Raw genomic sequence first — 57,671 nt, 5'->3', positions numbered from 1 at the left:
ATGCTTGCTAATTAGAAATTCATAGATTGTCTAATTTAGTAGTATTATTTTTAATGACAGAAAAAAACCAGTTAAAAAACTGGTTTTCCATACAAATCAATTAATTATTTGATATTGGGGTTTCATGAAGATAGTGCCATTGCCAACTCCCATCATGAGAATTGCGTCTTAATAACACCACAGACTCGCGCATAAGAATTTTCTTATTTTCACTATGTGTTTCTTGATATCTGACAAGCGCCAAACAATCTGATTGGTAAATTATTTTATAATTATCCGTTTTTATTTTCAGACTACTTCTTTTTCCTGCATTTTGTCTGAACATCGCAATAACGTCATCATAACTCACCGCTTTTCCGCTGATCCCAACCATTGAAAACTCTTGAGATAAAAGATTTTCTATTTTTGTAATAGCAGCAACTGGTAGTGGATATTGCGTAAAAACAGTTTCAATCTCATCATGCAAAGATTTAATGCTTTCTATAATTAAATCACTATTAGAATTCATCTTGTATTTCCTGTGTAATAACTTTTTTCTTTAGTGTAAGTAATAAAGTAAGAGGTAATATGCCTATCAAGACGCATATTAAAAAAGTCATGCTATAAGCAGTTTGTGGTAAACAAAAAAGAGAAAAAATATTAAATAACATAGCAACCATAGTTGCCCCAACACTAAAAACAACTTGTCGGTTAATATTCCAAATAACACTTGCTTGAACTAATTTTTTTGCACTAAAGTCATACAATGCTGTGGTTTGCGCCGTGTTTGCGCCAATTCCCCCACCCACTCCGATAATTAGATATGCAATAATAAGTAATGGAATATCTGTATTGCTATTTACAAAGGTTAATAAGGAGATACCAATACTGTGTAATAGCAATGCAATAATAAATAAGCATTTCATACCTAATTTATTATAAAGTGCACCACTTATTATCATTGAAATAAAGGCACCCAGTGCATACAACAACATAAAAATACCCGTGCCTTGAGCTGTAAATTTTAAATATTGTTGTAAATAAAAAATAGCGAGGATATTCACTCCAGTAAAAACACCTGGAATACAGTAGTAAATAAAAATAGAGAGCGATAGATTTCTATTTTTTAATAATGCTAGATTAATAATCGGCGATGAATGGCGTCGATAATGGTAATAATAAAGTACAGCAAAAATTGTTGAAAGTACGGCAATCACTAAAGCAAGTAATGTTGAGTGATATTCACCATATGCAGATAACGAAAACAATCCAGATACAATAATCAAACTAATAAGAATGATACCTTTAATATCAGGCATTACATTTTCTTTAGGTAAAGGCTCTTTTACCCAGATAAAGGCTAGAAACGCGGTTATCAATGAAAATGGAATATTGCTATAAAAAACCCAACGCCACGAAACCACATCAACAATAAATCCACCCAGTGTGGGTGATATTGCAGGTGCAATCAGCGCTATCGCCATAATAAGCGTTGATATTTTACTTCTCTCATGCCCTTGAAAATATTGAAAAGTTAATGCTTGCCCTATTGGGATTAACAGTCCACCACTCACACCTTGAATAAAGCGCCAAAAAATAAGTTCGATGAAAGAGTGAGAATATCCCACTAATGCAACCGATAAACTAAACATCAACATTGACGTTACCATCAATGCTTTAATTCCAAAACGTTGAGATAACCAGTGACTCAATGGAATAATTAATGTTAATCCCAGAATATAACTATTTGAAACCCATGTAACAGAAACAATAGAGATCTGCATATCATCGGCAATTGCAGGTAATGCAATTGCTGACATAAAAATGTTAATGCAATCTATAAAGAAGCCCAGCAGAAATATAGATGCAATTCGATAGCGGTAAGTCATAAAAATCCTCCACGCATAGAGTACGGAAGATTGACGAATTTCGTCTATCTGACAAAATAGAATTTATTGTTTAATCAGAGTAAACAATCATGCAAAATCAAATTGATCGAATTCGCTCTTTTATTGCTGTTGTTGATACGGGATCATTTACTCAAGCGGCAAAATACTTGCGTTTAAGTAAATCGATGGTGAGTATTCATATCAAAGCGTTAGAAACAGAATTAGATGTGTCATTACTCAATCGTAATACGCGGCGATTTTCACTAACTGAAACTGGTGAAATGCTTTATCAAGATTTTCGCCAAGTGTTAAATCAGTTAGAACAAACTTTAGATAAGGCGCGATTAGGACAACAAGAATTACAGGGATCGTTGAGATTAAGCTCAACGGCTGAATTTGGTGAACACTATATTTTGCCATTACTTAATCAATTTATGCAGTTGCACCCAAAGCTAAAAGTACAATATGCGTTTAATTCTTCTATTGAGGATTTAATAAACCATAAACTTGATCTTGCCATTCGTCTTGGCACATTAAAAGACAGTAATTATCGCTCTACAAAACTGGCGGATTATGAGATAAGTTTAGTTATCTCACCTTATTTGTTGCAAAAGTTCTCAATAAAAACCATTAATGACTTGAACACTATTCCTTATTTAACAAATAGTAATTTGCGCCAAAGTAAGCTTTCAGCCTCTTCAGAATTCAATACCCTTCTCTCTCAATTAGCTCAAGATGCCTGCTTCGAAACAAATACTATTGCTGCATTAAAGAAAATGGTACTAGCGCATTCAGGAATGGCTATTTTACCACATTGGTATATTCATCAAGAATTATTGGAAAATCAATTAGTAGTGCTATTTCCTGAACTATCGCTATTAACACAATCCGTTAATATTATTTTTCCTTATAGCGAATACATCCCAAGAAAAACACGTTTATTTATTGATTACTTAAAAGAGAATATTCAATTATAGAAACACGGGGACGAAAGAATTTAGCGCGGTTTTATAGAAAATAAAATACCTTATTTCTTTTTCATATTATGAGCAGAAATAAGGTATTTTTTTAGAAGAAAAAGTAACTTAACCCAACAACTAAAATAATAATTGCAGGGATTGGATGTAATAAACATTTTGCAACAACATGTTTAGGACGAAATGCTAGACCAAAAGTTGCACCAGCACACACAGACCAAATAAGAAGAATACCTTGCCAAATTGCAAGTGAACTTGTATTCGCTGCAAATCGGCTAGGATCCCACATGACACAAAATGCCATGACCAACGCCATGATTAAAACAAGAGCCCTAATAGGGCCCTTGTCTAGTAGTTGGTAGCTTTTATCCAACATTATTCTTCACTTTCTGAAGTTTTTTTAGCTTCAGCGTGTTCGAAAGCCAGTCCTGCGATCACCGCAATACTACAAGCGAAGAGTGTGCCGAGGATCCATGCAAAATACCACATTCTCTATGCTCCTTAGTAAAGAGTATGATTATTGCCTTCGATAAATTTCTTATCGAGGCGACCGTGCATTTTCCAGTAACACCAAATGGTGTAAAGGAGAACGATAGGTACAAAGATAATCGCAACAACTGTCATTACCTGAAGAGTAAACAGGCTAGAAGTTGCATCCCACATTGTTAAGCTCACATCTGGGAAAGTGCTTGAAGGCATCACAAATGGGAACATAGTCACACCACAAGTCAGGATAACACAAGCAATAGTCAGTGAAGTGAACAGGAATGCCCAACCACCTTTGTTTGCTTTAGTTGCAACAATCGCCAGTAATGGAGATAACAGACCTAATGCAGGCAGCGCCCATAATACTGGATAGTTGTTGTAGTTAGTCATCCAAGCACCCGCTTCGTGAGAAACGGTTTTCAGCAGTGGAGATGATGGACCTGCTGTATCAATAGCACTTGTAATAATAAAGCCATCAATACCATAGATTAACCACACACCTGCTAATGCGAATGCGATAAACGTAATTAATGAGGTAATATACGTTGTTTTACGAGTACGCTCATGTAACTCACCAGTAGTACGCATTTGAAGATAGCTTGCACCGTGTGCAACAATCATCATTAAGCTAACCACACCCGCTAATAAACCGTATGGGTTTAATAGGCTTAACAGGTTAATCAGGGCGTTAGTCGTACCGTTATAAGATACACGTTGCATACTATCGACTTCTAATGGAACACCTTGTAGCAGGTTACCAAAAGCGACACCGATAACTAATGGTGGAACGAAGCTACCAATAAAGATACCCCAATCCCACATGCCGCGCCATTTTGGAGATTCCAGTTTAGAGCGGTAGTCAAAACCGACTGGACGGAAGAATAATGCCGCCAGTACGAAGATCATACCGAAATAGAAACCAGAGAATGCCGCAGCATAAACCATTGGCCATGCAGCGAATAATGCACCACCCGCTGTGATTAACCATACTTGGTTACCATCCCAGTGAGGAGCAACAGAGTTAATTAAAATACGGCGTTCAGTGTCATCTTTAGCGATCACGCGTAGTAACACACCCACACCCATATCAAAACCATCAGTGACTGCAAAGCCAATCAGTAAGATACCAATCAGTAGCCACCAAACAAATCGCAATACTTCATAATCAAACATAGTGGACTCCTGTGTTACTTACTTTGTGCAGAAGATGCGTTCTTCTGTTCAAAGTGATAGCGACCCGTCTTCAGGCTACTCGGCCCAAGGCGACCAAATTTGAACATCAGGAACATTTCAGCAACTAGGAATAATGTGTACAGACCACAGATAAGACCCATAGATACAAGGATATCAGCCTGTGTCAGTGAAGAAGTTGCTACAGCCGTAGGAAGGATTTCACCAATTGCCCACGGTTGACGTCCATATTCTGCAACAAACCAACCTGCTTCAACTGCAATCCATGGTAATGGAATACTTAACAGAGCAGCACGCAGTAACCATTTATAGTTACCAATACGGTTAGACAGAACTGTCCAGAAGGAAATCGCAACAACCAGTAACATCAGGAAGCCTGCGGCAACCATGATACGGAATGACCAAAACAGTGGTGCGACATTAGGAATAGTGTCTTTTGCAGCAGATTTGATTTGCTCTTCTGTTGCATCAACAACTTTATCAGTATAACGCTTCAGTAATAAACCGTAGCCTAAGTCTTGTTTAGCGTCATTAAAGGCAGCACGAATAGCAGGATCAGTATTACCTGAACGCAATTCACTTAATAATTCGTAAGCTTTCATACCATTACGAATACGAAGTTCGTGTTGACTCATCAGATCATTAAGACCTAATACTGGTGTATCGAAAGAACGCGTTGCAATAATACCCATCACATAAGGGATTTGTAATGCAAACGAGTTTTCCATTTTTTCTTGATTAGGGAATGCAATCAGATTAAATGCAGCTGGAGCGGCTTCTGTATGCCATTCACCTTCAATTGCAGCCAGTTTGGTTTTCTGTACGTCACCCATTTCGTAACCAGATTCATCACCCAGTACGATAACAGATAATACAGCTGCGATACCAAAAGTAGCAGCAACTGCGAAAGAACGTTTTGCAAAACCGATATCACGACCTTTGAGCAAGTAGTAAGAGCTGATACCCAGAACAAAGAATGCACCAGTACAGTAACCAGCAGCAACGGTGTGAACAAATTTAACTTGAGCGACAGGGTTTAAAACCAGATCAGCAAAACTCAACATTTCCATTCGCATGGTTTCAAAGTTGAAGTCTGCAGCGACAGGGTTTTGCATCCAACCATTCGCAACAAGGATCCACAGTGCAGAGAAGTTAGAACCGAAAGCAACTAACCAAGTTACCATCAAGTGCTGCTTCTTACCTAAGCGATCCCAGCCAAAGAAGAACAATCCGACGAAAGTTGATTCTAAGAAGAACGCCATTAAACCTTCGATTGCTAAAGGCGCACCGAAGATATCACCGACGTAATGAGAGAAATATGACCAGTTAGTACCAAATTGGAACTCCATGGTCAACCCAGTTGCGACACCCAGAGCAAAGTTAATACCAAATAACTTACCCCAGAACTTTGTCATATCTTTGTAAACTTGTTTACCCGACAGAACATATATCGTTTCCATGATTGCCAGCATAAACGCCATACCCAGCGTTAATGGGACAAACAGGAAGTGATACATTGCTGTTAAGGCAAACTGTAACCGTGACAGTTCGACAATATCAAACATCTTGACTCCTTGCTCCTAGCAGGAAGACACCGACTTGCGGCAACCCGACTTTATTAAATTATAAAGCCTCATAACTACCAGCAATAAATGCCTCTAAAAACAACAACGAATATTAAAGACCAAAAACACAATACCTTACAAATAGTACGCTTATATTTACATATAATAAATATATTTTGCGTGACCCAGATTTGAATTCTGAGCTTAGGTCAACAATACGACTTTTAGGTTTGTAACAGCATATTTGATCGTGTGCCAATTTAAGCATATTCAGAAATTTTTGCCACAATTAATAACTTGACCCACATCAAAAAAACACTTTAATGTTAACTAGTTGCGAATAAATTACCCAATAGTTACCATTGTGTTAATGCAATGTTGTTTTTATTTTTAAGTGTAATTTACCTCCTTATATTTTCCATAAAAAAATTAACTTTTTATTTTCATAAAAGACTTAAAAATAAACACTTTTAATTGTGTTTTATTAATTTTAATATCAATTTCATTTTTTTGCAGGTAAATAATAAATATTTTAAAAAAATAATCTATTAATTAATAAGTTGAAATTTACAAAAATGTAAATATAAAAAAATACTCTTAATTATTTTATCTAATAAAGATATATAAAAAATCTGATCTTGATTATCCATTCCTAATGTTATTTCTTTTTTAGTTTCTTTTTTATTCTAAATAAACGAAGTGCAATAAATGTGTATTTAATTGATAAAGCACGAATCCGTTATTATCAATAAAAATAAATATCAATAAAAATCAATCAGATACCCAATAAAAATAAGTTATTTATTGAATGGAATGAGCAAAAACACAAAAACTCTTTTACTATATTCTCTTATCTAAATGGGGTGCTTTTCGAGATCCTCACGAACGTCTTATTATCAATTTTTATAACGGTAAGAAGGTCATAATTCATCTTTAATCGTCATTTTGATGTTTTATCATAATAAAAAGGTATTTTTTCCTATCAAAGAACTTACCTTCCCCTCTTCCCCACGCATTCATTAACATGTTTAAAAGTCTATTTTCTTAGCAAAAATCAGTCTTACAGCGTGATCCTTGTATAAAATTAAAGCTAGTTATTACGATATTTATAGAAGCACTTATATTGAAAACAACATGAAACAAGTGTTCATTTTTTCTAACGACACTCTTTTTCACTCAAAACACGTATTTAAAATATTATTTTTAACAATTCAGGAGACTTATTTATGGTTTATATCATTATTTTTAGGCTCTACAAGAAAGTAAATAAATAGAAAAATGATGTTTTGAATACAGATCAATTTAAGAAAAAAACAATATAAAACAATTTATTAGCGTAAATTTAGGTAGGATATTGATGTGTTAATTACAATATCAGCTATTGATATGACTATTAAATGAAACTAGAAATAAAAAATGCCAGCTTCTTTTTAGAAAACTGGCATTTAAAATAGTATCAATCTGAAATTATTAACAGAATTGTTACTTACTTGATCAGTGATTTAATTGCTTCGCCGATATCCGCTAAGCTACGAACTGTTTTAACACCAGCAGCTTCTAGGGCAGCAAATTTCTCGTCCGCAGTGCCTTTACCACCAGCAATAATGGCACCAGCATGTCCCATACGTTTACCTTTAGGCGCTGTTACACCCGCGATATAGCCAACAACTGGCTTAGTAACGTGATCTTTGATATAAGCAGCCGCTTCTTCTTCTGCGGTGCCCCCAATTTCACCGATCATCACAATCGCTTCAGTTTGTGGATCTTCTTGGAATAGCTTCAGAATATCAATAAAGTTAGAACCCGGAATTGGGTCGCCACCAATACCAACACAGGTTGATTGGCCTAAGCCAACGTCCGTTGTTTGCTTAACCGCTTCATAAGTTAATGTACCTGAGCGAGATACAATACCTACTTTGCCTGGTAAGTGGATGTGTCCTGGCATAATACCAATCTTACATTCACCTGGCGTGATAACACCCGGGCAGTTAGGGCCAATCATACGTACGCCAGCTTCATCTAATTTAACTTTAACAGTCAGCATATCCAGCGTAGGAATACCTTCAGTAATAGTGATAATTAGTTTGATGCCTGCATCAATCGCTTCTAAGATTGAATCTTTACAAAATGGTGCGGGTACATAGATAACTGTCGCAGTTGCACCTGTTGCTTCAACAGCTTCACGTACTGTATTAAATACAGGTAAACCTAAGTGCGTAGTACCGCCTTTACCTGGTGTTACACCACCGACCATTTGCGTACCATAAGCAATAGCTTGCTCAGAGTGGAATGTTCCTTGGCTACCCGTGAAGCCTTGGCAAATTACTTTGGTATTCTTATCGATTAAAATAGACATTATTTTGCCTCCGCTGCTGCAACAACTTGTTTCGCGGCATCAGTTAAGCTTTTAGCAGCGATAATATTTAATCCACTATCCGCTAATTTCTTGGTGCCTAACTCTGCATTGTTTCCTTCAAGACGAACAACCACAGGAACATTAACGCCAACTTCTTCAACTGCGCCAATAATACCGTCTGCGATTAAGTCACAACGAACAATACCGCCGAAAATGTTGACTAATACAGCACTGACATTTTCATCTGACAAAATAATCTTAAATGCTTCAGTTACGCGCTCTTTTGTTGCACCACCACCTACATCGAGGAAGTTTGCAGGCTCGCCACCGTGGAGTTTAACGATATCCATTGTCCCCATCGCTAAACCAGCACCATTGACCATACAGCCAATGTTGCCATCTAATGCAACGTAGTTCAGTTCCCATTGTGCAGCTTGTGCTTCACGAGGATCTTCTTGTGAAGGATCGTGCATTTCACGCATTTCTGGTTGACGATACAACGCGTTGCTATCTACGCCTAATTTACCATCAAGACAAATCAGATCGTCTTCTTTAGTAATAACCAGTGGGTTAATTTCGATTAAAGCAAGGTCGCGCTCTAAGAAAATAGAGGCTAATCCCATAAAGATTTTAGCAAATTGACTAACTTGCTTGCCTTTTAAACCCAGTTTAAATGCTAATTCTCTTCCCTGATAAGGCATAGGGCCTGTCAGTGGATCAATAATGGCGCGATGAATAAGTTCTGGCGTTTCTTCTGCCACTTTCTCAATTTCAACGCCGCCTTCTGTTGAGGCCATAAAGACAACGCGACGGGTACCACGGTCAACAACCGCTCCCAGATAAAGCTCTTTAGCAATATCAGTTGCAGCTTCAACTAAAATCTGTGTAACAGGCTGACCATTAGCGTCTGTTTGATAAGTGACTAAACGTTTGCCTAACCATTGTTCAGCAAATGCGCGGATCTCTTCTTTAGATTTAACGACTTTTACGCCGCCCGCTTTACCACGTCCACCCGCGTGAACCTGACATTTCACGACCCAAGGGCCCTGACCGATTTTTGATGCAGCTTCTTCTGCCTCGCGCGGCGTGGAGCAGGCGAAACCAGCAGGTGCTGGTAATCCATACCGTGTGAAAAGCTGTTTTGCCTGATACTCGTGTAAATTCATGATGTTCTATCCATAATCTTGTTGAAAGTCGGGCTTTCTTATTTTTTTGACTATAAGCCAGAGAAATCTGGCTTCACGAACACACTGTACTTCTTTGATGCTTGTGTCTGTTGCTAAGTAGGCAGGAGGAGCATCTCCTGCCTAAAAGCGATATTTATTACCTATACATCCAGTAATAAACGAGCTGGATCTTCTAGCATCTCTTTAACGGTTACTAAGAAACCGACAGACTCACGACCATCAATTAAACGGTGGTCATAAGACAGAGCCAGATACATCATTGGTAGAATAACAACCTGACCATCTACTGCCATTGGGCGATCTTTAATTGCATGCATCCCTAAAATGGCACTTTGTGGTGGGTTGATAATTGGAGTTGACATTAATGAACCGAAAACACCGCCATTTGTGATAGTGAAGTTACCACCTGTTAAGTCTTCAACAGTTAACTTACCGTCACGGCCTTTTACCGCTAACGCTTTGATGTTTTTCTCAATATCCGCCATGCTCATTGCATCCGCATCACGTAATACTGGTGTTACCAGACCACGCGGTGTTGATACTGCAATACTGATATCGAAGTAGTTGTGATAAACCACATCAGTACCATCGATAGAAGCATTGACTTCTGGATAGCGTTTCAGTGCTTCAACAACCGCTTTAATATAGAAAGACATAAAGCCTAAACGTACACCGTGGCGTTTTTCGAATGCTTCACCATACTGGGCACGCAAATCTTTGATTGGTTGCATGTTGATTTCGTTAAACGTTGTCAACATTGCAGTGGTATTTTTCGCTTCTAACAAGCGCTCTGCTACACGTTTACGTAAACGTGTCATTGGTACACGTTTTTCGCTACGGTGAGATAACAGTGCTTGAGGAACTTCTGCTACCGGTTGTGCCGTTGATTTATTCGCAACATGACCTTCGATATCTTGGCGAGTTAAACGTCCACCCACACCACTACCTTTCACATCAGCAGGGTTAATATCGTGTTCAGCCACTAAGCGACGCGCTGTTGGACTTAAGGCATCATTATTGCCTTTTTCAGCAATATCAGCACTTTGACGCTGTGCTGGAGTGCTATCTTGAGCAGGTTTCACATCAGCAGGAATGCCAGTGCTATCACCTAAACGAATACGGCCTAGTAATTGGCGTGAACCAACAGTAGCGCCTTCTTCTTCAAGAATACTTTCTAAAACACCTGCTTCACTTGCAGGGACTTCTAAAACAACTTTATCTGTTTCGATTTCAACCAGCACTTCATCGCGTTGAATGCTATCACCAGGTTTTTTATGCCAAGTTGCGACTGATGCGTCAGCAACTGATTCAGGGAGATCCGGTACTAGAATATCTACACTACTCATTTTCTATCCTTATTTATTCAACTTTCAGTGCATCTTCAACCAGAGCTTTTTGTTGCTCCTGATGAACAGAGGTATAACCAACTGCTGGAGAGGCTGATGCAGGACGTCCTGCATAACGTAATGTTGCGCCTGTAGGAATAGCATCACGGAAGTTATGCTGACTACAGTACCAAGCACCTTGATTCAGAGGCTCTTCTTGACACCAAATAAACTCTTTTACATGAGCATAAGGTGCGAGAATTTGCGCAATATCTTCGTGAGGGAATGGATACAGTTGTTCAATACGAATAATGGCAACGTTGTTTTGCTCATTAGCACGACGCTGTTCTAATAAATCGTAGTAAACCTTACCGGAACACATCACAACACGTTTCACATCAGCAGGTTTTAAATCATCAATTTCACCAATGACAGGTAAGAATTTACCATTTGCTAATTCATCCAATGCAGAAACCGCTAATGGATGACGTAACAGTGATTTTGGTGACATTACGATAAGTGGGCGACGCATACCACGTAACGCTTGACGGCGTAACATATGGTAAACCTGAGCCGGAGTTGATGGCACACAAACCTGCATATTTTGTTCTGCACACAGTTGCAGATAACGTTCTAAACGTGCAGAGGAGTGCTCAGGACCTTGGCCTTCATAACCATGTGGTAACAGCATGACTAAACCACACATACGACCCCATTTTTGCTCACCAGAGCTAATAAATTGGTCGATAACCACTTGAGCAACGTTTGCGAAGTCACCAAATTGTGCTTCCCAAATCGTTAAACCACGAGGTTCCGTTGTGGCATAACCATATTCAAATGCAAGTACTGCTTCTTCTGTTAATACAGAGTCCCAGACATTAAATTGTCCTTGAGCATTATGAACATTAGCTAATGGTACATAAACAGAGCCATTTGTTTGATTATGAATAACGGCATGACGATGGAAGAATGTACCACGTCCCGCATCTTCACCAGAAAGACGAATGGTGATACCTTGGTCAACTAAAGTCGCATACGCTAATGTTTCTGCTGCACCCCAGTCGAGTAGTTTCTCACCTTCTGCCATAACAGCACGGTCAGCATAAATTTTCTCAACACGAGACTGCATCACGATTTCTGAAGGAACGGTACTCACACGGCGCGCTAAATCTTGTAAACGCGTTTTCTCTACTTTATGTGGATACTCTTCATTCCATTCGTGATTTAAATACGGTTCCCATGTGTAAGAATGCAGACCCATTGGGCGGTATTCTTCAACAACACAATCACCACGATCCAGCGCATCGCGATAGAGATTAACCAGTTCAGTCACATCATTGGCATCAAGCAATGATTGTGCAACCAGTTTATCCGCATAAATTTTACGTGGAGTTGGATGTTTTTTGATTTTTTGATACATCAGAGGCTGAGTCGCATTTGGCTCATCAGCTTCGTTGTGACCATGACGACGGTAACAAACGAGATCAATCATCACATCGCGTTTAAAGGTATTACGGAAATCCAATGCTAAGCGAGTTACAAAAGCGACTGCTTCAGGATCATCTGCATTAACGTGGAAAATTGGTGCCTGAACCATTTTCACAATATCAGTACAGTATTGTGTTGAACGGGCATCTTTTGGATTTGAAGTCGTAAAACCAACTTGGTTATTGATAACAATACGAACTGTACCGCCTACTTCATAGCCACGCGCTTGAGACATGTTCAGGGTTTCTTGCACAACACCTTGACCAGTCACAGCAGCATCACCATGAATAGTGATAGGAAGAACCATATTGCTACGCGCTTCATCTAAACGATCACGACGAGCACGAACAGAACCGATAACAACAGGGCTAACAATCTCTAAGTGAGACGGGTTAAAGGCTAATGCAAGGTGAACTTGCGCTCCTTCAGTCGCAAAATCAGACGAGAAACCTTGGTGATATTTAACATCACCTGTTCCCAAATGCTCTTTATGAATACCCGCAAATTCATCAAATAAATCAGCCGGTTTTTTACCTAGGATATTAACCAGAACGTTTAAACGTCCACGGTGCGCCATACCAAGAACCACTTCACGAGTGTCTTGTTTGCCTGCATGGCGAATTAAATCTTTTAACATCGGAACTAATGCATCACCACCTTCTAAAGAGAAGCGTTTTGCACCTGGGAATTTCGCGCCTAAATAGCGCTCTAAGCCTTCAGCTGCTGTTAGCTCTGTCAGGAAGCGTAACTTTTCTTCTTTAGTGAATTGGTCTGCAACATTCACTGATTCTAAACGTTGTTGTAGCCAGCGTTTTTCTTCAGTATTAGTGATATGCATATATTCAGCACCGATTGAACCACAGTAAATGCGTTTCAGTGCTTCATATAAATCACCTAATTTCATCGTTTCTTTGCCGATAGCAAAAGAACCGACGTTGAAAGTTTCTTCAAAGTCTTCTTTAGTTAGATTATGGAAAGCGGGATCTAAATCTGGAACAGATTCTTGTTTCCATAAACCAAGTGGGTCGAGATTAGCGTTTTGGTGACCACGAAAACGGAAGGCATTGATGAGCTGCAAAACTTTAACTTGTTTTGAGTCCATTGCCGGATCGCTTACCGAGGTATGATATCGAGTGGATTCTTTTGCGAGGCGTCTGAAGTAGTCGCGGGTTTGAGAATGCGACTGTTCTATGCCTTGACTTGCGGGCAGTTGTTGAAAAATCTCTCTCCAACTTTCGTCAACAGAGTTTGGGTCAGTTAGGTAATCTTCATAGATATCTTCTATGTAAGACTGATTCTCTCCTGCTAGAAAAGTTGATTCTAGCCAGTCCTTCATTGCGCCGTTCTGCATTATGATCCCTTAAGCTATACAGCTTTAGTTCGCCGTGGATAACTAATACCGTGATTAAACGGTGTCGATTGCAAGGTTCTCTTATGACCCGCTATCTCGCAGGTTCTTTAAATATGGAGCTTTAGCTCTCAAGGAACCTTTAAGCACTGTCTTCAGTGTTTAAAGGTGCCTTACTATTTTTACCGCAAACGTCTAATTTAGTTTTTCCATTAACCGCCCTAACTATTTTAGGGCGGTTATTATTTTATGCACTACGTTTTAACAACATTGACTTAATATGACCAATCGCTTTTGTTGGATTAAGTCCTTTAGGACATACGCTGACACAGTTCATGATGCCATGACAACGGAACACACTGAACGCATCGTTAAGATCATCAAGACGAGATTCAGTTTCTGTATCACGACTATCAATCAAGAAACGATAAGCCGCTAACAATCCAGCAGGTCCGATAAACTTATCTGGATTCCACCAGAATGACGGGCAAGAGGTTGAACAACAAGCACAAAGGATACAATCATAAAGTCCATCAAGCTTTTCACGCTGTTCTGGTGACTGTAAGTTCTCACGAGCAGGAGGATTTTTGCCATTATTAATTAAATACGGGCGAATTTTCTCATACTGTGTATAGAACTGAGTCATATCCACTATTAAATCACGAATTACTGGTAAACCGGGTAACGGTCTGATCACAATTTTCTTACTTCCTTTCTGTAAAGATGAAATAGGTGTGATACAAGCCAAACCATTTTTACCATTCATGTTCACGCCATCAGAGCCGCAAACACCTTCACGACAAGAGCGACGGAACGATAAGGTAGGATCTTTTTCCTTTAATTGAATTAATGCATCCAACAGCATCATGTCACGCCCTTCAGGAACTTCGAGGGTGTAATCTTGCATATGCGGCGCATTATCAACGTCGGGATTGTAACGATAAATCGAAAATTCAAGTTTCATATTTAAGTCTCCGCAACTTCAATAACACCGCTAATTAATATGTACGCACTTTTGGTGGGAAGGCTTCACGCAGTTTTGGCTGCATATTGACTTCACGTCGTGTCATTGTTTCGGTTTGCGGTTGATATAATGTATGGCATAACCAGTTCGCATCATCACGTTCTGGGAAATCGAAACGGCTATGAGCTCCACGGCTTTCTGTACGGAAGTTTGCAGATACCGCAGTGGCATAAGCAGTTTCCATCAGGTTATCTAATTCTAAGCATTCAATACGCTGTGTATTAAATTCACTTGAATTATCATCCAGTCGTGCATTTTGTAAGCGCTCACGAATAACTTTCAGTTCTTCTAAGCCTTTTGCCATTGCATCGCCTTCACGGAATACCGAGAAGTTATGTTGCATACAAGATTGCAGCGCTTTACGGATTTCAACTGGATCTTCACCAGAGCGGTTGTTTTCCCAGCGATTTAAGCGAGTTAATGCGGCTTCAACATCAGAATCGCTCGCATCACGCATTGTACCTTGTTCCATCAGTGACTCTTTTAAGTGAACTCCTGCTGAACGACCAAATACAACGAGGTCTAACAGTGAGTTACCACCTAAGCGGTTTGCACCATGAACAGATACACAAGCAATTTCACCTACTGCGAACAATCCAGGAATAACGACATCTTCGCCCTTCTCGTTCACACGAATAGCTTGACCCGTTACTTTTGTTGGAATACCCCCCATCATATAGTGACAAGTAGGTATAACAGGAATTGGTTCTTTAACTGGGTCAACGTGTGCGAAAGTACGAGAAAGATCAAGAATACCTGGTAAACGAGACTCAAGAACTTCTTTACCCAGATGATCGAGTTTTAATTTCGCATGAGGACCCCAAGGACCATCACAACCACGACCTTCACGAATTTCGATCATAATAGAACGCGCAACCACATCGCGACCGGCAAGGTCTTTGGCGTTCGGTGCGTAACGTTCCATAAAGCGTTCACCGTCTTTATTTAACAGATATCCGCCTTCACCACGACAACCTTCAGTCACTAATACGCCCGCACCCGCAATACCCGTTGGGTGGAATTGCCACATTTCCATATCTTGCAGAGGAACACCTGCGCGAACAGCCATACCCACACCATCACCTGTGTTGATATGCGCATTTGTGGTTGACTGGTAAATACGACCTGCACCGCCAGTAGCTAAAATCGTAGCGTTTGCTTTGAAATAAACGACTTCACCCGTTTCGATGCAAATTGCAGTACAACCAACGATATCGCCATCTTGATTTTTCACTAAATCCAGTGAATACCACTCTGAAAAGATGGTTGTGTGATTTTTTAAATTTTGCTGATAAAGGGTATGCAACAATGCGTGCCCAGTACGGTCAGCGGCAGCAGCTGTACGTGCAGCTTGTTCACCACCAAAGTTTTTTGACTGACCACCAAATGGACGCTGATAAATACGACCATCATCTAGGCGAGAAAATGGGAGTCCCATATGTTCTAGCTCTAAAATTGCTTCAGGGCCGGTTTTACACATATATTCGATAGCGTCTTGGTCACCAATATAGTCGGAACCTTTTACCGTATCGTACATGTGCCATTCCCAGTTATCCTCATGGGTATTACCCAGTGCAACTGTAATACCACCTTGAGCGGAAACAGTATGAGAACGAGTAGGAAAAACTTTAGAAATCAGTGCACAAGACAGACCCATTTGAGAAATCTGTAAAGCGGCACGCATACCAGCACCACCTGCACCAATAACAACGGCATCAAACTCTCTTACTGGCAGATTCATTACACACCCCACACCACAATTGTTCCATAAATAAGATAAACCAACAGCGCAACAACAATAATCAGTTGTAAAGTCAGGCGTAATGCCAGCGGTTTAATATAGTCCGTTAACACTTGCCACATTCCGATCCACGCGTGAATAAGAATAGAAAGCAGGGTCAAGATGGTGAACACTTTGGTTAAGGATGAGCTAAAGAACCCACGCCATACCTCATAGGTTATTTCTGTTGTAGCAATAAATCCCACAAGATAAAGAACATATAAAACGATAATAATGGCTGAGGCACGAAGGAATAACCAATCCTGTATGCCAGTACGGCCTAAAGTAGAAGAATTACTTACCATACTAATACCCCCGCCAATATTGATAAAATAACTGTAATAACCATTGATGCAGCCGCTGAGTTGCGACCTACAATCAAGGTTTCATCAATAAAGCCGAAGTCCATTAACATATGACGAATACCACCACAAATGTGATATGCCAATGCCGTTAGGATGCCCCACAAAATAAATTTCGCGAAGAAGCCAGTCATAATTTCAGCAGCTTGCTGAAAACCTTCAGGAGAGGAGAGAGAGGTGCCAAGTAACCACAGTAAGATGCCAACTGCGACTAACATGATAACCCCAGAGACACGATGTAAGATCGATGCGATAGCAGGGAGTGGAAACTGTATCGTCTGTAAATCCAGATTGACAGGTCTTTGTTTTTTCACAATTTATGCCCACACAGCTTTTATAATTTTTCCTTCCTCCGGACCTGGATGGAAATCAAACAGCGAATGGGGTACAAAGGCACATTTTAAGTAAAATGTTAAATCCGTCTATTTTACAAAAAGTGTGGATTCGTTACGCTGGTTCTCCATACAACAACGGTTCCGGAGACCTGCGCGCAGTATAAGTGCTTCACAAAATTATTACAATTACCACACAACTTGTGTGCCCGACATTTGCCTCGAACAGTGAGAGGGATCACTATTTAATACATCCGATGCAAAAATGGTTATCATTTTTGACACATACACAACATTTTTATTACATTCACTGCATTATTTTAATGTTTATGTTTTTTTTGTGCGCAAACACGCTTCCAGAAACCTCAAACTTATGTAAAAGTGATAGCAGTACTAATTCTAAGTGCATTGCATAAAAAAGCACCTAAAAAAACATAACATCAAAAGCTCCTTAACATAAGTGACACACTATAGACCTAGACATTACGGGCACTAAATAAAACTCGGCTGGGTACCTTACATCAACTATAGTTTCACTATCGAAGTGCATCTTTATGAAGATACCCTCGATATTGTTAGGAGACATATAAGCGCTAAGGAGATTATAAATGGCTGATAACAAAGCTAAGCTAACGATTGCTGAAACATCTGTAGACTTGGACGTTCTATCCCCTACACTCGGTTCCAAAGTTATTGATATTCGTACTCTCGGCTCCAAAGGTTATTACACCTATGATCCCGGCTTTACCTCAACCGCCTCTTGTGAGTCAAAAATCACTTTTATTGATGGTGATAACGGTATCTTACTTCACCGTGGTTTCCCTATCGGGCAATTAGCGACTGAATCAACATACTTGGAAGTCTGTTATATCCTACTGTACGGTGAAGCACCGACACAGGAGCAATACGATAAATTTAAAACCACAGTAACTCGTCACACCATGATCCATGAACAAATCACCCGACTGTTCAATGGGTTCCGTCGTGACTCACACCCAATGGCCGTACTGTGTGGTGTTACAGGGGCTTTAGCTGCGTTCTATCACGATGCATTGGATGTCAGTAATCCAGTTCACCGTGATATCACGGCTTATCGCCTACTATCAAAAATGCCAACAGTGGCAGCGATGTGTTACAAATACTCGATTGGCCAACCTTTTGTTTATCCAAAAAATGACCTCTCCTATGCAGGTAACTTCTTGCATATGATGTTTGCAACACCATGCGAAGAGTATGTTGTTAATCCAGTACTTGAACGTGCAATGGATAGAATTTTCATCCTTCACGCAGATCACGAGCAAAATGCATCAACCTCGACTGTACGTACTGCGGGCTCTTCTGGTGCAAATCCATTTGCCTGTATCGCAGCAGGGATCGCGTCACTTTGGGGGCCAGCTCACGGTGGTGCTAACGAAGCTTGTCTGCGTATGCTGGAAGAGATCAAAACGGTTGAACACATTCCTGAATTTATTAAACGTGCAAAAGATAAAAATGACTCCTTCCGTTTAATGGGCTTTGGTCACCGTGTTTACAAAAACTACGATCCTCGTGCAACAGTAATGCGTGAAACCTGTCATGAAGTGTTAAAAGAATTAAACCTCAATGACAGCTTACTTGAAGTGGCAATGGAATTAGAACGTATTGCCCTAAACGACCCGTATTTTATTGAGAAAAAACTGTACCCTAACGTTGACTTCTACTCTGGTATTATCCTTAAAGCGTTAGGTATCCCATCCAATATGTTTACGGTTATTTTTGCTATTGCACGTACAATTGGTTGGATTGCTCACTGGAATGAAATGCACGAAGATGGTCTGAAAATTGCGCGTCCTCGTCAGCTTTATACTGGTTATGATGAGCGCGATTTCAAAAGTGAAATTAAAAAGAAATAATTGAGTTTTATTAATTATTTATCTTGCTAAGCCCCGTTTAAATCGGGGCTTTATGTTTTAAAATTATCAACAAAATCTAATCAGCTTTTTAAATATTCTTGCGGAGTTTGCCCTGTCATTTTTTTAAAAAAGGTAATAAAGGCACTATCACTGGCAAATCCTAATATCTGGCTAATATCAATATAGCGATGATGGGTAGCTAACAACTCAATGGCTTTCATTAACCGCCATTGTTGGCGCCATTGTTGATAGCTCAGTCCTGTTTCTTTGTAAAATAAGCGTGTGATCGTTTTTTCACTCGCCCCTACGAACTTTGCCATTTCTTGTAATGCTGGCGGTAAATCATCAAAGGATAAACGACTTAGCCGTCTATCTTTAGGCATAAATAAATGATTGGGTTGTCGCGGTGCCTGAGTGATTTCATCAAAGAAAACTGCCAATAGATTAGCGTAGCGCCCTTCTTCCCATTGAGTATCAAAATCAGCAATGGAAATTCGCTCTAATATTTCTCGTAAAAGAGGTGAAATTGTTAATATTTCACTCTCAATTGGAAAATTATCATGAAATTCTTCACTAATATAAACTGAACGATATCCAACAGAGGCATACATTTCGACTCGATGCTCAACTCTTGGGGGGATCCACGCAATCCTCATGGGAGGTAATACAGAAACGCGGGAGGCCAAAGTAATTCGCATACATCCTGACTGCGTAAATAATAACTGCCCTCTATCATGAGAATGAAATCCTGAATCGTGCTTTCCCATTTCTGCTGCAATACCAACGACTGATGCAAGATGCTCTTCTGGCACAAAGTGGTCGTATTGATTAAGCCAAGCCATCACTTGTCCTATTTGAAATATAATATGTCTTTATATATATAACGAGACATTCATTATCTCTGTATTCTGTTCATCAAGATTTAAGGATGTAGGATAAAAAAGATGAACAAAAAACTCTCTTTATGGTTAGCAATTGCGTTAATGATGTTTCCACAAATTGCAGAAACCATTTATAGCCCAGCACTTACTGATATTGCAAACGGCTTTTATGTCAGTGCAAACGAGGCTGGACAAACACTTTCGCTCTATTTCTTTGCGTTTGCATTGGGCGTCATTATATAGGGTCGATTATGTGATGTCATTGGTCGTCGTCCGACAATGTTAGCTGGGTTGTTTATTTATGCTATTGCTTGCCTTGGCGTTTTTATGACCAATGACTTTTCTGTATTACTTGGGCTGCGCATGCTCTCTGCTTTTGGTGCTGCGGTAGGCTCAGTCGGCACACAAACCATTATGCGTGATGTGTACAGTGGTGATGAACTGGCTAAAGTTTTCTCTGTTATGGGGGCAGCTATCGCTCTAAGCCCAGCAATTGGGGTGCTAAGTGGTTCATTATTAGTGAGTTATGCTGGTTACCAAGGTGTATTTAGTGGCCTTGCCCTCCTCGCTATGATTTTACTGTTATGGAGTACTTTTGCTTTACCTGAAAGTCGCCCTAAAACAGTAAAAACAGCACCGTTAGGAGAAACTGCAATAAACATGCTTAAGGATAAGCAAATTGCTAAAACAGTATTATTAATTGCCTTTTTTAATATCAGCCTATTTGCTTATTATCAATTGGCTCCTTTTATGTTTGATAATCAAGGTTATAGCGCAAGTACTTTTGGCTATAGTGGTATTGTGTTAGCAATAGGTGTGGGCATAGGTTCTTATATTAATAAAGCCTTATTAAACCAGCATTGGCAGTGTGAGAAATTAGTATTACTCGCGAGTTTTATTGCGTTGATAAGTGCAGTCGGTGTTTATTTATTACGTAACCACATTAGCTTTGTTATTCCGATGATGGCCAGTGTTGTGGCTTATGGCATTGCTATTCCAAATATTTTAGCCACAGCATTAGCACAATATAAAGATCGTTTAGGCACTGCGGGGGCATTATTAGGTTTATTCTACTATCTATTAATTGGTGGCGGGCTTGCTCTTGCGGGATGGGGGCAAAGTTTAGCAATCACTTTACTGATTTGTAGTCTAGGTTCATTGTTACTCTCTTTTTCTCGTCAAACGACAAAATAATAAATTGATCCCGCACTGAATAAAAGGTACGGGATTTTTTCTAGCAATATTAAGTTTCGTTTTTTACTGTTAATTTTTAATCAATTTAGCTAAGGGTTAACGCTTATTTTGCTAAACAGACAATTCTTAATCTTTTTAAATTCAACAAAAAACACCTTTATTCTCATTTCTTCATTTTCAGCACTTTTTCCTAATATACCTATTTATATAAAGCTAAATTGAATATTAATAAAGTTCAGTTAAATTTTTTAGCGTTTATCTCTATTAATTTAACCAATAACACCTCTTATCTTTATTTATGATAGTGATAATCAAATTGTTCGCATTGCTATTTCATGGTAAAAAAAACTGTTTATCCATACATAGCTTAAGGAACTGGCGTGATAAAAAAAATCTTAGACATTTTTCCAATTTTTGGGAAAAAAGACGTCGCAATTACTGAAAAACACCTCCAAGAATCCCTCGTATTACTTGCTGTATTCGATGAAGGATTACCTAAACGTGCATTAAATTATGTCCTTACAGGTGAAAACCCTGAAGTGCTTTTTGAATTAAATAAGCTGGATGCTTCAAAAGCGGCCGTTTACTTTGATAAACCCGGTACGTTAGAGTGGTGGTATGCACATGGCGTAAATACAGGAAAATACAGTAAAATTATCACGCAAGGGCTAAATGCTCGACACAAACTCTATTCTAAAGTCGGTGATGGCTTTTCAGCAGAACAAGTGGCTCGTTACGGAAAAGTGCTGGCTGCGGCTTGCCAAGATATCAATATCAAAATAACAACCAAAGAAGTGCCATCTTGGGTGCTTTATCTGCTTATTGACGTATTTTATAACACCTATGAAAATGCGCGTAATCTAAACTTAGAACACCGTAAACATTGGAATATGGCATTTATTGCTAATATGGTCGAACAAGAAGCGAATATTGCGGGTGAAAATGCCTTATTTGCTGTGTTTGATAGAAAAGATATTTCTGAATACTATGCCACTAATCTTAAACGTATTTATGAATTAGATGATCTCTCTGATTATTTAATGACGCATCAAGAATTTATCCGAAAAGAATTAATTGAAAAACTTTCAGCTAACGGCTTAGTAGAACTGATTAATTACTTAAATAAGAATACCGTATTACGCGACACCTTTGCCGATATTATCGTTTTACTTGCCACCAGCAGTTTAAAAACCGTTAAAAAAGCCGCAGAGCCAATTTTAGTCACCTTACCGCCTGAAATTGTTAAACAAAATCTTACCCATGTTTTAATGAATGGTACGCCAAAACAACGTACTCAAGCAGCAGATTTATTTGCACGCCAAGGTGAAAACCGTGATGTACTAGAAGAAGCGTTAAAACATGAAACCTCAAAAGCGGTAATGAAAAGTATTGAAAGCGCCCTACTACGTTTTAATGTTGCAGAAGATGCCAATACCGTAGAGGCCATTGAGACTCCTGATTTTACGCCATTAGAAGACACGCCATTACCTGATAGCGTTCGCGATATGATGGTCAATAACTTCAATGAGATCTTAGTCAAAGCCAAAGAAAATGCTGAACGTGAAATTGAAGAAAATAAAACGGCTAAACACACTTATAATTGGGCACAACGCCATTTAAAAGATTTATCTAAAATTGATGAAAAACAGTGTCGTGCAATAGTAGATAAACTGAATAGTGGACAAGGCTCTATTCAATCAAATGAAATTCAAATCATTAAACATAAAAATCGTGTTTTAAATTTACCTGAATATACTCTATTTCATGCTGTACGTGTGATAGTGAATAATCGCCAACATGCCGAACACTTCTCCTCTCATTATTTTAATGGCGAAATTCCTGAACGCTTGTTTAGTGATATTGAATTAGGCCATCTTGAAGATGTGCTGCAACGTTGCAACTTTAAAAATGCAACCCGCCTGACTGCTGCATTATGTTTAGAATCTTATGAAGATGGTTTAAAACGCTTCCGTAGACCAGAGCAAATTTGGCCTTTCTTCTCTCAACATCCAGATTATATCGCTGAAGCGCTGAATTTAATGCCAAGTCAAAGCGAGCGTCGCTATCGCCAGTTTGAAATTTCACAAGGCATTAAAGTATTAGGTCGTTTCCCTACCATTCCAGCACAATTCGTGCCTCGAATTATGGAGCTGGCATTGGGTGAAAATAAAATGCACCGCGTTTCAGCGCAGAATTTACTTGAGACACTACCAAATATTCATACAAGTGCTCAAGAAGGTTTATCTTCTGCGAAACAAGAAATTCGCGTTACCGCTATTGAGTGGTTGGCACGTTTAAAAAATCCAGAATCATTACCTGCATTGAATGCCTTATTGAAAAAAGAGAAACGCGAAGTAGTACGAGCCTCTTTATTAACAGCGTTAGAGGAACTTGGTGAAGATATCTCAAGTTATTTATCACCAAAAACGCTATTAGCTGAAGCTGAAAAAGGTCTTAAAGCCAAAGCACCTGCAAGCCTCGCTTGGTTTAACTTTGATGCTATTCCTGCATTAACGTGGGAAAACAAAAAAGCAGTTGATCCAGCGATTATTCGTTGGTGGATTATTCTGGCAGTAAAACTAAAAATGCCAGGAGGAAACGCGTTATTACAACGTTATATCGGACTGCTTTCTACCGATAGCCAACATAAACTTTCAAGCTTTATTCTGCATACCTTCGTGGCTCAGGATATTAAAGGACCAACACTTGAAGAAGCGATGTTAGAAGCGCGAAAAAATGCCCCTTCTCGCTTAACGCAATACAAAGATTGGGCTAAACGTTATCCTGAATATTATGCTAAATATGAAACCTATACTTTAGAGCAAGTGATTGAAGAGATTAAAAACGAGGTGCTACGTCGTTATTTAGGCTCTGCCATTAGTGATAAAGGTATGCTTGCCCTGGTTTGCGGTATTGAAGGCCATGTTGCAGTATCTGTATTACGTAACTATATGCGTGATCACTATCAGCGCCGTGCACAAATTGAAGCCATGATTGATGCGGTAGCATCAAGCAATGATCCTATTATCATTCAGCTTCTTCTTTCATTATCACGTCGCTATCGCACCGCGTCTGTACAAGAAAAAGCGCGTAATTTAGTCACGCAAATTGCTGAGCGTAATGGCTGGAGTGCAGATGAATTAGCAGATAGAACCATTCCAACCGCAGGCTTTGATGATACTGGTACATTAGTACTGGAATATGGTGAGCGTATCTTTACCGCGAAGATGGATGCAAAACAAAAACTGGTCTTGTTTAATCCTGAAGGTAAAGAAGTTAAAGCCTTACCTGCTGCACGTAAAAATGACGATGCAGAGCTTATCAAAGAAGCGAAAAAACTCTTCACTTCAAGTAAAAAAGAACTTAAACAAGTTATTGAGCTACAAAGTGTGCGTTTATATGAAGCCATGTGTGCTCAACGTCAGTGGTTAAGCGCAGATTGGCAAGAATATATCTTAGCTCACCCAATCATGCATAAACTGATTGAACAACTGGTTTGGCAAGAAGTGAAAGATGGCAAGGTTATCAATACATTCCGTCCTTCTGATGACGGTGCATTGCTTGATCTAAAAGATGATGAAGTGACTTTACAAAACGATTCGTTGATCCAGCTTGCTCACGCAGCATTGGTTAATGAAGATGAACGTAAGGCATGGATGGCTCATTTCAAAGATTACAAAGTGAAATTCTTGTTCTCACAAATGGAACATAAAATCCCTGAGTTAGATCTAAAACTGACTGAGATTGAAGATAGAAAAGGTTGGATCACTGATACCTTCACACTACGTGGCATTTTAACCAAAATGGGCTATCAACGTGGACCAGCTGAAGATGGTGGTTCGTTCTCTCACTATTACAAATTCTTCTCTAGTTTAAACTACTATGTAAATATCGGTTTCAGTGGTAGCTATGTTCCAGAAGAAAACATTCCAGCGGTCTTATTTGATTTGAGCTTTGAAAAAAATCAGCAAGATTACTGGGATCGTAATAATGTTGAGCTAAAAGATGTACCACCCATTCTATTAGCAGAAAGCTATGCTGATTATCTAAAAGTCGCTGAAGCTTGTGCAGGATTTGATCCTGAATGGGAAAAGAAAACACCTTGGTAAAGAATAGGGATAATTAGGAAAAAATATGGCTAAAAAAGCACCCGCAGATCAACAAGCAATTAGGGAAAGCGCTGAGGTTCGATTTGCCCAAGAGTTAGAGCGTTTAACAAAAGCTGATGCTAATAATCCTAAACCACAAGGATGGCTTCGCTCTCCTCGTGCTGTACGCCAATTTATTTTAGGTGATGATGCATTAGGCATCACACCTAAGTTTTTCGGCGATGATGCATTGGTTGATCGTGCAATTGTCACATTATTGGGTAAACAAGGTTTAATGCTGGTTGGTGAACCTGGTACAGCAAAATCAATGCTCTCAGAGCTTTTTGCTGCTGCCATCAGTGGTGATTCAGGATTAACTATCCAAGGCACTGCCGGCACAACAGAAGATCATATTAAGTATTCTTGGAACTATGCATTGCTATTAGCAGAAGGCCCAACAGAACGCGCTTTAGTGGGATCACCACTTTATCAAGGTATGTTGCAAGGTAAAATTGTTCGCTTTGAAGAGATAACCCGTTGCCCTCCTGAAATTCAGGATGTGCTGGTTTCCTTGATGTCAGAGAAACAATTGATGATCCCTGAAATGGGTGATGGTGCACGTATTAGTGCAAAACCGGGATTTAACCTTATTGGTACAGCAAACTTACGTGATCGCGGTGTTCATGAAATGTCGGCTGCATTAAAGCGCCGTTTTAACTTTGAAACCGTGAAACCTATTCGTGATCCTGCATTTGAAATTAGCTTAATCCAATCACAGCTTGAAAATGAATTAGGCTCTTTAGCAAATGAAGTCACTGTACCCGCAGATGTTGTGGAATTACTGGTCACAACATTCCAAGAGTTGCGTTCAGGTAATACGAAAGATGGTGGCAATATCAAAACACCTGATGCGGTTATGTCAACCGCAGAAGCCGTGAACATTGCTTATGCTTGTGCTTTAGAAGCACATTATTTAGGTGATGGCGTAATGAATGCGGGTGCAATTGCCCGCCAACTAATTGGTGTTGTATTAAAAGACAATGCTGATGATATCAAACGTATTCGTTATTACATGGACAACGTAGCCAGAGAGAGAGCAAGAAACAGTAAAGAGTGGAAAGCTTTCTTTGATGCATCAAAAGAGTTTTGGCAATAAAACGCTAAGACTCGTGGCTACGCATTAAAATACGTTATTTATCTATTAAAGGCAGAGTTAACTCACTCTGCCTTTTCACCCAGAAAAGGGATCGACACGGTGACGCTACCTTCAATACCTTTACCAGAAAGAATTGACCAAGCACGACTGAAATGGACGTCGTTACAGCAACAACATCTCTATTTTGCCCCTGTACGCCACCATAGCCCTGCTTGTGCTTATGCAGTTTTATCATTAATTGATTCTGTAAAACCTGATTATATTTTAATTGAAGGTCCAGATACTTTTAATTCGCTTATTCCTAGCCTAACAGATAAAGATACCCTGCCTCCTGTTGCGATTATGGGACAAGCAGAGTATTTGCATAATGATGGAAACCAAGAAGATCGTGAGAAATCACTACACTCTGCCTATTTCCCATTTTGTGAATATTCGCCTGAATGGCAAGCTTTGCGGGGTGGTTTGCGCATCAATGCCAAAACACGTTTTATCGATTTACCTTGGGCTGCACAAGTTAATAACGAAGAATATAGTGATTCACAGAGTCGTAGCTTACAAAAAGAACGTTATTTAGCACATAGCCAGTTTATCGCGCAATTAGCCAAAAAATGCCACTGTCGTGATCATGATGATGTTTGGGAGCATCTTTTTGAATTACGCAATATTGAAGCCTTAGCAGATTGGCAAACACTGTTTAATGACACCTTTATTTGGTGCGCACTAGCACGACTTGATTATGAACCTGAAGTGCTTGAATCTGAAGGCTCTTCACAACGTGAAGCACATATGCTCACTCATATTCAAGCCATCAAACAACAAGAGCCCAATGCCAAAATTTTAATCGTCACTGGGGGATTCCATACTCTTGCATTAATTGAAGGTTTAGCACATTCACAATCTCAATCTTTCGCCATTTCTAGCACAGAACAAAAGCAATTCACTAAAATGCAAAAAATGGGTGAAAATGAACAAGCTTGGCTTATTCGCTACAGTTTTGACAGATTAGATGCACTTAATGGTTATGCTTCAGGCATGCCATCACCCGCATTTTATCAACAAGCCTGGCAAAGTTTAATGCAACAACATCATGATAAATCAGAGAATAATGATGCAGCAAAACAACCAACTCAAGTTTATCGCAATAAAATGGGGATTGCTTTTCTAAGCTCAGTAGCTCAGGCGATCAGAGAAAAACAATTTGATAATCCACCTAGCTATTTAGCTGTAAAACTCGCAGCAGAGCAGAGTTTACGCCTCGCTTTACTAAGAGATCATGCAGGTACAGGTCGCTATGATTTACTCGATGGTTTACAAAGTGCCTTTATTAAGGTCAGTTTAGATGATAGCCAAAGCGAGTTATGGACTGAAATTAAAACCTGCTTTTCAGGCTATCTCTTAGGTAAAATTCCATTAGGTACAGCAACGCCTCCTTTAGTTAATGAAACCTATGAACGAGCTAAAGCTTTTCGTTTCAAACTGGATGATACATTAGCAAAAACCACTAAATGTGATGTTTACCGTAACCCGCAACATCGCTTAAGAAGTCGCTTTTTACATTTATTGGCTTTCTTAGAGATCCATTTTGCACACCGTGTAAATGGCCCTGATTTTCTTTCTGGTCATCAATTAGATCTGCTATTTGAAGAGTGGCAATACGCTTGGACACCCAATGTGGAAGGCGAACTGATTTCATTATCAGAGAAAGGCTCTCAACTTGAAGCCATCGCCCTAAGTAAGCTGTTATCAATGGAAAAACAGCTTGAAGAACAAGGGCAAAGCCGTTCAAGCCAAAGTGCAGTCACGTTATTAATCCAAGCAGCATTAATTGGGCTTCACCAGCGCATACCATCACTCTTTAAACTGTTAGATAGCTATATTCAGCAAGATTTTCGTCTTGAGTCACTCACTCAATGTGGACATAAACTGATCCATTTATGGCGAGGTCGCCAATATCTTGATATTACGGATGAGCTTTCACTTGAAAATCGTCTACATCAAGTTATTCCTCAAGCTTTCTTTTGTTTAGAACAACTGGCTCAAGGTGATGAGCAACAACAAGAAAGCAATTTACAAGCTCTGCTCTCTTTGCGTGAATTGATTGAATTTATGCCATCACTCAATAATCAGCATGATTATAAAAGTGATTTCTATCAGCAACTCAATCGTCTTGATGGTCAATTAGATACCGTGCCTTTATTAAAAGGTGCGGTAGATGCATTACGTTATTTAGGTTCATATATTGACGAAAATACGTTGGTCACCGCGCTAAATACGACCTTTAGCACAGGCAGTTCTCCCGAACATGCCATTGGTTATTTTGTCGGGATGATGCGAACTGCACCAGAGCTAGTTATTCGCTTACCGTTATTAGTCGATCACTTAAATACTTTGTTACAGCAATGGGATGAAGAACGATTTATTCAGATCTTACCTGATCTGCGTTTTGCCTTTAGCCAACTTAATCCCAAACAAAATGCAGAGCTTGCACAATATATTGCCAACGATATTGGTTTAGATACGCAAGCGTTATCTTTGTGGCAGTCAGACTTTAGCGCCAAACAGATGATTGAAGCCAGCAAGCTCAATCAAAAATTACAACAGCGAATAATGGAACAAGGCATGCTTTCTTGGTTTGATGCTAAGAAAATAGAGAAAGGAGATACGACTCATGAGTCAGCATAATGACGATATGCCTGAAGATAAAATAAAACAAGCAAAACGCTGGCGTCTGATTTTAGGGCAATATGCTGATGATGCTCTAGGGCAAGCCACTTTTAATGCTGATGATTTAAAAGTGGAGCGCACGCTCGATTTTCTCTATCGCCGTGAATATCAACGCCGAGGATTACGCCAAGAGCGAGGACGTCATGGATCACTCGATGCTTCTCAACTCACCGCGGTGAACTGGCTTAATCAAGCACGTAAGCTATTCCCTAATAGCACATTTGAACGCATGCAATCACAGGCGATTGAACGCTATCAAATTAGTAGCTTTCTTAAAGATCCCAATACGTTAAAAGCGATGGAGCCAACAAAAGCATTAGCTAAAACATTATTAAGCTTACGCGGACGCATGAGTGAAGAAACACGAGATGCGGTTAAAACCATTATTCGTAAAGTGGTTGATGATATTTTACGTCAAATTCGCAATAACTTTCGCCAATCATTAACAGGTCGCCGTAACCGTTTTAGACGCTCTTTAGTACCAAATAGTCGCAACTTTGATTGGCGCGCAACTATTGCGGCGAATTTAAAACATTACGATACTCAAAATCGCCGTTTAGTCATTGAAACACCTTATTTTAACTCACGGATGCAACAGCACTTTCCATGGGATGTTATTCTTTGTGTTGACCAAAGTGCGTCAATGTCTAGCTCAATTATGTATGCCGCTGTTTGCGCCAGTATTTTAGCTTCATTACCTGCTGTTAATGTCTCTTTAGTAGTTTTTGATACCCAAGTTGTCGATTTATCACATTTAGCAGACGATCCCGTTGAAGTTTTAATGACTGTACAATTGGGAGGCGGTACTGATATTGCAGGTGCAATGCAATATTGCGAAAGCTTAGTCAAAAATCCTAAACGTACGGTTATTTCACTTATCAGTGACTTTGAAGAAGGTGGATCATTAAACCGCTTATTAGATTGCACACAACGCCTTAATAGCCAACAAGTTAAATTATTAGGGCTTGCAGCACTTGATGATGAGGCTCAACCTGTTTATGACTCTGCAATTGCTCAGAAACTTGCAGACAGAGGCATGCAAGTTGCAGCGTTAACACCTGAACATTTCGCACAATGGTTGGCAGAGGTAATGCAATGAGTTGGCAAACTGTTTACTTTCATTACGATGAAGACGCGCTCACTGTATTTGCTAATGCAGGATTATTAAGACGCGCAAAAAAAGATGTTGATAACGAAAAAGTTTCACTCACTGATGCCAATACAGGGCAGTTTAGTAGTGATGGACAAAATGTTGTTTTACATGAAGCGGGGATCCAACAAGCCAGTTGTGATTGTTCGGCATCAGGTTGTTGTAAACATATTTTAGCTGCCGTTTTATGGTTACAAGCCAATAATAGTGCTGATAATTCAAATGACGATAAGAGTGGTGAAGCATCATCAGAAGCCATTACTGAACAGGTTGAAATCGCCCCTCTGTTACCCACGCTATTTGCTCTTGAGCCGGAAGTATTAATCAAAAAAGCAGGAAAACCCGCCTGTCGTGCGGCCATTAAATTAGTTGAGCAGTGGGAAACAACAACATTAAATTTAGAAGATACAGGGACACAGTTAAAAATTCAACTCACTGATGTTGATGAGCCTGTTATTTTCTTACAAGGTAGTGGTTACGATGGCATGTTATCGCCTTTTTCTGACTCACAGAAAAAAGCATTCCACCTTGCTATTGTGGCTAAAATATTTGAACAACATGCTCAACCTTGGGTTTGGCCTGAAGATTTAATCATTGTGCAATCTTCAAAACGCCCTCTTAATGATGAAGAGTCAGCGTTAATAACAACCATTGAACAGTTTATTTATGATCTCTTACGCCAAGGGTTATCACATATCAGCTTAAGCAGTGCCACACAGTTGCACTTATTGAATATGTCGGCTCGAGCAGAGGGTTTACCTCGTTTAGCGTCTTATTTGCGAACATTAAGCACCCAAGTCAAACTATTGGCAGAAAGACATTTCACTATGGATGAAAGCAATGTCTTGCGCTTATTGGCTCATATTTCAGCCTATCTATTCCAATTATCCAATGCGACACCTGAACAGTTAAAAGTATTACGAGGACAACTTCGTCGTCAATATGACGATAAAAAAACGAGTCTCTCGCTGATTCCAATTGGTGCAAACTGGTGGACAGCACAAAGTGGTGCATTAGGAGCAACCTTTACCTTTTGGGATAGAGAAGAGAAGCAGCTCTTACAAGCGACACAAGCACGCCCTAATCAACTTGATACTCTGTTTAACCGTTATAGTGTTTGGAATAGTTTATCGTTATGGAAACAAACATCCGATAAGTTAATGCGCCGCCCTTTTTTATTACAAGAGCCTCGTATTTCTGATGAAGGAAAACTGGCGACTATTGGCGAAAGTTTTGCTCAAAGCCAAACTGATTTTCTTGATATTACGGATTACCAAAATCTACAAACTGAATTAGGGATCAACAATTGGCAAGCGTTGCCGGACTATTTTGCTAATCAACCTGAAGGATTTCTTTCACCTCTCGTCTTACATATCAAAAGCTATAAGCCATTAATTTGGTATGAAATAGAACAGTGCGTTATTTGGGATGTTTCAGATAATCATGACAATTCAGCCTTCTTACGTCTTTATTGGGAAGGAACGATGCAAAATAATCTGGAAGAATTACGTTATCTCACTAAACGAGAATTAGAGATAGTTGCAGTCACGGTACAGCCTGTTCGACGTGATTTAAATATGGATTTATTGCCAACGACCATTTGGCTTAAAACGACAAAAGGTATTGAACTGTTTTATCTCGATTTTGACCAATTTCCGCGTAAGAAAAAACAGTCTGAGTTTATTAGCCGTATTCAAGAATATATGGCTAAACGTAAACAACAAACGGCGATGCATCACAGCGAGCCGACCTTGGCACAAAAATTCTGTCGCCCTATTTTGTCAGTATTAGAAGCCCAAGCATGTACTGGGAGAGAATTGCTTTCTGAAATGCAAAAAGAGCAGTTAGAGATAAGCAAGCATACTGCTGACGATTTAGGAATGACATTAATTGCCAACCAATTAGCTCGTTATCTGACATTAACGACACGAGATCCACAAGCTTTATTACAGTTAATTTGGCTATGCGATAATCTGCAACAATTACAAAGCCCATTACCCATTCAGCTTAATGAGTAATAAGTAGTAATAAGCAAAAAGCTATCTCTCTTTAATTAGAGAGATAGCTTATAGGATAAGAATAAATAGGCTTATGCTGGATTATCAATATCGACAAATGTCACATCGAAGTGATGTGTTTGAGCAAGCCATTCACCTAATGCTTTAATACCATAACGCTCTGTCGCATGATGCCCTGCTGCAAAAAAATGAACGCCCATTTCTCTTGCGATATGAATAGTTTGTTCCGAAACTTCACCAGTCACAAAAGCATCCACCCCCTGCTCTGCTGCATCTTGAATAAAGCCCTGTCCGCCGCCTGTACACCAAGCAATATTACGAATAGTTTCAGGTGCATTATCACCACAATGCAATACATTGCGTTGTAATGCTTTTTCTAAACGTGCTTTTAATTCAAGAGGTGTTAAAGGTAAATCAAACACACCTTTAGGCACTAAAGGTAATATTTCACCTTCAACTTTAACGCCCATTTTTAACGCTAACTGAGCGTTGTTACCTAAGATTGGGTGAGCATCTAACGGCAAGTGATAACCAAAAAGATTAATGTCATTACAAAGTAATGTCTTTAAGCGATTACGCTTCATTGAGCGAATAACAACAGGCTCATTTTTCCAAAAGTAACCGTGGTGTACTAAAATTGCATCCGCGTTTAATCGTACAGCTTCATCAAGTAATGCTTGGCTTGCCGTTACACCCGTTACTATTTTTTGAATATGAGGGCGTCCTTCGACTTGAAGTCCATTAGGTGCATAATCTTGAAAGTTTTCAATGCTTAACTTCTCATTAATCACTAATTCCAGATCAGTATTCTTCATTTCATTTATTTCCCTGTTATCACGAATGCCACTATTTATCTAACAATAAGATAAATAGCAATAGATGAATCGCCTTCGTTTAAATGACTCATTACTGTTTATTGTAACGTAAAAATTGAAGGTTATTTACAGATAAGGAAAAACAAGAAGGTAGCACCAAAAAAGTGCTTAAAGAGGGATAAGAATAACGCCTACTTTTGCAGGCGTTATCTTAATATTCTGTTATTTGTGACTATTTAGTGCCACTTCTGATTTTGCCAACCAAACGGGTTTATCACTTGTTTTAGACCATACACGGTGTATATAGCTATAAAATTGTGTGCGTTTAGGATGAAAAATCATAACAGGAAATGCCACAACACCTAGCGCAACAGCACCAGTACGACGGGCTAAAACATGTTTTTTTGTATATTCGTTATAAGCTGGCATAGTGCTCTCCTGTATAGAGATTAATTTGATGACTGAAATTTTACCTCATTTGATGAAATTTTACTACTGATCAGACCACTTAATTCGTGCGAAAAATCACCTTTATTTTGCTTGATATGTAATTAAATTTCATAATGAAAACAAAAAAGAAACAAAAATGACATAGTTATTAACAAAGTAAGATCAGTATTTTTACTTAATTAAGTTCATAATAAATAATTTCAGCCATATATTATCAGAAAGGAAAAAAATCAAATCGGTGAGGAGATATGAGATATTCGAGAATGAGGTTTACTGCTAAAAATACAGATCCACTGCTAAATAGTATTATGATGAACAATATATTCAACAGTGAATAATTAAATATTTATTCAGGAAAATCAAGAGAATCAACATCTATTGAATGGTGAATAAGGCGAGCAATAAATAAGGTATTATTCTTTGGTAGATAATAAATTGAGTGTTTTTTAAACTCCAATCGTCTCATACCATTACACACCCAACTACACTCTCGCCCAATCCAGGGAGCTCTAGCAAGTAGCTCAAATGTCCGTTTCAAGTCATCATGATATTTCTTTGCCTGAATTACACCAAATTGTTGTATGGTATAACGCGCAATTTGATAAATATCTTCTTCTGCTAACTCAGAAAGTTTATACATTTAAATCCTTTTCAGCTCTTGCAAAAATATCATCCATGTTATTTTTACTTTCTGGTGAATTCACACCATCTAGCACCATTTTACGAACTATTTGGATCCGTTCTTCTCTAATTTCCATCATACGTAAAGCGTCTCTTATTACTTCAGAGGTATTTCCATAACGTCCTGAGTTGATCATTTCACCAACAAAGCCATTAAAGTGTTCACCCAAAGTCACACTAGTTACTCGAGCCATAAATCCTTCCTACATTGTATTACTTAGTAATACTACATTAGCAGTAAATTCATTCTTTCGCCAGTTAATACCATAAAAAAATACCCCAAAATCGAAAACCAATTTTGGGGTATTATTTAATAAATAGAGAATTTTATATCTTAAAATACCCTAAACTTTATTTCTTAACCGTTTTGCCTTTACCGCGTAGGGTTTCGGTTAACCCTTTAAGGAAATATCTCACGAGTTGATCGCCACAGTTACGATAGTTTTTATGTCCAGGCTTACGGAATACTGCACTGAGTTCTGGCTTAGAAACACGGAAGTCTGCAAGCTCATAAATCTTTAAAATATCAACATCTTTTAACTCAAAAGCGACACGCAGTTTTTTTAAGATAATATTATTGGTTATACGTTTTTCAACTTCAGGTGCTGGAAAATTCTCATCTTTGCCACGACGATAAAAAATTAGACCATTTAAAAAATGCCCCATCGCATTATCGTCACACTCAACAAACTCAGGCTCATCGTCTTTTTTCAGCCAACTATTTACTAACTCTTTTGTGACTGTGAAATCAGCCAGTTTCATGATTTCAACAACATGTGCATCACTTAGATCCAGCATGTAACGTACACTTCGTAAAACAAAATTATTTTGCATTGTATTGATTATCCACTCTATTTTTAATTCTAAATCAACCTCAATGATGGATATCAATGCTGTGATCTAAAAATATTCAATAATTAAAAAAATACACTCTACCTTTAGGTAGAGTGTTATTCTATATAAATAGTTTATTGTACTAACTTATTTGTTAGCAAAAACATTATTTACTATTTCAATGGCTTCTTTTTCAATTAATTCACGATGCTCAGGGCCACGGAAGCTTTCACAGTAAATTTTATAGGCTTCTTCAGTGCCAGAAGGACGAGCCGCAAACCAACCGTAATCGGTCATTACTTTTAAGCCACCAATAGATGCACCATTACCTGATGCATGTGTTAAACGTGCAGTAATTGGATCACCTGCTAAGGTGCTTGCAGTCACCATTTCAGGTGATAAACGTGATAACAACGCTTTTTGTTCATGGGTTGCTGATGCTTGAATACGGTTATAGCTTGGTGAACCAAAACGTTGTGCTAATTCGTTGTAATGCTCTTGCGGATCTTTACCTGTTACTGCTTTCATTTCAGCAGCCAACAGACATAAAATGATACCGTCTTTATCAGTTGACCAAGGTTTACCATTAAAGCGTAAGAAAGATGCACCTGCACTCTCTTCACCACCAAAGCCAAACTTACCACTAAATAAGCCTTGAACAAACCATTTAAAGCCAACAGGCACTTCAACTAATTCACGACCTAAATCTGCTACAACACGGTCAATCATTGCACTTGAAACCAGTGTTTTACCCACTTTTACATCTTTAGCCCATTGTGGACGATGACGGAAAAGATAGTTAATTGCAGCCGCTAAATAGTGGTTAGGATTCATTAAACCAGAAGGTGTCACAATACCATGGCGATCGTAATCAGGATCGTTAGCAAAGGCTAAATCAAATTTATCACGTAATTGTAATAAGCCTTCCATTGCCCATGGTGATGAACAGTCCATACGAATAACACCATCGTGATCAAGCGTCATAAAACGGAATGTCTGATCAACTTGATCGTTAACTAATTCAAGATCAAGATCATAATACTCACCAATACGTTTCCAGTACTCAATGCCTGAACCGCCTAATGGGTCAACACCTAATTTTAAGCCCGCTTTCTTAATTGCTTGCATATCAACAACGTCACCTAACGCTTTGACATAAGGCATAATTAAGTCTTGTGCTTGAATATAACCACTTGCTAATGCTTCATCATAAGAAAGACGATTGATCCCTGCTAAATTGTTCTCAAGCAGTTCATTGGCACGTTTTTCAATCACTGAAGTTAAATCGGTATCAGCAGGTCCACCATTTGATGGATTATATTTAATACCGCCATCTTCGGGTGGATTATGAGATGGAGTGATCACGATACCATCAGCAATATCTTGATGTGCTTCGTTGTATGTCAAAATAGAGAAAGAGACTGCCGGTGTTGGTGTATAGCCATTATTTTCTTGAATAATCACTTTAATTTTATTGGCAGCAAGTACTTCTAAAACAGAAATAAATGCAGGCTCTGACAGTCCATGAGTATCTTTACCCACGTAACATGGCCCTGTTACTCCATTCTTAGCACGTACTTCAGCAATAGCCTGCGCAATTGCCAGAATATGTGCTTCATTAAAGCTATGGCGATTTGCACTTCCACGATGACCAGATGTACCAAATTTCACACGATGAGCGTTATTGCTAGCTTGTGGTTTAAGTGAATAATATTGAGACGTTAATTGCGCCACATTAATCAGATCACTTTGACGAGTATGCTGCCCTGCTCTTGGATGAATTGCCACAAATCTTCTCCTATTTGACATCACAATCACGCTTTAAACAAAAGCCTTTGCAATGCATCAATTAACAATAGTGGTTAGATAGTTCCACACACCTTATCAATCTCATTTGCAGGGAATTGCATATCCTGCATGATGCTTTGTACCATCGTTCTCTTACGCTCTGTGTTCGAGTTAGTGATAACCCAAAACGGCGTGCCTGAAATATGGCGCGGTTTTGTATGACGTCCACTATCGAGTAATGTTTGTTCATCACCAGCAAAATAGATGCGTGTTCGTCCATGTACTGTTTCAGCAGATTGAGTAAAAGTAGCGCTATCTAGGCTATATAACGTAGAAAGGATCTGTAAAAAACGATCAACTGATTTTGTTTTTTCTGCGTAACTATCAGATAACAGCAGTTCTCGCATTTCACGGATCGGATTTTTTGCTGGTGTTATAGGTGTAGGTTCAGCTTCCTGTTTAATAACAGGTACTTGTACTGACTCAGTGACAACGACTGGTTGTACGGGCTGTTTGGCATCGAGCTTCAGTAGACGCCTTAAAATATCTGAAGCGCTTTCACCGATATGTCTAGTTTCGCTAGCAATATAGCGGTAAAGTTCGTCATCAATTTCTATCTTTTTCATTGCTACCCAGTACTATTTTCAAAAAAAAGTAATTAGGATTATAAGATATAATCTTTAAAAACAAAATAGGCAAAATTTCAATAACTTAAAGAGGATCTATTCAAGATCCTGCCATTTTAAAGGCTAAGCTCGGTATTTATCCTATTGTTTATCTTGGTATCATCTTCTATTCTTTGAACTTATTCGCACAAAGCCAGTTTTAAACGCCGCTATATCACACTACCCCAGCCCCCAAATAATATAAAATTCTAATTATTTATTTTTGAGCAATGTCAAGATTTCAACTTTTTGAATAAGTTTGGAATATATATCTGGATAATGGCATTTTTATGGTTTTTTATAAACGTCTCTTATCAATTATTTCTGAACTTCATTACTCTTTCATATTATTGCGATAAGTTGGCTTAGCATCTTGTGCATGTCATCATAGAAGAAAATCGCAATCATCTTGGTCATTAATATGAAACTCAATACATTACTAAATTATCAATTACACCAACCTGAAACGACACCTGTATCTAATTTACCTATCGTCTTGATCCATGGCCTCTTTGGTGATCTCAATAATTTAGGTGTTTTAGGTCGTGCACTTCGTCAAGATAATACCGTGATACAAATTGATGTGCGTAACCATGGACACTCTCCTCATAGCGAAAGTATGAATTATCAAGATATGGCGCAAGATGTGCTCGCATTGCTTGATAGTTTAACTATCTCAAAAGCCATTATTATTGGGCACTCAATGGGAGGCAAAATTGCGATGGCGATGACAGCATTAGCTCCCGAACGTATTGCAAATATTGTTGTGATTGATATGTCACCCGTTGCTTATAACGTTCGCCGCCATGACAAAATTTTTGCAGCGCTTGAAGCCGTAACAGAAGCTAAAGTCACACGTCGTCAAGATGCTGTGGAAATAATGCGTCCTTTTATTAAAGAGGAAAGTGTGATCCAATTTTTACTCAAATCATTCAAAAATGGTGAGTGGCTATTTAATTTACCTGCAATAAAAAATGCTTATTCAGACATTATTGGCTGGCAAGAGGTGCCTGCTTGGCATCATCCTGTATTATTTATTCGTGGCGGTTTATCACCTTACATTTTAGATGAGTATCGTGAAAACATCGTTCGTCAATTTCCGCTCGCGACTGCCTTTGTTGTCGCAAATACAGGACATTGGGTACATTCAGAAAAACCAGATACCGTTATTAAGGCTATTCGTCGTTTTTTAGCGAAATCTTACTTAACAGCTTAAAATAACGTCACTGAAAAATGATAATTTACTAGAATGTATAATTATTGTGCTTAAAAATAGCGTCTGTTGATAAAAAGACCAAATCACAATAAGTTAAACTCAGGAAGCAGTGGCGAGACATCACTATGTGGGGTATTATTGGGCGTTTCGCAATTGAGTCATTGGTATACGCCCTTTCACAGCAAAATTTATGGCAAAAGAACAAACTGATCGCACCACACTGGATTTGTTCGCAGATGAACGCAGACCTGGGCGACCTAAAACAAACCCGCTTTCTCGGGATGAACAGCTTAGAATTAATAAACGCAATCAATTAAGACGTGACAGAGTTAATGGTTTACGTCGAGTTGAGTTAAAATTAAATGAAGATGCTGTAAATGCTCTCAATGAGTTGGCGACAGAAAGAAACGTCAGTCGTAGTGAACTTATTGAAGAAATATTACTAGAGCAATTGGCGCAAAATAACGCCTTAAAAATGCATCAAAACAAGAATAGCTAGCAGATAAACCACACAAATTCGACAGAATTAGCCTGCTATTTTCGTCAAAATACGTTTTTAGTTTTCTATTATGAAAACACAATGCTTATCTTTCACTAGTAATTGTTCAAACACAGACAAATATACTCTAAATATTTTGAAGTGTAGCTAGGTGACAAGTGAATGAATCACTAGAAACATACAAGAAGTATGTGACTTGTGGAAATATACGTAGTCAATAACGCTACAATTTGAAATATAACGAATTTAGAATAAAAGAGGTTATCTCACTTTATGGCAATCATAGGAATATTCTTCGGCAGTGATACTGGCAACACTGAAAATATTGCCAAAATGCTTCAAGAAAGACTGGGCGCTGATAATGCCGAAGTTCATGATATTGCAAAATCCAGTCAAGAAGACATCGAAGCGTTCGATATTCTGTTACTAGGTATTCCTACTTGGTATTATGGTGAAGCACAATGTGATTGGGATGATTTTTTCCCAACACTAGAAGATATTGATTTCAATGGTAAGCTTGTTGCACTATTTGGTTGTGGTGACCAAGAAGACTATGCAGAATATTTCTGTGATGCAATGGGTACTATCCGCGATATTATTGAACCTCGTGGTGCAGTTATCGTAGGACATTGGCCAACCGAAGGTTATCATTTCGAAGCCTCTAAAGGGCTTGCAGATGATAATCATTTTATCGGTCTTGCGATTGATGAAGATCGTCAACCAGAATTAACCGAAGAGCGTGTTGACGCTTGGGTTGCTCAAATCAAAGAAGAAATGAGCCTAGACGAAATTTTGGGATAATATAAATACTCAATATTGAGAATGATAATTATTCAATGGTGTGCTAAGATAGTGTGATAGGTGGGGTGTTTATTTTTAAATATCATGCCTATAATCAATGAGGTTATTTATTCACCCGAGTATTAATGAATAAAGCCCATTTGTGAGCACAAAAATTAAATTCACCATTAGCAACAGGATTAAATCCGCATGACCGACAATAATAAAGCGTTAAAAAATGCTGGGTTAAAAGTTACACTTCCTCGCTTAAAGATCTTGGAAGTGCTCCAGGATCCTGAGTGCCATCATGTCAGTGCTGAAGATCTCTACAAAAAACTTATCGATATCGGTGAAGAGATTGGTCTGGCAACAGTGTATCGCGTCTTAAACCAATTTGATGATGCTGGTATTGTTACCCGACATAATTTTGAAGGTGGTAAATCAGTATTTGAATTAACTCAACAACACCATCATGACCATTTAATTTGTCTTGATTGTGGCAAAGTTATTGAGTTTACAGACGATGCAATTGAATTACGCCAAAGAAATATCGCTGAACGTCATGGTATCAAACTTTCCAATCATAGCCTTTATTTATATGGCCATTGTGCTGAAGGTAATTGTAAAGAAGATAGCCACGCACATGATGAGAAATAATTCATTCTGGATAATCTCTCAGTAAAAAAAAGGAACTGTGAACAGTTCCTTTTTTATTGCCCTATGTTATGAACCCAAATATTATCGTGTAACTAGTTCACGCTCTAATAACTGGACAATAAACTGATTTTTTGAGATTGCATGTGCTGCAACGGTTGCATTCAATCGAGTTTCTAACCAAGCAGGATAACGTAATGTAAATGCTTTAAGTTTATCTTCCTCTTTAAAAGGCGTAATTCCTTCTTCAATGCAAGTTTCAACAAACTCCGTTAAGGAAATAACCCCTTCTTTTTGTAATCCATCAATACTATCAGCCACAAAATCACAATATCCATTTACATCTAAAAATTGTCCTCTGAAGGCTTTAATTTCAGATTCATAAACAACTGATGCTGGATGCCCACTTATTATCATGATATTCGTACTTTTAATCATGCTTTACTCCTATCACATTCTCAAACCATTCACGTAGACCATTTACAGAGCCTTTATCCATAACATTCTCAGGATGAGGTTGGTGTGTTTGATAAACAGATCCCATTAAAATAAATTTTCGTCTAGAGCCATTACCATTTTTAACTTTCCCACCAAGATTATTTATTAGGCTCTTTACATCATCCACTTAATTCCTGACTTTGGAGGCACTGTTAGTATATCAGCGAGTGTCTTATAGTGTTTGGAACTCAGTTCGTTGGTCTTTATCATCATTCATTCCATTGACGTCAACATATGACGTCATCTTAAAAAGAACATAATCTATAACAATTCACTTCGCCACACTAATACTGTGTTTAATATGTTTTAAATGCACCACTATCGTAAAAGTAACGATAACTAACAGTGACCAAGAGCCCCACTTCCCTGCATGCACGGCAGACCAAGCACCAATTTGGTTTGGATATTGCCAAACACCGAAAAACGTACCAAAATTCTCAGCAAGCCAAATAAAGAAACCAATCAGAACAAAAGCAAGTAATAAGGGCATTTTTCGCTCTGTATCATAAGGCGTAAAATAAACCACACTACGAGCATAAAGACCTAAAATAAAGGCTGTTAAATACCAACGATAATCACCAATAAAATGATGAGAAAAGAAATTAATATAAATCGCAAGTGCAACCAATGTTGCCAGCCAATAAGGTGGGTAATGTTCAATTCGTACCTTTAAAAAACGCCATGCTTGAATTAAATAACTCCCCACAGCCGAATACATAAAGCCTGTAAATAATGGGACTTCCCACAATTTTGTGTAAGCAAAATCAGAGTATTTCCATGAACCAATTGCCGCTGATGTTTTAAATAACTCCATCACAAAACCAACAATGTGGAAAAAACAAATCGCTTTTAATTCATCCCATGTTTCTAACTTTCCCCACACCATCCATAATTGAAAAGCGATAGCGAGAATAAGAAGCACATCATAACGAGGTATACCAAAAACACCGTTGCTTGGTGTTGCAAATAAAATAAAAAAGAAAAATCCTGCAAATAAACAAGAACGTGCCTCTTTCACACCAAAAAAGAGAAATTCAACAACAAATCGTTTTATACCTTTAAAGGGCTTCAATGGTGGTTCTAATAAAAAATCATCCAATCGCTTTAACATGTTTCTTCCTGAAAACTCGCATTATCGAACAGCCTTCAATGCAGAATAATAAATAAGGTGAGATAAAATGAATGGCAAGAAATTTGCCATAGAATAAAAAAACGTACAAGGATGAAAAGGACGAAAAAGAAAGGAATGAAAAAATAAAGGTATTTACCCCCCACTACGATACCCACTCTGACTGCCTTTACTTAGGGTAAATACCTTACGCAAATTCTGCGAAATAACTGAAGCACAGGAGATAAACATAACCCACTCACATTTATCTCAGACGACATGACATGACGACTTTACTTCATTACTTTTACTACATTACTTTTACTACATACTGCGATTTTAAAACGACTCTTTACTTCGGCTCTTTTACTTCTTACTACTGCTGCTGACTACTTCACTTTATTAACGAGGCTTATTTGTAAGGTTCTTCTTAATTAATGCATCTCTATCTTTCTACTACTTATTTTTACTTATCGTAATCGTATTTAGCTTTTTTAATTTTATTCAGGATAAAGTGCAATTAATACACTTTATCCCTATGCTGATATTAGAAAATAGTGAATGGCATTATCACGTTAAACTTAACGTCTTTTTCATCTTGGAAGATATTACCAAAACCACCGTCATAACTTGGAATATCGGAGTGGTTATCGTAACGGGTATAATGAAGCTTAAAGAGAGTACCTTTAGCGCGACCTTCTTGAACCGTATACATAATATCCGCATTCCATGCACTTTCTCTGATACGCTGACCTTGGTCATAAACGGCTTTACCACTTGGTTTCGCATCCCATGCGTAAATATATGAAGTGCCGACAGCCCAACCTGACAGATCCCAGTTTTTCAGATCATACATAACGCCAGCATAAAGTGCTTTTTCTCCATTGGCGTTAAAGTCAGAACGACCATCCCACCAAACATCAAGACGACCGTTAGAGGTTGCCCAGCCTGGAGTCATACGTTGTAAGAAATAACCTTGATTACCTTCAGCTTTAACCCACGTTCCTTCTACTTTGAAGTCAAATACATTGTAGGTATAACCAAAAGTCAGTGCTTGTAACCATGCCAACCCATCATAAACGTCATTAACACCACCGCCGGTAACTTTATCTTTAGCACCGTAGAATTGGTAAGACGTTCTTAATGCATTGTCAGCAATTGGAAAATCATAAGAAACTTTACCAAAATACTGATCGATATAACCATCGGCCTGACCAAATGCAGCTTCTAACACTAGGCTGTTTTTAAAATCATATTTGGCGCCAAAAGAGTGAAGATAGCTGATATTGGTTTCTAGATCAGCTTTACGGAAGTTATACATATTCCGATACCACGGTGCTTTATATTCATCCGTCCACATATATGAGAAAGATAATTCACCGCTTTTATCGAAATCGAAAACAGCACCCGCTTCAGCACCGCGATAAGTCCCCGGTAAGAAGCTCCAATGTGGACGCAATAAGCTTTGGCCTTTAGGTTGAATATATCCACCTTGAGCCCAGAAATTGCCTAATTTGAATTTCGCAGCCGCTTTATAAACACTCATGCCACTGCGATCGCCAGTCCATTTTTCATCCCAGCGACTTTTTGCATCACTAAAACCAATTTCATTAGGTGCAGCTGGGCCACTGTTATTCAATTCAGCCGCACCAAAAGCAGCTAAATCAATACCAATAAAATCACCAAGGTAGCCTGATGAGAAATCTAGATTAGCGTTGAAAGTAGAATGGTGTAAGTTAGCTTTGTATTTGCCGTAATCAGGACTATTTGGTGTTAACTCTTTTCTATCACGGTCACGTTGCCAATAAAAAAGACCGCCTGTTAAGGTTGAGTCATCAATAAACCCTTCAGCATGAGACATTTTTGCAGGTAGTGCAGTTACAAGCAATGCGCCCATAACGGCAAGTGCCACCCTGCCTGGTTTAGCATGTTGCATAACCATAGCATTGTTTCCTCTTTGACTTTGACTAAAAAAGAAATAAGCACAATGCCTATTTCCAAATATAAAACCCCAAGTGGGGAAAAAACCTAAATTAGGTTAGAAACAGCATATTTTTCGCGACGCGAATTATCAACCTAAAAAAAAGAATTTTTATCAAAATATGACAAAGGGCACATAACCAAATGATCGTTTCATTTTCTTGCTTTTATAATTATTGATTAAAACCAATCATAATTAATTGATTTAAATGCATTTTATAAAACAATCTTTAAATGATATGAAATTTCGTTTTTATAGAAAGGAATAATAAGCAGTATTTATAAATGATCTTTTTTAACTATGTGAAATAGGTGGTATTAATCACACTTTTCTTATTACAGTTTTATTTAGCGTGATGGTATGAAAAAACAAAAGAATAAAGTGATAGTGAATAAACTATTTCAAATGAAATAAATGAAAAGTTATCACCTAAAAAAGAAAAAACGAGAGACTAATCAAATTAAGAATGGTAAATATTTAATATCAATAGATGAAAAATCATCCAAACTAAGATGTAAAACAGATAAAAAATGCTCGATAAATAATTACCGAGCATTTTATTCATTAAAGTACTAATGTGTCTTAAAACGCGGCAACAGATTAACCTTGCTGAGAAATCTTCGCCCAAGTGTCTCGTAAGCCCACAGTACGGTTAAATACAAGTTTATCCGCTGTTGAAAGCTTATCAGCGCAGAAGTAGCCTTCACGCTCAAATTGATACGCTTTTTCGATAGCGGCATCTTTTAAGCTACGTTCAACAAAACCTTCACGAATAACTAATGATTCAGGGTTAATTGTTGATAAGAAATCATCTTCTGCTGCTGGGTTTGGTACGCTAAATAGACGGTCATAAAGACGGATTTCAGCAGGAATAGCATGTGGAATGCTTACCCAGTGAATAACGCCTTTAACTTTACGCCCATCAGCAGGATCTTTATTTAGAGTCTCTGCATCATAGGTGCAGTAAATGGTCGTAATTTCGCCTTGCTCGTCTTTTTCGACACGTTCTGCTTTAATCACATAAGCATTACGTAGACGCACTTCTTTACCTAGCACCAGACGTTTATATTGACGGTTTGCTTCTTCTTTGAAGTCTGCGCGATCAATATAGATCTCACGGCTAAATGGTACTTCACGCGTACCCATTTCTGGTTTGTTTGGGTGATTTGGTGCAACAAGAATTTCTTCACCTTCTGGCATATTTTCAATCACTAAACGAACTGGATCGATAACCGCCATTGCGCGTGGTGCATTTTCGTTTAAGTCATCACGAATACAAGATTCCAAAGCTGCCATTTCGACGTTGTTTTCTTGTTTCGTCACACCAATACGTAGGCAGAATTCACGAATAGATTCTGCGGTATAACCACGACGACGTAAGCCTGAAATCGTTGGCATACGAGGATCATCCCAACCATTCACAATGTTTTCTGTCACAAGCTGATTCAGCTTACGTTTTGACATCACTGTATATTCAAGGTTAAGACGCGAGAATTCATATTGACGAGGATGACAAGGGATAGTGATATTATCCAGCACCCAATCATATAAACGGCGGTTATCTTGGAATTCTAAAGTACATAAAGAATGTGTGATATTTTCCAGTGCATCAGAGATACAGTGGGTAAAATCATACATTGGATAAATGCACCATTTATTTCCGGTTTGGTGGTGTTCAGCGAATTTAATACGATAAAGAACAGGATCACGCATAACAATAAAAGGTGATGCCATATCAATTTTCGCACGTAAACACGCTTTACCTTCTTCAAAGCCACCCGCACGCATTTTTTCAAACAGCGCTAAGTTTTCTTCTACGCTACGTGAGCGATAAGGGCTGTTTTTACCTGGCTCTTTTAATGTACCGCGGTATTCACGAATTTCTTCAGCACTTAACTCATCAACATAAGCTAAGCCTTTATTAATCAGCTCAATCGCATATTGATAAAGTTGATCAAAATAATCTGAGGAGTAATGAATGCTACCTTCCCATTGGAAACCTAACCACTGAACATCTTTTTGAATTGAGTTGATGTACTCAATATCTTCTTTTACTGGATTGGTATCATCAAAACGTAGATTACATTTTCCCTGATAATCTTTAGCAATACCAAAATTCAGGCAAATTGATTTCGCATGGCCGATATGAAGATAGCCATTAGGTTCAGGTGGGAAACGCGTTTGAACGCTATCATGTTTCCCGGTAGCCAGATCTTCGTCAATAATTTGACGAATAAAGTTCGTTGGGCGGGCATCTGCCTCATTCATGGTCATTTTTTCCTCAAAGCAAAACGCATAATTAACCCACTATAATCCAATAAGCAGGTTTCATAAATACCTTAGCTAAATACACCCCTGAGATATTTATCAAAATAGAGATAAAAAAACGGGAAGTTCGAAAGACTCCCCGTTTTATCGTCTTATTTAACCATCTCTTTATAGAGGATTAAATATCTATATAGAATTTATTTTAACACTTTGTAGATAACCGTTTTATTTCCGACCACAACACCTGCAACTTGTTCAGCAATCTTATCAAAATCATCGATATTGCTGACAATAACAGGGCTTATCATCGATTTAGCATTAGCGTTCAGATATTCAAGATCTAATTCTAAGATAGGTTGACCAACTTTAACGTCTGCACCTTCTTCAACTAAACGCTTGAAGCCTTTGCCGCCTAATGCAACGGTATCAATTCCCATATGCACAATGATTTCCACACCATTGTCAGTCTCAATACAAAATGCATGGTTTGTATCAAAAATCTTAACAACAGTACCTGTCGCAGGCGCCATCACGATATTAGAGGTTGGTTTGATTGCTACGCCATCGCCAACAACACCACTAGAGAACGCTTCATCAGGCACATCTTTTAATGCCACCACTTCACCATCAAAAGGTGCAATCATTTCAAGTAACACTTTTGCATTGGCATTCGCTTGTTTTACGGGTGCTTTTTCAGTAGAAACTGTTGAAGCAGAAGCACCTTCATAAGCAGGCACAGGACCTTGTGTTAATACATCGCGCATTGCGTTAGCGACAAGCTCTGCTCGTGTACCCACAATCACCTGAACACTTTGTTTGTTTAAGCGAATAACGCCTGAAGCCCCTAAACGTTTTGCGTATGCATCATTAACAACGCCAGAGTCTTTTACATTAAGACGTAAACGTGTAATGCAAGCATCAATACCCGTTAAGTTATCAGAACCACCGATAGCCGCGATATATTGGCGAGCTTCTTGTTGAATACCTTCTTTACTATTTGCTGGCGCTGTTTTGATATCTTCATCATAACCATCAGCAGTTTCATCACCGGTCACTTCATCTTCACGACCTGGTGTTTTCAGGTTAAATTTAGTGATAGTGAAACGGAAAATACCGTAATAGATAAAGAAGAAAACAATACCCTGAACAATCAGCATGTACCAATGAACAGCCAGTGGGTTACGTGAAGATAAGAACATATCCACTAAGCCTGCACTAAAGCCGAATCCTGAAATCCACTCCATGCTTGCCGCGATATAAACAGAAATCGCCATTAAGAATGCGTGAATAACATAAAGCACTGGTGCGACGAACATAAAGGAGAATTCAAGCGGCTCAGTAATACCAGTGAAGAATGCGGCAAACGCACCCGCCATCATAATACCAGCCACTTTTGCTTTGTGTTCTTTACGTGCGCAGTGATAAATAGCAAGAGCTGCACCCGGTAAACCAAACATCATTACTGGGAAGAAACCTGCTTGATAACGACCTGTAACACCCACTGTTGCTAAGCCAGAATCAATAGCTTGCTGACCTGCTAGGAAGTTAGGAATATCATTAATACCAGCAACGTCAAACCAGAATACAGAGTTCAACGCATGGTGTAAGCCCACAGGAATTAATAAACGGTTAAAGAATGCGTAAATACCCGCACCTAATGCTCCCATATCTTTAATGCTTTCACCAAAACTAACTAATCCGCCATAAATCACAGGCCAGATATACATCAGAATAAAGGCGACGATGATCATTAAAAACGAGGTCAGAATGGGAACTAAACGGCGACCACTAAAGAACGACAGTGCGCGAGGCAGCTCAACGCTACTGAAGCGGTTATAAAGCTCGGCTGAAAGTACACCAACTAAGATCCCAACAAACTGGTTATTTATTTTACCAAAAGCAACTGGAACCTCTTCTAAAGGTAGGCCTTTGATCATTGACACCGCGGCTGGAGAGCAAAGTGTTGTCACAACTAAGAACCCAACAAACCCTGTTAAAGCGGCAGCACCGTCTTTGTCTTTCGACATACCATAAGCAACACCAATGGCAAACAAGACTGACATATTGTCGATGATAGCAGCACCAGATTTGATAAGTAAGGCAGCAAGCGCGTTATCACTACCCCAGCCTACTGGGTCAATCCAGTAGCCAATCCCCATCAGAATTGCTGCTGCAGGTAATGTAGCAACAGGCACCATCAGCGCCCGTCCTATCTTCTGCAGATAACTTAAAATATTCACAAACTCCCCCTTGGATAGCCCCTATATTGGGATCTTATTCATACTCATTCATATTTTATAAGAAAAATGATGAGCTAATTATTTAATTCCATTTTTAGTCTAAAAAATTTATTTCGTATCGCAAATTAATTAGTCATAATTTGTGAGTTAAGTCACCAATATAGTATATTTTTTAGCTGAAATGCTGGCTAAGTCAGAAAGCTTATTTTATGATTAAAAATATCTTTTGGCAGGACATTTCGATCATCAGCTAAAAATGAAAAGAAATTCGTGTTATACACTCTAAATCATTCGAGTTGCAGGTAGGCGGCAAGCAAAGATATCCCGATGAATATACTCATGTATGTGATTCGGGTAGCTGAGCGTAGCCAACACCCCTGCAACTTGAAGGATGACGAGTATAGATGAGCCACTGATAATCACACGATAAAATAACACGTTACTGAGTTATCAGATTTGTCTTTTTTCTATGAGGTTACTATGAGGTTAATCCCCCTATCCACGGCAAAACAAGTTGGTAAGTGGTCTGCAAATTATATCATTGAGAAGATCAATGCGTTTAATCCAACAGCAGAGCGCCCTTTCGTGCTTGGTTTACCAACTGGTGGCACGCCATTGGCGACATATAAAGAGTTAATTGAATTACATCGTGCAGGAAAAGTCAGCTTCCAACACGTTGTAACGTTCAATATGGATGAATATGTTGGTATTCCATCAGATCATTCACAAAGTTATCGTACTTTTATGTATGAAAACTTCTTTAATCATATTGATATTAAAGATGAAAATATCAATTTATTAAACGGTAATGCAGAAGATCCACAAGCAGAATGCGAACGTTATGAGGCTAAAATTAAGTCTTATGGCAAAATCAATTTGTTTATGGGCGGTGTAGGTAACGACGGTCATATCGCATTTAATGAGCCAACATCATCACTTTCTTCACGTACTCGCATGAAAACGCTAACAGAAGACACTCGTTTAGCAAATTCACGCTTCTTCGATAATAATGTTAATCATGTTCCTAAATATGCACTGACAGTTGGTGTAGGTACATTATTAGATGCTGAAGAATTAATGATTTTGGCAACTGGTTTTAATAAAGCGCAAGCAGTACATGCTGCAACAGAAGGCGCTGTTAACCATTTATGGACGATTTCCTGTGTTCAACTTCACCCTAAAGCCATTTTAGTGTGTGATGATCCTGCAACAATGGAATTACGAGTAAAAACATTGCGTTATTTCCAACAGATTGAAGCGCAAGAGTGTCAGAAATACCAAGACTAAGTTTAGTAAAATAAGTACCTACTGATTAAGTAGTGGAAAAGACTAAGCTCTCTTACTTATCAGCCAGAATTTGCTGGCTGATATCGGATTTTTAGATTGACTTCCCTTATCAGGAGACAAAGGTATGTTTGCCTTAACAAATGCTGTTATTTATACAGGTTTCGACCGTTTAGAAAACCACGCCATTATTATTAACGGCTCCCGTATTGAGCAGGTTTGCCCACAGGATCAACTGCCAAAAGATATCACTGTTCGTGATATGAAAGGTGCAATTGTCTCTCCCGGTTTTATCGATTTACAAGTTAATGGCTGTGGTGGCGTACAATTTAATGACACGCCTGAAAATGTCACCGTTGAAACGTTAGAAATTATGCAAAAAGCAAATGAACGTTTAGGTTGCACTAGCTATTTACCCACGTTAATTACCTGTTCTGATGAATTGATGAAAATAGGCATTGACGCAACTCGTGCTTATATGAAGAAACATGAAAATAAAGTGTTGGGATTACATTTAGAAGGCCCTTATATCAATGTAATTAAAAAAGGGACTCATGATCCACAGTTTATTCGCCAACCTAGTGCACAGATGATTGACTATTTGTGCGATAATGCTGATGTTATCGCTAAAATCACCCTCGCGCCTGAAATGGTTGATGAAAAGTATGTTCGTCAATTAATCAAAGCAGGTATCATTGTTTCTGCGGGTCACTCCAATTCGACTTATGAAGAAGCACGTAAAGGATTCCGTAATGGAATCTCATTATCGACTCACCTTTACAACGCAATGCCTTATATTACAGGCAGAGGGCCGGGGCTTGTAGGTGCCATTTATGATACACCTGAGGTTTATGCTGGTATCATTGCCGATGGTTTACATGTTTCATGGGCAAATATTCGTAACAGTAAGCGTCTGAAAGGTGAAAAACTACTTTTAGTCACAGATGCAACTGCGCCAGCAGGGCTTGATCCTAGTAAAAATGAGATGGATAGCTTCGTTTTTGCGGGTAAAACCATATATTATCGTAATGGTCTTTGTGTCGATGCAGATGGCACATTAAGTGGATCATCACTGACCATGATTGGTGCAATTAAAAATAGCGTGATCCATGTAGGTATTCCATTAGATGAAACATTGCGGATGGCAACACTTTATCCTGCTCGTGCAATCGGAATGGAAAAAGAATTGGGAACAATTGAAGCAGGAAAAATTGCAAACCTCACTTCTTTCGACAAGGACTTCAACCTTTGCACAACGTTTGTCAATGGTATCGAAATAACTGAATAACTAATGGATGTCTATGCTGATGAGTCATAACAACACTGAAACGCAAATTGGCAATATCGATCTTGTTAAACAACTTAACAGTGCGATTGTGTATCGACTGATTGATCAACACGGGCCAATTTCCCGTATCCAAATAGCCGAACAAAGCCAACTAGCGCCAGCCAGTGTGACTAAAATTACTCGTCAGTTGCTTGAACGAGGCTTAATCAAAGAGGTTGATCAACAGGCATCAACAGGTGGACGTCGCGCAATTTCTATTATTGTTGAACACCGCAATTTTAATACAGTCAGTGTGCGATTGGGGCGTAATGATGCCACCGTCGCTCTTTACGATCTGAGCGGTAAAGTCATCATTGAGCAACACTACCCTCTAGAGCAGAGTACTCAAAATGAAGTTGAAGCCCTGCTCATCAATGCAATTGATGACTTTATTAAACAAAATCAACGTCGCATTCGTGAGCTTATTTCAATTTCCGTGATTTTGCCCGGTCTTGTTGATCCAAATAAAGGCATTGTTCGTTATATGCCTCATATGAAAGTAGATAATTGGGCTCTGGTAAATAGCTTAGAAAAACGCTTTAGCCTGCCTTGTTATGCTGGGCATGATATTCGAAGCCTTGCACTAGCTGAAAACTATTTTGGTGCCACACGAGATTGTGAAGACTCACTACTCGTCCGGATACATCGTGGTGCAGGTGCGGGTGTTATCATTAATAACAAAATTCTGCTCAACCAGCGTGGTAACCTTGGGGAAATTGGTCATATTCAAATCGATCCTCTAGGTGAACGTTGCCATTGTGGTAATTTTGGTTGTTTAGAAACGATTGCATCCAATACTGCTATCGAAGCCAAAGTGCGCTATCAATTAGAGCAAGGCTACCCAAGCCAGTATTTATCGCCAACACAGTGCCAAATCCAAGATATTTGTCGAGCTGCTGTAAAAAATGACCCGCTAGCAGTCGAAACCATCAAACAAGTGGGTTTACATTTAGGTAAAGCGATTGCGATCGCTATTAACTTATTTAACCCACAAAAAGTGGTTTTAGCGGGTGAATTGACTGAAGCAGCTGAAGTTTTACTTCCCTCAATTCAAAGTTGTATTAATACGCAAGTATTAAAAGAATTCAGAGAAGAGCTTCCTGTCGTCACATCAGAGCTTGATCATCGTTCTGCCATAGGGGCTTTTGCCTTAACTAAACGCGCAATGCTTAACGGAGAATTGCTTCAACAGCTATTAGAAAAGTAATTTATTGTCGATAAATTATACTTTTTGAGTTGAATGTATACTTTTCTGACCTTTATTGCGAAATAAGTCTAAAATTCAATCAGTAATATCCAAAGAAAAAGAAATGTAGCGTGATTTTTTCACCGCATTTCTTTTTTTATGCTCATTGTTCTTCATCTTTTCCTTCTTTCACTTAATCTCATTTCTGTTACTGCTTTGTTTTTTCTTTTTATTCACACACTATTGCGTCTTATTTTTTGAGATATTTTTCATCAACAAGGTTGTTTTTTGGATCTTTTTTCGACAAAATGATTAACCATCGAGCAAACGGACACGTTTCTCGAAAATTAATGCAAAAAGCAGTTGACGGATTTGTCTGTAATACGCATAATGCGCCCCGCAACGCCGACGAAGGTTATGCAAAAAAAAGATGGCTATGTAGCTCAGCTGGTTAGAGCACAACACTCATAATGTTGGGGTCACAGGTTCGAATCCCGTCATAGCCACCATCTTTTTGCGGGAGTGGCGAAATTGGTAGACGCACCAGATTTAGGTTCTGGCGCCGCAAGGTGTGCGAGTTCAAGTCTCGCCTCCCGCACCATTTTAACCTCGTCAAGAATTTATCAGTTGGGATATCGCCAAGCGGTAAGGCACCAGGTTTTGATCCTGGCATTCCCAGGTTCGAATCCTGGTATCCCAGCCATATTTCTGATAAATAAGTGTGTTGACAATTGAATTAGCGGATGGGGTATCGCCAAGCGGTAAGGCACCAGGTTTTGATCCTGGCATTCCCAGGTTCGAATCCTGGTACCCCAGCCATCTTTCAAAAGAAAGATAGCTAGATTCAATAAGGCTATGTAGCTCAGCTGGTTAGAGCACAACACTCATAATGTTGGGGTCACAGGTTCGAATCCCGTCATAGCCACCATTTTTTGGGATATCGCCAAGCGGTAAGGCACCAGGTTTTGATCCTGGCATTCCCAGGTTCGAATCCTGGTATCCCAGCCATATTTTGAAAGAGAGACTCGCAGAGCGAGTCTTTTTTTCTGAAAAGTTGTATGCGGGAGTGGCGAAATTGGTAGACGCACCAGATTTAGGTTCTGGCGCCGCAAGGTGTGCGAGTTCAAGTCTCGCCTCCCGCACCATTGATTACTAACGTGTTTATCACGAAATCAACAGATAAGACTCGCAATAGCGGGTCTTTTTTGTTTTTATCTCTTCATTTTTTCCTATCTGTTATCTAAACATCATTCTTCCCCCTTCTTTTCTTATTCCTCTACTCTCAAAGATCAACATTCTCCACATCATCATTTTTTATTTATTCTCATCACTCCACACTTTATTGATCCCTCTGTACATATATCTCTCCAGATACTATACTCCCCCATAGTATATTTAAGGATTATGTATGCCACACTCACCAGCAGAAAAAAAAGCCGCGTTAACTCGCGTAAGAAAAATTAAAGGGCAGCTTCTTGCATTAGAAACTGCACTTGAAAATGAAAATGAATGCGGTCAGGTATTACAACAAATTGCCGCCATCAGAGGTGCTATTAACGGTCTGATGGCAGGTGTGCTCGAAAGTCATTTACGTGAAGGTCTTATGGATGCCGTCGCTTCTCCTGAAGATCAAAAAAATTCCGTTGATGATGCCATTTCACTTATCCGCACTTACCTGCGTTAATAACAAAAAGGATACACCATGAAATCTCGTGCTGCGGTCGCATTTGGACCAGGAGAACCTTTAAAAATCGTTGAAGTTGATGTAATGCCACCTCAAGCGGGTGAAGTGCTCATAAAAATTAGCCACACAGGCGTTTGTCATACAGACGCATTTACACTCTCTGGTGATGATCCTGAAGGTGTGTTCCCTGCAATTCTTGGTCATGAAGGTGCTGGTGTAGTTGTAGAAGTTGGTGAAGGTGTCACTAGCGTTAAACCAGGCGATCACGTTATTCCTCTGTACACTGCTGAATGTGGTGAATGTCTATTCTGTAAATCAGGCAAAACAAACTTATGTGTTGCAGTCAGAGCAACGCAAGGTAAAGGTTTAATGCCAGATGGAACAACACGTTTTTCTTATAACGGGCAGCCTATTTATCACTATATGGGATGCTCTACTTTTAGCGAATACACTGTGGTGGCTGAAGTTTCTCTGGCAAAAATCAATCCAGAAGCCAATCACGAAGAAGTTTGCTTATTAGGTTGTGGCGTAACAACCGGTATTGGCGCGGTTCACAATACAGCAAAAGTGCAAGAAGGTGATTCGGTTGCAGTGTTTGGTTTAGGAGGCATTGGTCTTGCTGTTCTTCAAGGCGCAAGACAAGCCAAAGCAGGTCGAATTTTTGCGATTGATACTAATCCTGAAAAATTTGAATTAGCACGTCAATTTGGTGCTACAGATTGCTTAAATCCTAATGACTACGACAAGCCCATTCAGCAAGTCCTTGTTGAAATGACACAATGGGGTGTTGACCATACTTTTGAATGTATTGGTAACGTTAATGTCATGAGAGCTGCATTAGAAAGTGCACATCGTGGCTGGGGTCAATCCATTATTATTGGTGTTGCTGGTGCAGGACAAGAGATCTCCACCCGTCCATTCCAACTAGTAACAGGTCGTTCGTGGAGAGGCACCGCTTTTGGTGGTGTTAAAGGTCGTAGCCAATTACCCGGTATGGTTGAGGATGCAATGAAAGGCGATATCGAACTTAAGCCTTTTGTTACCCATAAACTACCGTTAGAAAAAATTAATGAAGCTTTTGATTTAATGCACGAAGGTAAATCAATCCGTACAGTTATTCATTTCGATTAATCATCTTCAAACCTATGTCTCATAGGTTTGTCTTTGCTTTTAAAGGAGTCAAAATGGAAAGGATTGAACGTCACGCCTGCTTTGGTGGTTGGCAAGAAGTCTATCAACATACATCAAAGACGTTAAATTGTGAGATGAAATTTGCCATCTACCTTCCTCCTATGGAAGAAGAACAAAAATACCCTGTTTTATATTGGTTATCAGGCTTAACCTGCAACGAACAAAATTTTATTACTAAATCAGGCGCTCAACAATTTGCGGCACAACATGGCATTATTTTAGTCGTACCTGATACCAGCCCTCGCGGTGAAAATGTCGCTGATGATAGTGCTTATGATTTAGGGCAAGGCGCTGGCTTTTACCTTAATGCGACACAATCGCCGTGGAATACTCATTACAATATGTATGACTACATTGTTGATGAGCTTCCTACACTGATAGAAATGCATTTTCCTGTGACTCATCAACGTGCTATTAGTGGGCATTCGATGGGAGGTCATGGGGCATTAACGATTGCATTGCGAAATTCGGCACGCTACCGCAGTGTGTCAGCGTTTTCTCCGATAGTAGCACCGTCAGTTGTTCCTTGGGGTAAAAAAGCGTTTAGCGCTTATTTAGGCGATGATACGACACAATGGCACCAATATGATGCGGTGGCATTAATTAGCCAAGCAGAAAGTGTATTACCTATGCGTGTTGATGTCGGAGTCGATGATCCTTTCTATCAAGAGCAACTGAAGCCTGAATTATTTTCACAAGCTTGCGATGCAAAACAATTCCCTTATCAATTGAATTTACATCAAGGGTACGATCACAGTTACTACTTTGTGGCGAGCTTTATTGGTGAGCATATTGCTTTTCATGCCAAGCATTTAAAAGCATAACAACAATGCGATGATCTTATTGCTGATATTCAACGCAGATCATCGCATTTCTAATTACTTAATACCTAACGCATAACGTAATGCTGCTTCTTTCGCTTTTCCTGCATGCTGAGCAGCTAAAAGACCGATATTTCTAACAACTTTTAAACCCGGTAATTGGTGGCTAAAGGTGTGATAAAATACGTCCATGCCCGCTTGCATGACTAAATTATCAGGCATACGACGGCGCTGATATTTCTTCAATAACGCCATTGAATCCCAAGGCTCAAAATGTTTTTTGGCATCAGCGACTAAATCTAAGAAACAATCCACATCACGGTAACCTAAATTAACGCCCTGTCCCGCTAAAGGATTGATGGTGTGAGCCGCATCTCCCAACAAAATAATACCTTTATCAACATAACGACTTGCATGCTGACGCGTTAATGGGAATGAACCTGCTGCAATAGGTGTCGCTTTACCTAATCGCTCAGGAAAAGCATGTTGAATTTCTTTTTCTAACTGCGTCATTGACATATTTTGCAGTTTTCTAATTCTGTCAGGTGAGTCATACCAAACCAAACACGCCCAATTATCAAAAAGCGGCAAATAAGCGCGAGGCCCTGAAGGGTAAAAACGTTGCCATGTACCCTTTTCAGGAGGTAACTCTGTTTTCACCGTGATCAGCATACAAGATTGACGATATTGCCAGCCATTGCTACCAATACCCGCAAATTGGCGCACTTGAGAGTTTGCACCATCCGCACCTACCACTAAATTTGTACTCACCTCACTGCCATCAGAAAGTGTTACTTTCCATTTATCATCTAAATACGTCATTTTACTTAGACTATTTGGACATAATAAAGTGATATTGCTATAACGTTCAGCCTCTTGCCAAAGGGCTAATTGCAAAATTCGGTTTTCAACCATATAGCCTAATTCAGGTAAACCTAAGCTTTTAGCATCAAAAACCACATGGGCATTTTCTTCTTCCCATGTTTCTAAGGTAAGATAAGGCGCAGAACGCATCGCTAAAACATGTTGCCATGCACCTAATTGTTTTAATAGACTAACAGACGCGCAACTAATCGCAGAAATACGGATATCAGGATGAGATGACGCATCAAAAGGTGCTGGAGACTGCCGTTCAATCATTGCAACACGCAATCCTTCTTGCGCCAGCCCAATTGCAACAGCAGCGCCAATCATCCCTCCACCAGCGATGATTGCATCAAAATCGTTTTTTACATTACTCATCATTGTTATGCCATAACTCATTACTTTAAATAATAGGTAAGCGCTGTTTCAGTTTATTTCGATTAAA

The 57,671-nt window shown here is 39.0% G+C and carries 45 protein-coding genes, 7 tRNA genes and 2 pseudogenes; 25 read left to right on the top strand and 29 right to left on the bottom strand.

Features of this window, described 5'->3' with window-relative positions; genetic code table 11:
- Positions 1-100: 100 nt before the first annotated feature.
- Together ABN212_RS16255 and ABN212_RS16250 are read right to left on the bottom strand one after the other, a co-directional pair.
- On the bottom strand, positions 101-508 hold the full coding sequence (locus ABN212_RS16255) for a DUF4440 domain-containing protein (RefSeq protein WP_109373955.1): 408 nt from the start codon (positions 506-508) through the stop codon (positions 101-103).
- A complete protein-coding gene (locus ABN212_RS16250) occupies positions 498-1,868 on the bottom strand; it encodes an MFS transporter (RefSeq protein WP_349443423.1) in 1,371 nt (456 codons plus the stop codon). Before ABN212_RS16250 ends, ABN212_RS16255 begins: the two co-directional genes overlap by 11 nt.
- Positions 1,869-1,957: 89 nt before the next feature.
- Between ABN212_RS16250 and ABN212_RS16245 the strand changes: the two genes are divergently transcribed.
- Positions 1,958-2,845, top strand: a complete 888-nt coding sequence (locus ABN212_RS16245) for a LysR family transcriptional regulator (protein WP_198620414.1) — start codon at positions 1,958-1,960, stop codon at positions 2,843-2,845.
- 91 nt (positions 2,846-2,936) lie between these two features.
- Here ABN212_RS16245 and ybgE read toward each other — a convergent pair whose 3' ends face one another.
- The 12 genes from ybgE to sdhC form a co-directional block, all read right to left on the bottom strand.
- A complete protein-coding gene (gene ybgE, locus ABN212_RS16240; protein WP_075672722.1) occupies positions 2,937-3,221 on the bottom strand; it encodes a cyd operon protein YbgE in 285 nt (94 codons plus the stop codon).
- A complete protein-coding gene (gene cydX / locus ABN212_RS16235; RefSeq protein ID WP_099075922.1) occupies positions 3,221-3,334 on the bottom strand; it encodes a cytochrome bd-I oxidase subunit CydX in 114 nt (37 codons plus the stop codon). The genes ybgE and cydX overlap by 1 nt, the downstream gene beginning before the upstream one ends.
- A 12-nt stretch (positions 3,335-3,346) precedes the next feature.
- Positions 3,347-4,504, bottom strand: coding sequence for a cytochrome d ubiquinol oxidase subunit II (gene cydB, locus ABN212_RS16230; RefSeq protein WP_088493410.1), 1,158 nt, complete (start codon positions 4,502-4,504; stop codon positions 3,347-3,349).
- Between the two features lie 14 nt (positions 4,505-4,518).
- Entirely contained in the window at positions 4,519-6,087 is a 1,569-nt protein-coding gene (cydA, locus tag ABN212_RS16225) for a cytochrome ubiquinol oxidase subunit I (RefSeq protein ID WP_349443422.1), read from the bottom strand.
- Between the two features lie 1,486 nt (positions 6,088-7,573).
- Positions 7,574-8,443, bottom strand: coding sequence for a succinate--CoA ligase subunit alpha (gene sucD, locus ABN212_RS16220; RefSeq protein ID WP_006537657.1), 870 nt, complete (start codon positions 8,441-8,443; stop codon positions 7,574-7,576).
- Positions 8,443-9,609, bottom strand: coding sequence for an ADP-forming succinate--CoA ligase subunit beta (gene sucC / locus ABN212_RS16215; RefSeq protein WP_075671649.1), 1,167 nt, complete (start codon positions 9,607-9,609; stop codon positions 8,443-8,445). The genes sucD and sucC overlap by 1 nt, the downstream gene beginning before the upstream one ends.
- Before the next feature lie 161 nt (positions 9,610-9,770).
- A complete protein-coding gene (odhB, locus tag ABN212_RS16210; protein ID WP_023581185.1) occupies positions 9,771-10,976 on the bottom strand; it encodes a 2-oxoglutarate dehydrogenase complex dihydrolipoyllysine-residue succinyltransferase in 1,206 nt (401 codons plus the stop codon).
- Positions 10,977-10,989: 13 nt separating this feature from the next.
- Positions 10,990-13,794, bottom strand: coding sequence for a 2-oxoglutarate dehydrogenase E1 component (gene sucA / locus ABN212_RS16205; RefSeq protein ID WP_109373950.1), 2,805 nt, complete (start codon positions 13,792-13,794; stop codon positions 10,990-10,992).
- A gap of 244 nt (positions 13,795-14,038) precedes the next feature.
- Entirely contained in the window at positions 14,039-14,755 is a 717-nt protein-coding gene (locus tag ABN212_RS16200) for a succinate dehydrogenase iron-sulfur subunit (RefSeq protein WP_006537662.1), read from the bottom strand.
- A 34-nt stretch (positions 14,756-14,789) separates the two neighbouring features.
- Positions 14,790-16,556, bottom strand: a complete 1,767-nt coding sequence (gene sdhA, locus ABN212_RS16195; RefSeq protein ID WP_023581183.1) for a succinate dehydrogenase flavoprotein subunit — start codon at positions 16,554-16,556, stop codon at positions 14,790-14,792.
- Complete coding sequence (sdhD, locus tag ABN212_RS16190; protein ID WP_006537664.1) at positions 16,556-16,900, bottom strand: succinate dehydrogenase membrane anchor subunit; 345 nt, start codon at positions 16,898-16,900, stop codon at positions 16,556-16,558. The genes sdhA and sdhD overlap by 1 nt, the downstream gene beginning before the upstream one ends.
- Positions 16,894-17,274 carry a succinate dehydrogenase cytochrome b556 subunit gene (sdhC, locus tag ABN212_RS16185; protein WP_129586864.1) on the bottom strand — a complete coding sequence of 127 codons (381 nt, stop codon included), beginning with the start codon at positions 17,272-17,274 and terminating at the stop codon, positions 16,894-16,896. The genes sdhD and sdhC overlap by 7 nt, the downstream gene beginning before the upstream one ends.
- A gap of 623 nt (positions 17,275-17,897) precedes the next feature.
- Between sdhC and ABN212_RS16180 the strand changes: the two genes are divergently transcribed.
- Complete coding sequence (locus tag ABN212_RS16180) at positions 17,898-19,181, top strand: citrate synthase (RefSeq protein WP_100159450.1); 1,284 nt, start codon at positions 17,898-17,900, stop codon at positions 19,179-19,181.
- Positions 19,182-19,261: 80 nt separating this feature from the next.
- Here the strand turns inward: ABN212_RS16180 and ABN212_RS16175 are convergent, their stop codons facing one another.
- The gene (locus ABN212_RS16175) at positions 19,262-20,023 is read right to left on the bottom strand and encodes an AraC family transcriptional regulator (protein WP_109373948.1); all 762 of its coding nucleotides are present in this window, start codon (positions 20,021-20,023) and stop codon (positions 19,262-19,264) included.
- 102 nt (positions 20,024-20,125) lie between these two features.
- On the opposite strand from ABN212_RS16175, the pseudogene ABN212_RS16170 reads away from it, so the two are divergent.
- From ABN212_RS16170 to ABN212_RS16145, 6 genes and pseudogenes are all read left to right on the top strand, one after another.
- A pseudogene (locus tag ABN212_RS16170) lies at positions 20,126-21,256 on the top strand (multidrug effflux MFS transporter).
- Positions 21,257-21,636: 380 nt separating this feature from the next.
- Entirely contained in the window at positions 21,637-25,365 is a 3,729-nt protein-coding gene (locus tag ABN212_RS16165) for a DUF4132 domain-containing protein (RefSeq protein WP_349443421.1), read from the top strand.
- A 25-nt stretch (positions 25,366-25,390) separates the two neighbouring features.
- Positions 25,391-26,500 carry an ATP-binding protein gene (locus tag ABN212_RS16160; RefSeq protein ID WP_100159446.1) on the top strand — a complete coding sequence of 370 codons (1,110 nt, stop codon included), beginning with the start codon at positions 25,391-25,393 and terminating at the stop codon, positions 26,498-26,500.
- A 99-nt stretch (positions 26,501-26,599) separates the two neighbouring features.
- Complete coding sequence (locus ABN212_RS16155) at positions 26,600-29,182, top strand: DUF5682 family protein (RefSeq protein ID WP_349443420.1); 2,583 nt, start codon at positions 26,600-26,602, stop codon at positions 29,180-29,182.
- Positions 29,169-30,323, top strand: coding sequence for a VWA domain-containing protein (locus ABN212_RS16150; protein ID WP_198794000.1), 1,155 nt, complete (start codon positions 29,169-29,171; stop codon positions 30,321-30,323). The genes ABN212_RS16155 and ABN212_RS16150 overlap by 14 nt, the downstream gene beginning before the upstream one ends.
- Positions 30,320-32,392, top strand: a complete 2,073-nt coding sequence (locus ABN212_RS16145) for an SWIM zinc finger family protein (protein WP_349443418.1) — start codon at positions 30,320-30,322, stop codon at positions 32,390-32,392. The genes ABN212_RS16150 and ABN212_RS16145 overlap by 4 nt, the downstream gene beginning before the upstream one ends.
- Before the next feature lie 71 nt (positions 32,393-32,463).
- On the opposite strand, the gene ABN212_RS16140 is transcribed toward ABN212_RS16145, so the two are convergent.
- From ABN212_RS16140 to seqA, 7 genes are all read right to left on the bottom strand, one after another.
- Entirely contained in the window at positions 32,464-33,207 is a 744-nt protein-coding gene (locus ABN212_RS16140; RefSeq protein WP_109373941.1) for a type 2 GTP cyclohydrolase I, read from the bottom strand.
- Between the two features lie 222 nt (positions 33,208-33,429).
- Positions 33,430-33,636 (bottom strand): YbfA family protein, encoded by a 207-nt coding sequence (locus ABN212_RS16135; protein WP_349443417.1) that lies wholly within the window; start codon positions 33,634-33,636, stop codon positions 33,430-33,432.
- 367 nt (positions 33,637-34,003) lie between these two features.
- Positions 34,004-34,297: a type II toxin-antitoxin system RelE/ParE family toxin gene (locus ABN212_RS16130; protein ID WP_198620407.1), complete on the bottom strand. Its 294-nt coding sequence runs from the start codon at positions 34,295-34,297 to the stop codon at positions 34,004-34,006.
- Entirely contained in the window at positions 34,290-34,532 is a 243-nt protein-coding gene (locus ABN212_RS16125; protein WP_109373939.1) for a type II toxin-antitoxin system ParD family antitoxin, read from the bottom strand. Before ABN212_RS16125 ends, ABN212_RS16130 begins: the two co-directional genes overlap by 8 nt.
- 157 nt (positions 34,533-34,689) lie before the next feature.
- Positions 34,690-35,172, bottom strand: coding sequence for a DUF1456 family protein (locus ABN212_RS16120; RefSeq protein ID WP_098943871.1), 483 nt, complete (start codon positions 35,170-35,172; stop codon positions 34,690-34,692).
- A 147-nt stretch (positions 35,173-35,319) separates the two neighbouring features.
- Positions 35,320-36,960: a phosphoglucomutase (alpha-D-glucose-1,6-bisphosphate-dependent) gene (gene pgm, locus ABN212_RS16115; RefSeq protein WP_349443416.1), complete on the bottom strand. Its 1,641-nt coding sequence runs from the start codon at positions 36,958-36,960 to the stop codon at positions 35,320-35,322.
- A gap of 74 nt (positions 36,961-37,034) precedes the next feature.
- Positions 37,035-37,586, bottom strand: coding sequence for a replication initiation negative regulator SeqA (gene seqA, locus ABN212_RS16110; RefSeq protein WP_196573948.1), 552 nt, complete (start codon positions 37,584-37,586; stop codon positions 37,035-37,037).
- A gap of 460 nt (positions 37,587-38,046) precedes the next feature.
- Between seqA and ybfF the strand changes: the two genes are divergently transcribed.
- From ybfF to fur, 4 genes are all read left to right on the top strand, one after another.
- Complete coding sequence (gene ybfF / locus ABN212_RS16105) at positions 38,047-38,841, top strand: esterase (RefSeq protein WP_349443415.1); 795 nt, start codon at positions 38,047-38,049, stop codon at positions 38,839-38,841.
- A 190-nt stretch (positions 38,842-39,031) separates the two neighbouring features.
- Complete coding sequence (gene ybfE, locus ABN212_RS16100; RefSeq protein ID WP_109373935.1) at positions 39,032-39,340, top strand: LexA regulated protein; 309 nt, start codon at positions 39,032-39,034, stop codon at positions 39,338-39,340.
- Positions 39,341-39,613: 273 nt separating this feature from the next.
- Positions 39,614-40,141, top strand: a complete 528-nt coding sequence (gene fldA / locus ABN212_RS16095) for a flavodoxin FldA (protein WP_004244384.1) — start codon at positions 39,614-39,616, stop codon at positions 40,139-40,141.
- 189 nt (positions 40,142-40,330) lie between these two features.
- Positions 40,331-40,777, top strand: coding sequence for a ferric iron uptake transcriptional regulator (gene fur / locus ABN212_RS16090; RefSeq protein ID WP_023581171.1), 447 nt, complete (start codon positions 40,331-40,333; stop codon positions 40,775-40,777).
- Between the two features lie 81 nt (positions 40,778-40,858).
- Here the strand turns inward: fur and ABN212_RS16085 are convergent, their stop codons facing one another.
- From ABN212_RS16085 to nagE, 6 genes and pseudogenes are all read right to left on the bottom strand, one after another.
- Positions 40,859-41,212, bottom strand: a complete 354-nt coding sequence (locus ABN212_RS16085; protein WP_198630179.1) for a type II toxin-antitoxin system HicB family antitoxin — start codon at positions 41,210-41,212, stop codon at positions 40,859-40,861.
- Positions 41,205-41,482, bottom strand: a pseudogene (locus ABN212_RS16080) (type II toxin-antitoxin system HicA family toxin). Before ABN212_RS16080 ends, ABN212_RS16085 begins: the two are co-directional and overlap by 8 nt.
- A 61-nt stretch (positions 41,483-41,543) precedes the next feature.
- A complete protein-coding gene (locus ABN212_RS16075; RefSeq protein ID WP_349443414.1) occupies positions 41,544-42,383 on the bottom strand; it encodes a DUF817 domain-containing protein in 840 nt (279 codons plus the stop codon).
- 544 nt (positions 42,384-42,927) lie between these two features.
- The gene (gene chiP / locus ABN212_RS16070) at positions 42,928-44,322 is read right to left on the bottom strand and encodes a chitoporin ChiP (RefSeq protein WP_109374105.1); all 1,395 of its coding nucleotides are present in this window, start codon (positions 44,320-44,322) and stop codon (positions 42,928-42,930) included.
- 639 nt (positions 44,323-44,961) lie between these two features.
- Complete coding sequence (gene glnS, locus ABN212_RS16065; protein ID WP_036912065.1) at positions 44,962-46,629, bottom strand: glutamine--tRNA ligase; 1,668 nt, start codon at positions 46,627-46,629, stop codon at positions 44,962-44,964.
- A 197-nt stretch (positions 46,630-46,826) separates the two neighbouring features.
- Entirely contained in the window at positions 46,827-48,869 is a 2,043-nt protein-coding gene (nagE, locus tag ABN212_RS16060; protein WP_196534168.1) for an N-acetylglucosamine-specific PTS transporter subunit IIBC, read from the bottom strand.
- A gap of 480 nt (positions 48,870-49,349) precedes the next feature.
- Here nagE and nagB point away from each other — a divergent pair, with 480 nt between their 5' ends.
- From nagB to fghA, 13 genes are all read left to right on the top strand, one after another.
- Entirely contained in the window at positions 49,350-50,156 is an 807-nt protein-coding gene (gene nagB / locus ABN212_RS16055) for a glucosamine-6-phosphate deaminase (RefSeq protein WP_109374102.1), read from the top strand.
- A 124-nt stretch (positions 50,157-50,280) separates the two neighbouring features.
- Positions 50,281-51,441, top strand: coding sequence for an N-acetylglucosamine-6-phosphate deacetylase (gene nagA / locus ABN212_RS16050; protein ID WP_109374101.1), 1,161 nt, complete (start codon positions 50,281-50,283; stop codon positions 51,439-51,441).
- A gap of 13 nt (positions 51,442-51,454) precedes the next feature.
- Entirely contained in the window at positions 51,455-52,687 is a 1,233-nt protein-coding gene (gene nagC, locus ABN212_RS16045; protein WP_088493435.1) for a DNA-binding transcriptional regulator NagC, read from the top strand.
- Between the two features lie 411 nt (positions 52,688-53,098).
- Positions 53,099-53,175 (top strand) — tRNA-Met (locus ABN212_RS16040).
- 7 nt (positions 53,176-53,182) lie between these two features.
- Positions 53,183-53,267: transfer RNA gene (locus tag ABN212_RS16035), tRNA-Leu, on the top strand.
- A gap of 27 nt (positions 53,268-53,294) precedes the next feature.
- Positions 53,295-53,369: transfer RNA gene (locus tag ABN212_RS16030), tRNA-Gln, on the top strand.
- 41 nt (positions 53,370-53,410) lie between these two features.
- A tRNA-Gln gene (locus tag ABN212_RS16025) sits at positions 53,411-53,485 on the top strand.
- Between the two features lie 32 nt (positions 53,486-53,517).
- Positions 53,518-53,594, top strand: a tRNA-Met gene (locus tag ABN212_RS16020).
- Positions 53,595-53,599: 5 nt separating this feature from the next.
- Positions 53,600-53,674, top strand: a tRNA-Gln gene (locus tag ABN212_RS16015).
- Positions 53,675-53,726: 52 nt separating this feature from the next.
- Positions 53,727-53,811: transfer RNA gene (locus tag ABN212_RS16010), tRNA-Leu, on the top strand.
- 263 nt (positions 53,812-54,074) lie between these two features.
- Positions 54,075-54,350: a metal-sensing transcriptional repressor gene (locus ABN212_RS16005; protein WP_036938507.1), complete on the top strand. Its 276-nt coding sequence runs from the start codon at positions 54,075-54,077 to the stop codon at positions 54,348-54,350.
- A gap of 18 nt (positions 54,351-54,368) precedes the next feature.
- Positions 54,369-55,481, top strand: a complete 1,113-nt coding sequence (locus ABN212_RS16000; RefSeq protein WP_198626112.1) for an S-(hydroxymethyl)glutathione dehydrogenase/class III alcohol dehydrogenase — start codon at positions 54,369-54,371, stop codon at positions 55,479-55,481.
- 53 nt (positions 55,482-55,534) lie between these two features.
- Positions 55,535-56,365 carry an S-formylglutathione hydrolase gene (fghA, locus tag ABN212_RS15995; protein WP_349443413.1) on the top strand — a complete coding sequence of 277 codons (831 nt, stop codon included), beginning with the start codon at positions 55,535-55,537 and terminating at the stop codon, positions 56,363-56,365.
- Between the two features lie 54 nt (positions 56,366-56,419).
- On the opposite strand, the gene ubiF is transcribed toward fghA, so the two are convergent.
- Positions 56,420-57,607: a 3-demethoxyubiquinol 3-hydroxylase gene (gene ubiF / locus ABN212_RS15990; RefSeq protein WP_349443412.1), complete on the bottom strand. Its 1,188-nt coding sequence runs from the start codon at positions 57,605-57,607 to the stop codon at positions 56,420-56,422.
- Positions 57,608-57,671: the final 64 nt, after the last annotated feature.

The sequence above is a fragment of the Proteus genomosp. 6 genome (genome assembly GCF_040139785.1).
In the GTDB taxonomy this organism is placed as follows: domain Bacteria; phylum Pseudomonadota; class Gammaproteobacteria; order Enterobacterales; family Enterobacteriaceae; genus Proteus.
This window is presented reverse-complemented; position numbering and strand designations above follow the sequence as displayed.

What these genes read in the sequence shown, in the direction of transcription:
- seqA (WP_196573948.1), bottom strand. Translation starts at nt 37,586, where the DNA reads ATGAAAAAGATAGAAATTGATGACGAACTTTACCGCTATATTGCTAGC.
- ABN212_RS16150 (WP_198794000.1), top strand. Translation starts at nt 29,169, where the DNA reads ATGAGTCAGCATAATGACGATATGCCTGAAGATAAAATAAAACAAGCA.
- ABN212_RS16250 (WP_349443423.1), bottom strand. Translation starts at nt 1,868, where the DNA reads ATGACTTACCGCTATCGAATTGCATCTATATTTCTGCTGGGCTTCTTT.
- ABN212_RS16085 (WP_198630179.1), bottom strand. Translation starts at nt 41,212, where the DNA reads ATGATTAAAAGTACGAATATCATGATAATAAGTGGGCATCCAGCATCA.
- odhB (WP_023581185.1), bottom strand. Translation starts at nt 10,976, where the DNA reads ATGAGTAGTGTAGATATTCTAGTACCGGATCTCCCTGAATCAGTTGCT.
- nagC (WP_088493435.1), top strand. Translation starts at nt 51,455, where the DNA reads ATGCTGATGAGTCATAACAACACTGAAACGCAAATTGGCAATATCGAT.
- ABN212_RS16145 (WP_349443418.1), top strand. Translation starts at nt 30,320, where the DNA reads ATGAGTTGGCAAACTGTTTACTTTCATTACGATGAAGACGCGCTCACT.
- ubiF (WP_349443412.1), bottom strand. Translation starts at nt 57,607, where the DNA reads ATGATGAGTAATGTAAAAAACGATTTTGATGCAATCATCGCTGGTGGA.
- sucD (WP_006537657.1), bottom strand. Translation starts at nt 8,443, where the DNA reads ATGTCTATTTTAATCGATAAGAATACCAAAGTAATTTGCCAAGGCTTC.
- ABN212_RS16160 (WP_100159446.1), top strand. Translation starts at nt 25,391, where the DNA reads ATGGCTAAAAAAGCACCCGCAGATCAACAAGCAATTAGGGAAAGCGCT.
- ybfE (WP_109373935.1), top strand. Translation starts at nt 39,032, where the DNA reads ATGGCAAAAGAACAAACTGATCGCACCACACTGGATTTGTTCGCAGAT.
- ABN212_RS16075 (WP_349443414.1), bottom strand. Translation starts at nt 42,383, where the DNA reads ATGTTAAAGCGATTGGATGATTTTTTATTAGAACCACCATTGAAGCCC.
- sucC (WP_075671649.1), bottom strand. Translation starts at nt 9,609, where the DNA reads ATGAATTTACACGAGTATCAGGCAAAACAGCTTTTCACACGGTATGGA.
- chiP (WP_109374105.1), bottom strand. Translation starts at nt 44,322, where the DNA reads ATGGTTATGCAACATGCTAAACCAGGCAGGGTGGCACTTGCCGTTATG.
- cydB (WP_088493410.1), bottom strand. Translation starts at nt 4,504, where the DNA reads ATGTTTGATTATGAAGTATTGCGATTTGTTTGGTGGCTACTGATTGGT.
- glnS (WP_036912065.1), bottom strand. Translation starts at nt 46,629, where the DNA reads ATGAATGAGGCAGATGCCCGCCCAACGAACTTTATTCGTCAAATTATT.
- sdhD (WP_006537664.1), bottom strand. Translation starts at nt 16,900, where the DNA reads ATGGTAAGTAATTCTTCTACTTTAGGCCGTACTGGCATACAGGATTGG.
- ABN212_RS16135 (WP_349443417.1), bottom strand. Translation starts at nt 33,636, where the DNA reads ATGCCAGCTTATAACGAATATACAAAAAAACATGTTTTAGCCCGTCGT.
- fldA (WP_004244384.1), top strand. Translation starts at nt 39,614, where the DNA reads ATGGCAATCATAGGAATATTCTTCGGCAGTGATACTGGCAACACTGAA.
- cydX (WP_099075922.1), bottom strand. Translation starts at nt 3,334, where the DNA reads ATGTGGTATTTTGCATGGATCCTCGGCACACTCTTCGCTTGTAGTATT.
- ABN212_RS16005 (WP_036938507.1), top strand. Translation starts at nt 54,075, where the DNA reads ATGCCACACTCACCAGCAGAAAAAAAAGCCGCGTTAACTCGCGTAAGA.
- ABN212_RS16125 (WP_109373939.1), bottom strand. Translation starts at nt 34,532, where the DNA reads ATGGCTCGAGTAACTAGTGTGACTTTGGGTGAACACTTTAATGGCTTT.
- ABN212_RS16245 (WP_198620414.1), top strand. Translation starts at nt 1,958, where the DNA reads ATGCAAAATCAAATTGATCGAATTCGCTCTTTTATTGCTGTTGTTGAT.
- ABN212_RS16200 (WP_006537662.1), bottom strand. Translation starts at nt 14,755, where the DNA reads ATGAAACTTGAATTTTCGATTTATCGTTACAATCCCGACGTTGATAAT.
- ABN212_RS16130 (WP_198620407.1), bottom strand. Translation starts at nt 34,297, where the DNA reads ATGTATAAACTTTCTGAGTTAGCAGAAGAAGATATTTATCAAATTGCG.
- ABN212_RS16180 (WP_100159450.1), top strand. Translation starts at nt 17,898, where the DNA reads ATGGCTGATAACAAAGCTAAGCTAACGATTGCTGAAACATCTGTAGAC.
- nagB (WP_109374102.1), top strand. Translation starts at nt 49,350, where the DNA reads ATGAGGTTAATCCCCCTATCCACGGCAAAACAAGTTGGTAAGTGGTCT.
- sucA (WP_109373950.1), bottom strand. Translation starts at nt 13,794, where the DNA reads ATGCAGAACGGCGCAATGAAGGACTGGCTAGAATCAACTTTTCTAGCA.
- fur (WP_023581171.1), top strand. Translation starts at nt 40,331, where the DNA reads ATGACCGACAATAATAAAGCGTTAAAAAATGCTGGGTTAAAAGTTACA.
- ABN212_RS16140 (WP_109373941.1), bottom strand. Translation starts at nt 33,207, where the DNA reads ATGAAGAATACTGATCTGGAATTAGTGATTAATGAGAAGTTAAGCATT.
- sdhA (WP_023581183.1), bottom strand. Translation starts at nt 16,556, where the DNA reads ATGAATCTGCCAGTAAGAGAGTTTGATGCCGTTGTTATTGGTGCAGGT.
- fghA (WP_349443413.1), top strand. Translation starts at nt 55,535, where the DNA reads ATGGAAAGGATTGAACGTCACGCCTGCTTTGGTGGTTGGCAAGAAGTC.
- ybgE (WP_075672722.1), bottom strand. Translation starts at nt 3,221, where the DNA reads ATGTTGGATAAAAGCTACCAACTACTAGACAAGGGCCCTATTAGGGCT.
- ABN212_RS16120 (WP_098943871.1), bottom strand. Translation starts at nt 35,172, where the DNA reads ATGCAAAATAATTTTGTTTTACGAAGTGTACGTTACATGCTGGATCTA.
- ABN212_RS16175 (WP_109373948.1), bottom strand. Translation starts at nt 20,023, where the DNA reads ATGGCTTGGCTTAATCAATACGACCACTTTGTGCCAGAAGAGCATCTT.
- nagA (WP_109374101.1), top strand. Translation starts at nt 50,281, where the DNA reads ATGTTTGCCTTAACAAATGCTGTTATTTATACAGGTTTCGACCGTTTA.
- ABN212_RS16255 (WP_109373955.1), bottom strand. Translation starts at nt 508, where the DNA reads ATGAATTCTAATAGTGATTTAATTATAGAAAGCATTAAATCTTTGCAT.
- ybfF (WP_349443415.1), top strand. Translation starts at nt 38,047, where the DNA reads ATGAAACTCAATACATTACTAAATTATCAATTACACCAACCTGAAACG.
- ABN212_RS16000 (WP_198626112.1), top strand. Translation starts at nt 54,369, where the DNA reads ATGAAATCTCGTGCTGCGGTCGCATTTGGACCAGGAGAACCTTTAAAA.
- cydA (WP_349443422.1), bottom strand. Translation starts at nt 6,087, where the DNA reads ATGTTTGATATTGTCGAACTGTCACGGTTACAGTTTGCCTTAACAGCA.